This window comes from uncultured Brachyspira sp. (assembly GCF_944388875.1).
Taxonomy (GTDB): domain Bacteria; phylum Spirochaetota; class Brachyspiria; order Brachyspirales; family Brachyspiraceae; genus Brachyspira.
Map to the genome: position 1 here is coordinate 1 of NZ_CALXKQ010000018.1, position 57671 is coordinate 57671.

Here is a 57671-nt window from a genome sequence, read left to right on the forward strand (position 1 = left end):
TATTATGTCGATTAGTGGAAATTTTGAAACTCGTACCGCTTTCCATATTCTTTTGAAATTCGTTAAAATTATTATTTATCAAATACATATTAATTATACTATTTTTTCATTATTATAAATATATTAAATAATATACTATATATTAATATTAAAGTCTTAAATAGTACTAAAATAAAAATTATCGGTTACTTATATAACAGTTATGGTACCTAAAACACTAATTTTTTTAATATTTATTAAAATATATTTGCTTTTAATATTATTTAGTTTATAATAAGTTCCAATATTCTAAAATAAAATGGATATTTTTTATGTGTACTTTTAATAATTACAAATTATTTTCATCAGTAATATTCTATAAAAACTACAAAATCCCCGAGAAAAAATAATTATAAGTAGGCAGGCTGTCTATATAAAATCAAATACACCAATTCTTATATGGTTTCAAATATAATAATTTTTATAATTAAAAATTAATATTCTAATAGTTATCAATATAAATTTTAAGGGGAATATAAATAAATGAAAATAATAATAATTTTTATGTATATTATTTTGATATCATATTCAAATGATCAAATATATTATTGGCTGTTAACAAACAGATAAATTAAAAAAGTTATTATAAACTTTTTAATTAATAAATAAAAAAATTGTTTAAGGAGTAAATATGAATGGCATATTTAAACATTTATTATTTTTTTGTATGATGATTGTAATTGCATCGTGCGGAGGAAATAATACATCAAAAGAAACAACTGCAAATACTCAGGATGTAATAAGAGTAGCAACACCTGGCACTCACCCTCTTTTTACAAGAGTAAATGCAAATGGAGAATTAGAAGGATATGATATTGATGTTTGGGAAGAGATAGGAAGGCGTTTAAACAAAAAAATAGAATGGCATCAATTTGCTTTGGAAGGATGCTTTGGTGCTTTAGATGCGGGCAAAGTAGATACTGCAACTCAGCAAATTAGTATTACGCCTGCAAGATTGGAAAAATATATATTTTCTGAACCATATTTTTTAAGTCCTTTTAAACTATATGTTGTAGGAACTAATGATACAATAACAAAATTAGAAGATTTATACGGCAAAAGATTAGCACTTGTAACAGGTTCTGCTACACATGAATATATAAAAGAATTAGACCCTGAAAATAAAATAGAGATTATATCATTAAGAGCAGACAGCACAGCTACTATTCCTAGCAATGTAGTTAATGGAAAAGCTGAGGCAGCTGTTACGGCAGTTACTGTATTTCCTGATTTAAAAGAAAGTTCAGGATTAGATATAAAAATGGTTGGGGACATATTATTTACTCAAGTTAATGGTTTCCCTTTTAGAAAAGATGAAGCTGGTCAGAAACTACGCGATGAAATAAGCAAAGTTGTAGTAGAAATGAGAGAAGACGGTACTTTAGAAAAACTAGCTGTTAAATGGTTTGGATATAATCCTATGGAAGGCTTAGATCCTAAAGCTGAATTAGATAAAATAATGGCTAAAGTAAATACAAATAACTAATTAATTTTAAGGATTAAAAAATATGAAACATTTATTAAAAATATTAATTACTATGATATTTGTTTTAATATCATGTTCAAACAGCAATAATCAAACTAATAATTCTAATACTGCAGCAGAAAATAATTCTGGAATAATTAAAGTTGCTACCCCTGGAGTTCATCCTTTGTTTAGTCAAATAAATGAGGCTGGACAGCTTGAAGGATACGATATTGATGTTTGGGAAGAGATAGGAAAACGTTTAAATAAAAAAATAGAATGGACTCAATTAGCTTTGGATGGATGTTTTGGTGCTTTAGATGCAGGTAAAGTCGATACATTAACTCAGCAAATTAGTATAACAAAAACTAGAATGGAAAAATATTATTTCTCTGAACCATATTTCTTAAGTCCATATAAATTTTGTGTTGTATCCAGTAATAATTCTATAAATAAGTTTGAAGATATGTATGGTAAAAAATTAGGATTGGCATTAGGAAGTGCGGCACATGAAAATATAAAAAGATTAGACCCAGAAGGTAAAATAGAGATAGTTTCATTCAGCCCTGATACAATTATTACTCTTCCTAATAATGTTGTTAATGGAAAAATAGATGCATATATAGAAGCAGAAATAATATTTGATGATAGAAAAGCTAAAACTGGATTGGATTTAAAATTAACAGGCGATACTGTATATTTAGAAGTTAATGCATTCCCATTTAGAAAAGATGAAGCAAGCAAAAAATTATGTGATGAAGTTAGTAAAACTATAGTAGAAATGAGAGAAGATGGCACATTAGGACAACTTGCTGTTAAATGGTTTGGATATAATCCTATGGAAGGTTTAGATGCAAACGCTGAATTAGAAAAGTTATTAGCAACTTTTTAAAAAATAAAATTAATAAACATTACAAATATTTGAGGAACTAAAATGAATAGAATCTTAAAAATTTTAATTACAGTTATGAGTATTATTTCAATAATATCATGCTCAAACAGCAATAATAAAACTAATAATTCAAACACTGCAGCAGAAAATACTTCAGGAGTAATTAGAGTTGCTACACCTGGTGCATATCCAATATTTAGCGAAGTAAATGATAATGGAGAATTGCAGGGTTATGATATAGATATATGGGAAGAGATAGGAAGACGCTTAGGTAAAAAAGTAGAATGGACTCAAGTTGCTATGGATGGATGTTTCGGTGCTTTAGATGCTGGCAAAGTTGACAGTGTTACTCAGCAAATAAGTATAACAAAAGCTAGAATGGAAAAATATTACTTTTCAGAACCATACTTTTTAAGTCCTTATAAACTATACGTACCTGGAACCAATAGTTCTATAAACAAATTTGAAGATATGTATGGAAAAAAATTAGCACTGGCTTTAGGAAGTGCTGCTCATGAATATATAAAAAGATTGGATCCTGAAGGTAAAATAGAAATAGTTTCTTTTAGATCTGACAGCCTTGTAACTCTTCCAAATAATGTAGCTAATGGTAAAGCAGATGCTTCTATACAATCAGTTGTTACATTTGATGACAGAATAAAAAAAACAGGATTAGATTTAAAATTAGTTGGGGATGTTGTATACACAGAAGTTAATGCCTTTCCTTTTAGAAAAGATGAAGAAGGTAAAAAGTTATGTGACGATGTAAGTAAAACTTTATTGGAAATGAGAGAAGATGGTACTTTAGAAAATATAGCTGTAAAATGGTTTGGATATAATCCTATGGAAGGTTTGGATTTCCAAGCTGAATTAGAAAAATTATTAGCAACATTCTAAATACTGCAATTTTATTTATTTATAAAAAATAAAACAAAAAAGGAGAAAAAAATGAAAAAATTATTAAGTTCATTATTTATTGTTTGCATGGTTATGGCATCATGCTCAAACAATAATCAAGCAGCATCAGAAACTGAAACTGATGTAATTAGAGTTGCAACACCAGGTATGCATCCATTATTCAGCAGAGCAAATGCTGAAGGACAATTGGAAGGATACGACATTGATGTTTGGGAAGAGATAGGAAGACGTTTAGGCAAAAAAATAGAATGGACTCAAGTTGCTATGGAAGGAGCTTTTGGTTCATTAGAGTCTGGAAAAGTAGATACTGTTACTCAGCAAATTAGTATAACACCTGTAAGATTAGAAAAATACATATTTTCTGAACCATATTTTTTAAGCCCTTACAGATTTTATGTTGCTGGAACAAATGATTCTATAACAAAACTTGAAGATTTATTCGGCAAAAAATTGGGACTTCAAACAGGTACTTCATCACATGAAAATATAAAAGCATTGGACCCTGAAGGTAAAATAGAAATAGTTTCATTCAGTCCTGATACTGTTGCTACAATACCTAATAATGTTGTTAATGGCAAAATATCAGCATCTACTACAGCTGTTATTATATTCCCTAATTTACAGGAAAGTACTGGATTGGATATAAAAATGGTCGGAGATGTAATATTCACAGAAGTTAATGCTTTCCCATTTAGAAAAGATGAAGCAGGTCAAAAGCTGCGTGATGAAGTTAGTAAAACTATAGTAGAAATGAGAGAAGACGGTACTTTAGAAAAATTAGCTGTTAAATGGTTTGGATATAATCCTATGGAAGGTTTAGATGCTAATGAAGCTTTAGCAAAACTTATGGAACAATATGAGCAGCAAGGTTTATTAAAACAATAAAAATGCAGTTATATGATGGTTAAATATTTTTATATATAAATATTTAACCATCTAAAATATAAAGCTTATTAAGTTAAATAAGATTTATAAAAAATAATTAAGAGGTTAAATTAAATGGCAAATTTTAAGTTTGATTACTTTTTATCTGTTTTCCCTAAACTTCTGCAGTATCTGCCTATTACATGTCAGGTTGCATTATTGGCATTTCTATTTTCTCTAATATTGGGATTAATAATAGCTTTAATGCTTCAATATAAAATTCCTGTACTATATCAGATTGCAAATGTTTATGTATCTTTTTTCAGAGCTACTCCTTTTATTGCTCAATTATTTTTATTCTATTACGGATTTGCTCAATTTAGTAAATTTATAAGCAATATGTCAGCATTCACTGCCTTGGTAGTAGTTTTAACATTAAACTATGCTTCATTCATGTCGCAAGATATTAGAGCAGCAATAAATTCTGTTGATAAAGGACAATTTGAGGCTGGGCTTTCTATAGGTATGAGATCTCTTGATGTTCTAAAAAGAATAGTAATACCTCAGGCTGCAAGAGTTGCTGTTCCAGGACTTTCAAACAGCTTTATAAACATATTCAAGTCAACATCTATGGGTTTTGTAATAGGATTAAAAGATATGATGGCTGGTGCCAGTATAGAAATAAGCGTAACATACAGATATATGGAAGCATATGCTGCTGCTGTTATTATATATTGGGCATTAATATCAATATTTACATACATACAAAGCATTTTAGAGAAAAAATTGAACAGAGCTTATTAATAGGAGATTGTATAATGATTGAAGTTAAAGACCTTAAAAAAAGCTTTGGCAGTTTAGATATATTAAAAGGTATAAGTTTTAATATAAAATACGGAGAAGTATTAACAATAATAGGACCTTCAGGTACTGGTAAATCAACGCTTCTCAGATGTATCAATTTTTTGGAAAAACCTACTAATGGTACTATTACCATAGGAGATTTAACAGTTGATACACAGAAAGCCACTAGAAATGAAATATATGCTTTAAGAAAGAAAACTTCTATGGTATTTCAAAATTATAATTTATTTAAAAATAAAACTGCTTTAGAAAATATTATGGAACCTATGGTTACAGTTCAGAAAATGGACTTAAAAAAAGCAAAAGAAGAAGCATTGCATATTATAGAAACTGTAGGATTATTAAATAAAAAAGATGAATATCCTTCAAGACTATCAGGAGGACAGCAGCAAAGAGTTGGAATAGGAAGAGCTATGGCAGTACATCCAGACGTTATTCTTCTTGATGAACCTACATCTTCACTAGACCCTGAACTTGTAGGAGAGGTATTGAATGTAATTAAAGATTTAGCTCAAAAGCATACAACAATGCTTATAACAACACATGAGATGCATTTTGCAAAAAACGTTGCTAATAAAGTAATATTTATGGCAGACGGATATATTGTAGAAGAAGGCACTCCGAATGATATATTCAATAATCCTCAAAATGAAAGATTAAAAACATTTTTAAGAAAAATAAATGAGAGATAATAATAAGTAATCAAAAAAGAGGAACTAAATATTAGCTCCTCTTTTTTGATGAATTGTTTATTTTATTAAATGCAAATACTCTTTTTCTTTTTTATTTACTTTTCCTATTATAGAAGCACATTCTATTCCATCTCTCCATAAATCTGCCAATATATTTTCAGCATTATTCTTATCAGCACATATAAATAATCCGCCAGCTGTTTGAGGATCGAATGACAGCATTTTTAAATTATAATCCACATCATCATCAACTAATATATTATCTCCAACATAACGCATATTAGTGAAAGCAGCCCCAGGAATACATGCCATATCCAAAACTTCATAAGATTTATTAAACATCGGCAAAGCAGAAGAATTAATTTCTATACTTACATTACTAGCCTTAGCCATTTTATAAGCATGTCCCATAAGTCCGAAACCTGTAATATCAGTGGCACATTTAACATCATATTTATTCATAATAGCACAAGCCTTTTTATTCAATGTTTTCATAGATTCAAAAACATCCTCTATATCCGCATCTTTGACAAGTCCCTGCCTCATAGCAGCCAAACATGAACCAGTGCCAAGTGCTTTTGTTAATATTATAATGTCGCCTTCTTTAGCAGCAGAATTAGTTGTTATTTTATTAGGATTAGCAAAACCAATAACAGCCATACCGTATTTAACTGTGGTATCTGTTATAGTATGCCCTCCTATAACCAAAACTCCAGCCTCTGTAGCTTTATCCTGTCCGCCTTTTAATATATTGGCAAGTATATTAAGAGAGTCATCTTTAGGGAACATAGTAATATTTAAAGCTAATCTAGGTTCTCCTCCCATAGCATAAACATCGCTTATAGAATTGCATGCCGCAATCTGCCCAAAACCATAAGGGTCTGCTATAACAGGAGGGAAATAATCAACAGTAAATATCAAAGCATTATCATCTGATATCTTATAAACTCCAGCATCATCCCCTATATCAACATCTGAAAGTAAATTAGAATCAACTTTAGTCTGCATAATTGGAGCTAAAGTTTTTTCCAACAAATCAGGCGGAATTTTAGCAGAGCATCCCCCCTCTAAAGCACATGATAATAATTCAATTTGTTCTTCCTTATTATTTGTAATTTTGTCCATAAAAAACACCTATAATTTATTTTTGATATAAAGAATAATATACTAATAAATAAAAAATTCAAATACTATATAAAAAAATATCCCAACTATAATAAAATAGTTAGGATAAAAATATACATTAAATAATAAAATTACTCAGTAACTACACTAATAGCTTTCTTTCCAAATTTATTAGTATGAAATTTTACATAACCAGAAGCTGTAGCAAATATAGTATGATCGCGTCCCATATCTACATTCTTTCCAGCATGGAATTTAGTACCGCGTTGTCTTACTATAATATTACCTGCTATAACCTTTTGTCCGCCATAAGCTTTAACGCCTAAACGTTTAGATTGACTATCACGTCCATTCTTAGAACTTCCGCCGCCTTTTTTATGTGCCATTTTTATACTCCTCTTTGTATTTTATAAAATCAGGATACTCTTTTATCAAAGATTTTATACCTATTAAATATCCATTACTAACTATTTTATATTCTTCTTTTTTCGTATCTTCAAGTCTATCAAAATCGATAAGTTCTAAATTTAGAAACCCATCTTTTATTCTATAACTTAAAAACCTTTTACCTACTATAGTAAGTAAAGCCCTATACATAGCCTGTGTCAAAGCACTTAAAGCTATACAAATCTCATATCCCTCGCCTGATTTTTTTACTCCAGCATGACCGCTAATTGTAATACATTCTATAATAGATTCACTATTATAAACTATATAAACAAATGACGACATTAAAGAGAGATATCTTCTATGGTAATTTTATGGTATTTATGTCTATGACCTGTTTTTCTTCTATAGTCTTTTCTTCTTTTATGCTTTCCTATTACAACTTTATCGCCTTTCATCATTTCAACTATTTTAGAACTTACTTTAACGCCATCAACATAAGGTGTACCAACCATAACACTTTCATCATCTTTTTTAAGAAGGAGTGTTTTTATTTCTGGAGCTTCCTTTGCATCATCGCCTAGATATTCTACCAAAATATCCTGACCTTTTTCTATCTTGTATTGTTTGCCTTTTACTTCTACTATTGCATACATGGTTGTTTATCTCCGATTTATATATATGTTTTTATATTTTATACTATACTATGAGTATTTCATAATACTATATAAAAACATTTTTGTCAAGTAAAAAACTAAAAAATAAGAGCCTCATTTCTTATAGATTTTTATATAAAAATATTATATAATACATGGCAAATAAAAGGTAAAAAATTATGAAAAGAAAAATAGTAGAAGAAATAGAAAAACTACATAAAGAAAACAAGCATGATAAAATCATACAAATTATATACTCTATGAATGAGAATGATAGAGATCATACTATTATATCATTACTTGCAAGAGCATTAAATAATATTCAAAACTATGATGAAGCATTAAATCATTTGATGTATATAAGAGAGGAAGCTATTGATGATCCTTTATGGTATTTTAGAACAGGATATGCATACTACTATAGCGGAAATAAAGAAACAGCTAAAATGTATATAAAAAAGACTATAGAATTAATAGAAAAACAGAATATTCAAAATAATGAATTATATGAAGAGAGCGAAAGATTATATAAATTATGTTTTGAAGATGAAGATAATAATATTTCATTTACTCAAAGAGTTGATATGTTTTGGAGATGGTTTGACGAAAATGAGTATGAAATATCTCAAATGATTGAAAATAAATCTAATGAACTAATTGATTTTGTAAATAATGGAATAAAAATAATATCTGATGATATATCTTTTAATATTAACAAAAATTATGAGTTTATATTTTATGCAGACGGTAAAAATTATCTATTTTATTTAATACCAAGAATAATATATGCAATGCCTGAAAAATTTTATGGTAAATGGTCATTTCTTCCATGTATTCCTAGCTCCAATGGAAATGATTTTTCTATTCAAATAAATGGAAACTATATAAGCACAAATGAAATTCTTGTAAAAATGGAATTTGATGAAGAAAATGATAAATTTGATTTAATATTTTATAATGAATATTTTAATACTATAGACACTGAAGAGGCATATAATATATTTTTACTAATGATGGAAAACTCTATAGGCGAAGGATTGGCAAAGGTATATATAAGATATGCAGATATAAGCAATAAAAAGTTAAAAAATATGATGCCTCTTACAGAATTAGAAGAATATATAAACAAAACTCTGATTTTTTTTAGAAAAGAATTAATAACTAAACCAATAGATCAGCATTTTTCATACACTTTTGAACCTAAAGATATAGAATTGCCAAGATATGATATAATAACAGGAACCACATCATACTATGAAACTATTAATGATTATTATAATGGTATTGTAGATGATATAGTTGCAATATCTCAATATGGGGCAAGAGCTTTATTTTTAACATACAGTTATGATGATGATAATGATGATAAAGTAAAAAGAGAAATACTTAATGAAAGATATGAAATTCAATACAGATTAGAAAAAGAGGTGCTTGGTGAAAAAGAAAGCGGAGAATGTATAGGTATTGTATTAGGCGGTGCTATTGGTATATATAATATTTATATAGATTTAATAATTTACAATGAAAAAGAGTTTATAAAAAGAGCAAAAGTGTTCCTAGCAGAATACGATAGAAATTTCTACATATCAAAATTAAGAAAATACGCTGACATGAAAAACATATTTGATTATTACATAGATGAAGAATAAAATAATTTAATTAGAGATTGAACTAGCCATTCTTTCATCAAATTTTTTCTTTATTCTGTCAAATTTATCTCTAGTTCTGTTAATTTTAGAATTCATCTTATTTATGGCTCTTTGATTAGCTGTATAGAAAGTCAATGATTTCCTTGCATAAGGTATCATTTCATTTTTTTTAGTTTCATCTAAATTAATTAGCTTAATTATTGTATTATAATAACCCTCATTAGCAGCTACCATTCTATATTGCTTCATCTCCATATTGTTAATAGCTTTTTCTCCATCCTCAGCACTAACCAAAGATGTAAAACTATCATAATCATCCTCATAAGAAACACTTTCTAAGGCTGTTAATAAAGTTTCAAGAGTATTTATATAATCCTCTCGTGAAACCTCTTCTCCCCTATTAAGAAACACTACAGGATCGCTGTCCGTACTCTGCTTTACAATACTAGATTTATCATATATTGTATTAATATATGCCTGTTTAGGATTTAAAACAGCTTCATCTTTATCAGTAAATACATCTATATTACCTTCAGAAAGCACAACTATAGTAGAACCATCCTCCGCAAATGCTACTTCAAATTCAGTCCCTTTTACCACAGATGAAGTATTTGCCGTATGCACCTCTACTGAAGAGCCTAAATCCTTAGTTATATTAACTTTAATATACCCCTCTAATAGAGATAAAGACACTCTGTTATCATCTTTATATATAGGGGCATTAACTAATAATATTGTATTTTGAGGAACTATAATCTCCCCTATCTTATCTCCCCTTCTTGTAAGACTAACCTCTACCTGAGTATTGCTTGTAGTTCTTAATCTATATTCTCTATGTATCTCACTTCCCCTGAAAGCCCTTAAAGATTTATTTATATCCATTTTCTCTATAAAAGCTAACCCAGATATACCAGTAACCTTGAAAGATATATCTTGAGAAAATAAACTGCTAAATGATAAAGCAAGTATTATAAGTAAAAATAAAAGTCTATTTACCATAAAATACCTCCTTTGATAAAACATATAAATCTCTCTATACTAATTTTATAACAGTAAATAAAAAAGTCAATACTGCTAATTTATATGTCAATATCTATATTCGGTAAATACGGATATGAAAATAAAAGATTTAGATTGAAATCCATAAGTTTTAATATAATATCATCCTCTTTCTTATCCTTCATATCATAACATAAACTTACGATATAGGAATCATCCAATATAAACGAAGAAAAAAACAAATTATCTGCTTTTTTTATAATACGCTCTGTTAAATCAATTTCTATAGAATTTTTTATATCAAATATAGTTTTGCCAAGCATTTTTATATATGATTCTTTAAGAGTCCATATAGTAAAGAAATCTATTTCCAATTTTAATGAACTCTCTAAATATTTACATTCATTTTCATAAAAATATTCTCTTGCAATAGATAAATAATCCCTCTTTCTTATCTTTTCAGCATCTATACCAACATTGTTTTCATCACTCATAATAACAGCAAACAAATCAGAAGAATGCGTACCGTTAAAATATAAATTATCACAATTTTTAAAATAAGGCTTACCATTATCTGATCTGTCTATAATTAAATCATTCTTTTTATAATGATTTTCAGCCATACCAAAAACAATATTTTCTAATATTTGCCTAGAAGAATTCCTATTATCATTTTCATTAAAACTATATTCTAAATATATCATAGACTATTTTTTTGCTATATTAAGTATTTTAGTTTTAAGTTCATTTTCTATATTTCTAAGTTCAGCCTCAGCAGCTCTTCTCTTCTCTCTTCCCTCTGTTTGAATTCTCATAACCTCGTCTAAAGTAGATATAAGCTGTTCATTAGTATATTTTAATGTTTCAATATCAACAATACCCCTCTCAGACTCTTTAGCAGTTTCTATAGTTGAAGTTTTTAACATCTCAGCATTCTTTTTTAATAATTCATTAGTAGTATCAGTAACAGCTCTCTGTGCTTTTGCCGCCTCAGTAGAATGATGAAGACCTATAGCTAAAACCATCTGATTCTTCCAAAGAGGTATGGTATTTGCTATAGTGGATTGTATCTTTTCTGTCATTATAACATTATTATTTTGAACTAAACGTATTTGAGGTATAGTTTGTATTGATATTGTTCTTGTAAGGTCCAAATCATGTATTCTCTTTTCAAATCTAGTAGCCAAATCTTTCAAATCTCTTGCTAATTGTGCATCCTGAGCAGAATTGCTTGCCATAGCCTTAGCCTCTAATGCAGGTATTTCATTAGTCATTAATTGATTAAGTTTTTGTTTTCCTGCCTCTATATATATTTCTAATTCTTTTAAATATTCTAAATTATAATTATACATCTGATCCAAAATGCTTATATCTTTAAGCAAATTTCTCTGATGTGCTTCCAATGTTTTTACTATATTGTCTATATTTGCCTCTACATTTGTATATTTAGTTTTTAATTTAGATATATTATTTCCAGCTTTCTTGAAAAATCCGAATATGCCTTTTCCTTTTGTTTCATTTTCTATATTGAAACCTTTAAGCTCAGTTACAACATTAGTAATAGCATCACCAACCTCTCCTAAATCCTTATTCATAACATTACTTAAAGTATTTTCTGAAAACTGAATCATCTTATTCTGGGCAGCTGCTCCGTAAGACATTATAGAAACTGAATCTTTTAAATCTATACTGCTTGATAATTCATTTATTTTATTTAAATCTTCCTGTGAAAATTGAGATGATACGGCTTTATTAACTTCATTGGATAATGATGCACTCAAATTCTGAGGCAGATTTACTATAATTTCAGGATTTGCCTGATTAACATTATTATTTTCTAAATTACTATTATTATTTTCCATAAAAAATTCCTCCAATTTTTATTATAAACCATCTTTTTCAAGCATATTCTTTAATACATCTATATCGCTGTTTATATCTATTAATCTATTCTGATTCATTTCAACAAGCATATTTTCCAAAGCCTTATTTAGTTTTATTATAACATCCTCTATTTCTAAAGCAGTCTTTTCCATATTCTCATTTTTTACAGGAAAATTACAAAAATCTAAATAAGAATTAAGCATTTTTATAGCTGTAGGAAGATGATATTCATTAATTTTTTCAAGTTTCTTCTCACCCTCTTTATTTACTTTAGAATAATTTACCATCTCTTTTAATATTTTTATCATATCCTTTAAAGCAGGTGTGAGTTCTGCATCATCTATCTTTTGAGAAAAATCTGATATTTTATCTATGTTTCTCTCTGTTTCCAATATTATTAAACTTTCTTTATTGGAATAATATTCAGGCTTACTATAATTAGAAATATCATCCTCTCTAGGAAAATTTCTTTGAACATTCATTCTAAGTTTTTCAAAAATAAAATCGTCCTCATCTTTCATCATTCATAAACACCATTATTTTTTATACCTAATATTATAAATAAATTATGATATTATTGCAATATATTTTTAATTTGATGTGAGAATTCAAATTACACTTTTTAAGTTATTATGGTATAATAATAAAAAATATTTTTAAGGAGGATAAAAAATGAGTGAAGACATATTATTTTCAAGAAGAAGCATAAGAAAATATATTAAGGGAAAAGAAGTTGAAAATGAAAAGATAGAATATATGCTAAAAGCAGCAATGTACGCACCTTCTGCTAATAACAAAAGAAACTGGGAGTTTATAGTAGTAAAAAATAGAGATACACTAAATAAAATAATGTATATGCATCCTTATTCTAAAATGCTTGAAACCGCATCTTTAGCCATAATAGTATGCGGAGATATATCCGAAGAATCTGGAAAACTTTATTGGCAGCAAAACTGTTCTGCAGCATTAGAGAATATAATGCTTGCGGCAAAAGCTAAAGATTTAGGCACTGTATGGCTTGGTGTTGCTCCTCGTGAAGAGAGAATGAACGATATTATAAAATTATTTAATTTACCAAATCATATAAAACCTTTAGGAATAGTTGTAGTAGGATATCCTGACGGAGAACCTAGCATGCCAGAAAGGTTTGAACCCAGCAAAGTTCATTATGAAAAATATTAATTTAAGGAGAATTTTATGAAAAAAGTTATTCTTGCTGCATTTATCATTATTATATCGTCTTATATAAATGAAAAATATGCTCAAACAAGTTCTAAAAAAGTAAACATTAGTTTTGATTATACAAAGAGAGCAGGATATTCCAGCAATCAAATAGCTGTATGGGCAGAAGACAATAATGGCAAATATATAACAACAATATATATTACAGATTTTACAGGAAAAAGAGCAGGATGGACTTATAGAAAACAGTCATTGAATAATTGGCAGAAAAAAGCTAATGCCGCAAATATGGATAAAAAGATAATCGATGCTGTATCCAAACCAACACCAAAACAAGGAAAAGTTAATATAACATGGGACTGCAAAGATGCTAATGGAAATATTTTAAAAGACGGCACATACAAAATAGTTGTAGAAGCTACAATATATCAGGATAATAATGTATTATACACTTCCGTTATCAATATAGGAAATACTCCTAACTCTCAAAAAGCCGAAGCCAAATATTCTAAAGCAGAAGCCAAAGATATAGATATAATAAGAAATGTTAATGTTAGTTTTATGCCTTAATATTTTAATATTTAATAATCTATTTGCAAATAATAAGCCCTAATAAAAATATTAGGGCTTAATTTATATTATTTATTTATTTTATACTGCATTATTGTAATGTTATTACATAATTCCATTGAGGAAGAGGATATCTTCCAGTTTTACCAACTGACATTCCATTAGCATCTGTAATTTCTGCTTCAGCATATAATAAATATCTTCCTCTTGGTAAATAAGTTCCTCTTGCAGAAGTTCTTCCAGCAAAATAGAACTGAGTTTGTGCCTGTCCGTCTAATACATATATTTTTGGCAAATAGAATACTAAATCTCTGCTTAATATATTATAATTGCTGTCTACTCTTCTAGCATATACTCTTATTTTAGCATATCTTCCTTCTGCAGGAGATTTTACTGCCAATGTTACTAAAAGAGGATTATTCCTAGTTGCTACAAATCTGTCATTATAATTTATAATAAATGAACTTATTCTAACACTTTGATTAGTATCTGCAGCATTTGTCATATACATATCATTCATCATATTATTATTAGGATTAAGAGTATTAGAAGAAGTTACTAAAACAGTATTTTCTGTATTATAAGTATAAGCTGTACTTTTTCCTCTATTCGGATTGGATGCAGGAGGTATATCTGGAATATCATTAGTATTAACTTCATACAATCCGCTGTCAGACAAGTTTATAGAAGAATCATTGCTGGCAGGCATATCCATATTATTATCAGGAGTTATTGTATTATTAGTTGCTAAAAAATCTTTTTCTTCAGGTGTTATAGTATCGCCGAATATATCATCTGTAGTTAAAGGATCTTCAGTCATCATATCATTGGTATCATTATTTCCAAAATCCAACATTGGTATATTTCTGCTTCCTAATATACTTTTGGCAATAAAAAATCCTGCTACCAAAATAACAAGAATTATTACTATTATTATAATTGGTTTTAATTTAGCTTTCATTTCATTAGACATAAATTTTCCCCCCATAGAGTAAGTAAAATATATGTTAACTTGTCGGATAAAATAAAAATAGTTTTATGAAAAAATATAAATTAGTCCCACAAAAAACTTTTTAATTCTTTAGATAAACTCAAGCCTTCTAATTTTTTTAATGCCTTTATTTGAATTTGTCGAACTCTCTCTCTTGTTATATTCAATTCTTTACCAGTATCTTCTAATGTTTTTGCTTCCTTACCATAAAGTCCGTATCTTGATATTATAACAGTTCTTTCTTTTTCATCTAAGCATTTTAAGGCTTCTGTTAAAGTATCCCTTAAACTATCCATAAATGCTTTTTGATGAGGCGAAGGGAAGTTCTTATCCTCTATGACTGAAGTCATATCATTATTATCAGAATTTTTAAAAAATGAATCTACGCTTGCTGTATCCTGTGTGAATATCATAATATAAGATAGTGTTTTTCTGTCTATTTTCATCTCTTTAGCTATTTCATCAATACTAGGCTCTCTTCCTAACTGCTGAGTTAATAATTTGGAAGTTTGTATGCTTTTTTTGATGAGTCTTGCTATATGCATTGGAAAACGTATTATATGTCTTTTACTTGATATCTCTTTTACTATGCTTTGCTTTATCCACCAAACTCCGTAAGTAGAAAACTTAAATCCTTTTTTATATTCAAATCTTTTAACTGCTTCTATAAGTCCTATATTTCCCTCATCTATTATATCAATGAAAGGCACTCCGCTATTATAATATCTTTTTGCTATACTGATAACAAGTCTTAAATTAGACTTTACAAGTTTATGCTGTATAGAATCTATTTCTTTTTCTACTTCCAGCAATTCTTTTTGAGAACTTTCATCATTACTATCCGCTAATAATGCTCTCTTTTCACGGCAAACTTCAAGACGCTGCCATAAATCTAATTCTTCTTCCTTACTGAGTCTTCTTATTTCACCTATTTGCTTTAAATATACGCTAACAGGTCCTTTATACTCTTGATTAATGTCTTTTTTCAACAATCATTCGCCTTTATTCTTAGAAAACATAAAACTTTACTATAGGATATAAGATTTTTTCAAATTGTCAAGTGATATATTGTTAATTTAATACATATACACACATATTAAAGAGGGCAATCAACAACTGATATATTTTTTATATTTTCTATAAATTTTATAAAAATAGAAAAAATTATTGGATCTATTTTTATTTTATTCTCTAAAAAATTCTCATACATAAAATTAATAACCTTATTATCTATACTGCCTTTAACTTCATCCTTAGAAAAATTGCTATACAATACATCATAAGTATCAATAATTTCTAATACCTTAGCAGGGAAATACGATAAAGCAGATAAATTATCAATATCATTAGGATCATAAGTAAGTATATTTTCTATATTATTATATTGTTTATTTGACAGCTGCTTATTATAAGCATTTGTAAATATTCCGTATCCGTTTCCATAGTATTCATGATGAAGCCCGACTGTAGTATAAACATATTCATTTTGTGCCATACAATATTTAAGCAAATTAAAACCCAATATAGCATGTACATCCCCGTCATTATTTTGCATAATTGGAATATTAGGAAGCAAATCTACAAGTGCTATATCATGCCAAAATGCCGCCCTAGCATAATACTTCATTTCATTCTGCTCTATCTTTCTAAACCCAACTTTAGATATATCTTCAATCCTATCAGCTTTTGTCAGCAAATTATATTTTTTTCCAATCTCATAAAAAATAGTAAAAAATTTCTTTTTATAATCTACTCTTAATTTAGATGCTATACCTCTTGATATTTCTTCATTATAGAAATGCAGAAATTCAACCATCATAACAAAAACTCTATTACTATGACTTATTATATTGTCATCCATAAAAGAAGCAGAATCATAAAAAACTCTAGGATCAGCATATTCTTTATCTAATATTGAAACTATAGTACCTATTATATCTGCAAATATTAAATCGTCTTTCTTGACATTTTGATAGTTCTTTAAATCAGATATATTGTTTTGCTTTATATAATTCAAATGATATATAAGATTCAATCTCTCTATAATACCAATGTCCGTTAATATGTTTCCTATTAATTTAGATAGCTCTTTATCTATTTTAGGATGATTAGTATACATTTTTAATTTATTGAATGAATCTTTCAAATAATCTATTCTTTCTCTATGTCTTATAGATATTAATTTTTCAAAATGTTTATTATAATATTCTTTATCTAATTCAAACTGACAATTTTTATACACACTATAAAATATATTTTTATCATGTATATCAGCATGCTGTTTATTTAAATCTATTGTTTCTCTTGAACCTATAATTGTAATCAATGATTTATCAACATAAAGTTTACATTTTCTTATATATTCGCTTTCGCTTAATGGAGAAATAATCTTTTCTATTTCAGAAAAAGGTACAAAACTTAATATACCATTTTCATTTATAATTATAATATCTAATTCCTTATCTACTATAATATTAATATATTTTCTTATCTGATTTAAATCAGCTTCTATATATTTTTTTAAATCTATTATCATATTTCATCCATTAATGATTTATAGGCAATTTATATTTTATATTATTTTGAATTAATTACTAGATTATTTTTATTTTTTAGACAATTATTTTATTGATATTTATATAAAATTTTGTTATATTTTATATATAAATATAAAAAAATCATTTTTTAATAATTATGAATAGGAAATTTACAGCATTAATAATTCTTATATTATTTACTTTTTCATATAAAGTTTTATTTCCATATTATAATGACAGTACAGCAGATAATTTGCCTGAACAGTCTATTAATTTTATAAAAGATTATTTTGATACTAATAACATAACAAGGATAGAAGAATTAAATGAATTTTATAAAGTATTTTTCAATAATGGTATAATAATATATTTTGATTCAAATGGATTATGGCAGGAAATTGACGGACATTCTAATCCTATACCTACAAGCTTTATTAATAAAAATGTTTTAAATACTATAAAAAATACAAATCCAAATGCTAATATCATCAAAATAAAAAGAAGATGGAATATGTATGTTGTTAGTTTAGATAATTACATAAATGTTTTTGTTGATTTTGCTGGAATGCTTATAGGACAAAAAGTTCCAGATTAATTATTCAAAGAGGTTATATGAATAAAAAAATATTAATTTTATTTTTCTTTTTATCAGTTTCTGTGCTTTATTCTGATGAAATATATATTGCTCCTAATCAGCTTCCTGCTGCTATACTGCAGTTTGTAAGTTTATATTTTAATAATTCTCAGATTATATATGCTGAAATGGATAGGAAAACTTATGAGATTGCATTAGATAATGGAGTAGAAATAGAATTCTTTAGAAATGGAGAATTAAAAGAAATAGAGGGAAATTACACAGCATTGCCTTCAAATATACTTCCTCAGCCAGTAGCAAATACTGTTTCAAGAACTTACCCTAATAACGTAATAACAAAAATAAAAAAGAAATGGAATCTTTATGAAGTTAAACTTAATAATATGATGGAACTTTATATAGATATTAATGGTCAGCTTCTAGGACAGAAATTTGACGATTAAAAAAAGGATATCATCAAAAGATGCATATCCTTTTTATATTTATAATATATTAATTTCTAAGCGTCCTTTCCATGACAGTATTTATATTTCTTACCGCTTCCGCAAGGGCAAGGATCATTTCTTCCTATTTTCTGAGTCATTTTTACATTAGGCTGTGCTGTTTTTACTTTGTTTTGAATATTTTGATTATTTCCGCCATTCATTGCACTTATATTTCCTTTTTCTTCCACTCCGCCGTCAAAAGCACTCTCTCTATTCATACTATCAAATGAATTAGGAACTATTCTAACTCTCATTATTAGATTTACAAGCTCTTCATGTATAGCATTCATAGTTGCTACAAACATTTTATATCCTTCAAGTTTATATTCTGTAAGCGGATTTTTTTCAGCATATCCTCTTAAACCAATACCCTCTCTCAAACTGTCCATAGCAAATAAATGATCTTTCCATCTATTGTCTATTATTGAAAGGAATATATTTTTTTCTACCTCTCTGAATATTTTTTCATCAACCATTTCAGATTTCTTTTTGTATGCTTCTAAAAGTAATTTAGTAAGGTTTTTAATAGTGTTGTCCACCCCGCCCTCTACAGCCTTATTAGCAGCATCCTCATCTATACCTATTAAATAACTATTAAGCCATTTTGTAACTTCAAGAGGGTCTACTGTTTTATTGTTGGAACTTATATCTCTTATAGTAGATTCTGTAACTTCTCCAATTATCTCTTCTACTCTAGGAGATATATCATCAGAGTAAAGTATATAATCTCTTTCTCCATAAACTGCCATACGCTGCTGATTCATAACATCATCATACTCAAGCAAATGTTTTCTTATATCAAAGTTTCTGCCTTCTACTTTTCTCTGAGCATTTTCTATAGATTTATTAAGCCATTTATGACCAAGCTCTTCTTCTTCACCCATTCCCATAGCAAGCATCATTTTTGATACTCTCTCACCGCCGAATAAACGCATTAAATCATCCTCAAGCGATAAGAAAAATACACTAAGTCCTGGGTCCCCCTGTCTTCCGCTTCTTCCTCTAAGCTGATTATCAATACGTCTTGCCTCATGTCTTTCACTTCCTATAACATGCAAACCGCCAGCAGCAAGTACTTTTTCTTTGTCTATTTTAGATTTTTCATTTATTTGAATAATTCTGTCAATTTTTTCTATCATTTCAGAAGCATTATTTTTCTCTGCCAATTCTTTAGCTTCTTCTATTTTTCCAGAAATAACACTTCTTACAAATGCTTCTTTATAAAGGTCTATAGCTTTTACTTTTTTTGTTAATTCTTCTTTTTTATAAGGATCACGCTCTTTAAATGCTTTATCTTTCATAAGTACAAGCACCTGTTCTATTTCAGAAACACCCTTAGCAACAGGGTTTCCGCCAAGTACGATATCCGTACCACGTCCTGCCATGTTTGTAGCAAGAGTAACAGCTCCAGGTTCTCCAGCCTGTGCTATTATTTGAGCCTCTCTTGAGTGGTTTTTAGCATTTAATACTTCATGATTAATTTTATGCCTTTTGAATACTTTAGAAAGCTCCTCGTTCATCTCTACTGATACTGTACCAACAAGTGCAGGTTTTCCAGCATCTTGAAGTTCTTTTATATATTTTGCCAATGCTTCAAATTTTGCCTTTTTAGTTCTGTATATTTTATCTGATAAATCCTGTCTTGCTATAGGTTTATTAGTAGGTATAACAGCAACATCCAATTTATATATTTTATAAAACTCTTCTGCTTCTGTTTCGGCAGTACCTGTCATACCTGAAAGTTTAGGATACATTCTGAAATAGTTTTGGAATGTTATTGTAGCATAAGTTTGGGATTCATTTTGTATAGCAACTTTTTCTTTAGCTTCTATTGCTTGGTGAAGTCCGTCGCTGTATCTTCTTCCTTCAAGCACACGTCCTGTAAACTCATCTACAATCAAAACTTCTCCGTCTGTAACCATATAATCAACATCTTTTTTGAATACTTTATGAGCCTTTAAAGCCTGATTAACATGATGAACTATTGTACTGCTTTGAGCCCCATATAAATTTTCTACATTAAGGAGCTTTTCTACTTTATGTACCCCCTCTTCTGTAAGGTATACATTTTTATCCTTCTCATCAAGTACATAATCACCAGTACCAGCAACCTCACGCATTCTCTCATCTACTTCTGCCTGTTTAAGCATAGGTATTATTCTGTCAATTTCATAATACATTTTTATGTTTTTTTCAGCTGGTCCTGATATTATAAGAGGAGTTCTAGCTTCATCTATTAAGATACTGTCTACCTCATCCACTATAGCATAGTAAAACTTTCTCTGAACTTTATCCTCTTTTCTTGTAACCATATTATCTCTTAAATAATCGAATCCAAACTCATTATTAGTACCGTAAACAACATCGCAGTTGTAAACAGCACGTCTTTCTGGGGAATGAGGTCTAGTATTATCAAGTATGCCTACACTTATTCCAAGCATAGAATATATAGGAGTCATCCATTCAGCGTCCCTTTTAGCAAGATAATCATTAACTGTAACTACATGCACTCCAAGTCCTGTTAAAGCATTAAGATACACAGCAAGCGTAGCAACAAGTGTTTTACCTTCACCTGTTTTCATCTCAGCAATTCTTCCCTGATGAAGTACTGTTCCTCCCATCACCTGAACATCAAAGTGCCTCATGCCTGTTGTTCTTATACTGGCTTCGCGTACCACAGCAAATGCCTCTGGAAGTATACTATCTAATATATCCTGAAGTTTTTTCTTATTTTCTTCTTTGCTTAAATCTAATTCTTCTGTCTTACAGCCTATATGTTTTTCTACTCTTTCTCTGAACTCTTTAGTCTTATTTGTAAGTTCTTCATTGCTTAATTTTTTTATCTCTTCTTCAAATGATAATGTCTTTTCTGCTATAGGTTTTAATACTTTAGCGTCATTTTGTTCTTTAGAGCCGAATATCAATTTGAATACTAAATCCATTGCTCCCATTATTCACAAACTCCTTAAATAATTAAAGTAAAAAATAGAATAATTCATTTAATAAAAATATTGTATATTAAAACTCAATGATAACATAAAATGTAAATATAATAAAGTAGAAAATTATAATTTTAAATACAATATTATTTTATATTGCCTTATATATTTTTATATGTTATAATAAATGAATTGTTAGGTTAAATTAGGAGTGGATAATGATCAATAATCAGAAAAAATTTATAGATATACTCAATAATTTATATACTATATCGCAAAAATCAGATATTAGTAATAACAAGATAGAAGAATCTATTGATTTAATAAAAAATGTATCTTTAATTGTACCTGTAGTCGGAGATTTTAGCTCTGGAAAAAGTACGCTTTTAAATAAGTTTATAGGAAAAGATATATTACAAGTTAATATTAAACCTGAAACAGCAGTTCCATGCGAATTATATTATTCAAAAGAAGAGTATGCAATAGGCGTTGATGAAAATGGAAATGAAATAAAATTAGAAGAAGTTAATACAGAAAACACTAAAGATTTTTTATATATTAAAAGATATGTTAATAGTGAAAATTTAAAAAAGATAGATCCTATAATATTAGTTGATATGCCTGGATTTGATTCTCCTTTAGAAAATCATAACAGGGCAATAATGAGCTATTTAGATAAAGGCATATATTATATTTTACTTACACCAGTGGATGCCGGTACTGTAAGCAGATCTATGATTAATCAGATAAATAATATAAAAAACCTTAAAAAAGATTTATCAGTATTTTTAACTAAAACAGATTTAAGAGATGAAGATACAGTTCAAAAAGTAAAAAGAGAAATTCAGGATAGATTATCTGATATTGATATACATAAAACTGTTAATACTATTAATGAAAAAGAAATAGATTTATTTGATAAAATGATTAAGGAATTAAATACAGAAGAATTATTTTATTCTATATTTGCTGATTTAATTAAAGTTATTTGTCAGGAAACTGAATCATCATTAAAAATAAAAATATCAGCTTTAAAAAGTGATGTAAATCAGAATAAAGGTACTATAGAAGAATTGGAAAAAGCAATAAAAAATTTAGAAGAAAAAAGAGAAGAGCTAATAAAAGAACAAAAATCTAAAACTTACACAGCAGAAATAGATGTTATAACACAAGAGATAGGAAACAAATTAAATAGTAATATAAAAGAATTAGTTAAATTGGCTAAATCTGGAGATGGTGATATATTAAAAGAAGAAATATTGAATATAGCACAATCCGTTGTTATAGAAAAAATAGATTCTATTATAGATGATATTAATTTAAATATTAATACTTCTTTTTCAAAAGAGGTTGCATGTTTAGATTCAAGTTTAAACAAATATAACATAGCTGAAGTTTCAGGAAATATTCAAGACCTTATAAGAAAGTATAATAAAATAGAATATGTAACAAAGCCTGTAACTACTAGAAAATTTTTTAAAAGTGAAACAGCTTTAACAACATATACTACCGCTACAGGCATATTTGCTGCTGTTTCAAGTTCTCTAGTACCTGCAATAGAAATTGGGATAATAGTTCTTCCTATAGTGATATCTTTAGTTGTAGGTTTAATTGATAAAATCAAAGAAGATAAAGAAATTAAAGATAAAATTGTAGCAACATTCCCGCTTGTTAAAAGAGAAATAAGAAATAAACTTAAAGAAATACTTGAAATAAAAACTAATGAGGCTATTAATAACATATACATTCAGTATAATGAGAATTTAGCAAGCAAAGTAGAAGAGTTGGAAAAAGCTCAGGAAGAACTTAATAAAAACGGAGATGTAAAAGCTGTAATAAGCGGCTTAGAGAATAATCTAAAAGAAGTAAAAAATACATATTCAAGTATAAAATAATTTTATATAAGGTATTAATATGAGCGTAAAAAATAAAGATAAAGAAATATTAGAAAATATATTAAAAATACAAGATAATATAGATAAACTTAAAGAAAAATATAAAGATGATTTGGAGTTTGTAGATGAAATAGAAACTTCATGCTATAAAAGTTTGTTTAAAGGAAAAAATAGAATAGAAGAAGATTTTAAAGAGCAGGTAAATACTGATAGAAATATAAGAGTCGGAATAGTAGGAAGGGTAAAAGCTGGAAAATCCTCTTTATTAAACTCTCTTTTATTTGAAGGAAGAGATATTCTTCCTAAGGCTCCTACGCCTATGACGGCGGCATTAACTCAAATGGAATATTCTAATAAGAATTATATAGAAATAGAATTTATAACTGAAGATGATATAGCTTTATTAAAACAGCAGAAAGAAGAATATAAAAAATTATTTGAAAGAGTAAGGGAAGAAATAAATATAGAAAAAGAAGGAAAAGTTGAAGATTTATCTAAGGAAGCTGAAGACAGAATAAAAGCTGATGAATCAAATGAAATATTAATAGCTTCTAAAGAGATATATTATAACATAAAAAAAATTAAAGAAAATAATAAAAATATATATGATGAAGTAATGTCAAACACTACAAAAAAAATTGACTTTAATAATATAGAAGAAATAAAAGATAAATTGAAAGATTATGTATCTTCAGATGGTATTTATGTAAATTTTGTAAAAAGTTTAAAACTTTATATCAATTTAGATATATTAAAAGAAATAAGCATACTTGATACTCCTGGATTCAATGATCCTTTGGCTACTAGAAATGAAAAAGCAAATCAGTTATTATCTAAATGCGAGGCTATATTAATACTAACTCCGTCTACTCATAATTTCAGCAAATCTGACATTGATGCTATTAATAGAATATCAAAGAGAGAGGGAATACAGGAAATATATGTTGTTATCAGTAAATTTGATGATTCATTATTATCTGATGATATAGTAAGAAAAGCTGATGATAATTTGGATAATGCTATAGATAATGTGCTAGATGAATTGTATGACAACATAGAAGATAATTTTAATAAAATTAATAATGACGGGGTTTTTGACAATATATTAAAAAATATAAAAAAAAGAGTTACATATTCATCAGGCATGTGTGCTAATATGTTTGAGACTTTTGAAGATAAGCATCAATGGGATAATGAGAAAAAAAAGGTTTTTGAAAATTTCTCTGAAAAATATAAAGATTATTTTTCAGAAAAAGAAAATGAATTATCTATTTTAAATTTAAAAAAATTAGGAAATATTGACAAAATCAGAGAAATATTAAAAGATGTTGAATCAAAAAAAGAAGATTTATTAAAGGATAATCTAAGAAAATTTGATAAAAGATATAAAGCTTCTGCTGATGATATAGTAAAAGAAATTACTAATTATGCAGCTAGAAAAGAAAGACAAATAGACAGCGGAACTACAGAAGATAAAACTAAAGAAATTAATAATTTACTTAAAAGTTATGACAAAATAAAGCCTATGATACATAGTGCTTATTTAGATACTATAAGATCATGGGCTGTTAGTATTGATAAAGATGCCGCAAGCAGATTGGATAAGTATTATAGGGATTTAGAAACAAAAATAAATTCATTCATTGAAGAAAAAGATGCTATGTTCGGAAAGAAAAAAAGATATATTAAAGTTCAAGAAATTAAAAATTCTATTAATAATTATATATATGAATTTAATAATTTTAATTTAAATTTTAGACTTGAAAGATATCAGGAATTAGAAAGTACTATATCCAAAAATATAATAAATATATTCAGCCTTGAAATTCCAGATAATACTGAAATAAATAATGCATCTATAAAAATATTAATTTCTAATATCACTATGGAACATCAAAATAAAATAGAATACGGTTATTTTGATGAAGTTCTATCGAATTTTTTCCATGGAACTGTAGGTAATATTAATATGATGAAATATATTAATAAATTTGAATTGGAAGGAAAAGATGCTGATAATTGTATTATTGGTATTAATGCCATAAAAGAACATTTAAGGCATCAATTTAGAGAACAGATGAATAAGAGAATTGATTTGTTCTCAAAAGAATTGAATGAATTAGATTTTGCCTCTATTTTGCTAAGTAAGTATAAAAGTAAATTAGAGAATGAATTAAGAGAATTAAAAGATAAATCTTCATCAATAGATAAATGGAAAAAAATAAAAAAAGAAATTAGAAATATAATTTAGGATTAAGTTATGAATACTTCATTAATACTATATTCTTCATTTGGCATTGTTATTATTGTTCTTTTAATTATTATTAAAGTTTTAAATAACAAAAATAAAAAATTAATTCAGACTGCTTCTTTAGACAATAATTATTCTTCAGATAATAATGACAATCCAAATAATTATGAAAATAAAATTTTATCGCTAAAAAAAGAATTGGAAAATAGAGATTTAACTATTAAAAAATTAAATTCTGATATAAAAGATCAAAATGAAAAATTATATAAATATCAAAATATAGATTCGCAGCTATTAAATAAAGATAATGAGATAAAAAAATTAAAAGAAGAATTAGAAGAGAAAGAAGATGAGATAGAAGATATAGAAGATGATATAGAGGAGCTTAAAGATAAAAATAGAGAATTAGAAGAAGACTTGAACGATACAGAAAGTGATTTATATGAGCAAAAGAAGAAAAATGAGGAATTGAATAATGAAAAGGAAAAGGAGAAAAGAAAAAGAGAAAAGGAAGAGAAAATAAAAAAGGAAATAGAGAGTTTACTAAATTCTATTTCTGTAATTTTAAGCTCTAAACCTGAAGATAATGATAATTTATACAAATATAAAGAATTATATAATGAATATTTAAATCATTTAAAAAGATATAATAATATTTCTGGTATAGATATCTATAATGTTTTTTTGAATACCGAAAAGGAGTTATATGATATATCATTAAATGCATTTATTTATAAAAAAAACATAGTTGCAGTAGGAGGAGGATTTAGTTCTGGAAAATCATCTTTTTTAAATAGTTTGATAGAAGATAAAAGTATAAGACTTCCTACAGATATAAAAGCACTTACATATATACCGTCTTATATATTTAATAGTGATAACAATAATGTATCTGTATTATCTTTGAATGATAATAAGATAAATATAAATATTGATATATTTGAGAAATTAACAAAAAGAATTGTAAATGTTGAAAATCTTAATTTTAACAGTAAAAACTTGATTAAGCACTTTTTTATAGCAACTACTCTAAAAAAAGAATATCAAAATATATGCTTTATAGATACACCAGGGTATGATCCGGGAAATGATGACAATGAAGAAGATAAAAAAATGGCTTTTGAGTATATTAAGCATGCAAATAATTTATTATGGCTTATCAATATACAGGCAGGTACTATTTCAAAGACAGATTTAGCTTTTTTAAATGAAATTATAAAACATGATAAAAATAAAAAAATATATGTTTTACTAACACATGCTGATACACGTGATGATGAAACTATAAGGAAGGTTATAAAGCATATAAAAGAAACTTTGGATCAAAATAATATTAAAATAATAGGTATTTCTCCTTATACTTCAAGTCAAGGAAAATATGATGATAATAAACAGATATATGAAGCTTTTACAATAGGAAGAAGTTTACCGTCTTTTTTAAAAAACATGGAAAATAAAGAAAACTCAAAATTGGAAAATATTAAAAAAGATATAAAAAATATATTTGATAGTATAATATCAAAATACAATGAAGAAATTAAATCTATAAAAAGTGAAATTACTGTTGTAAATAAAATAAGACTTGATAATATGATTAATTTAGATACAAAAGATATTATTATCAATAATTATAAGTCATATTTACCTGAAGATTTTAAATTAGAGGCAAATATAAATTTAAAAGAAAAAAATATTGATAAATATAAAGATATAGATAAAACTATTTATAATATAATAAACAAATATCAAAATAATATAAAAATGTATAATGAATGCATATCTTATTCAAAAAAAATGCTTCTTGAAATCGAAAATTGTGTAAATGAAATTTTTGATTTATAATATTGATTTATTAAAAAGATAATATATTATTAAAACAATCATAATTAGTTTTAGGGTTATTATTATGCAGTAAACTTCATCAAATTCATTTTTTTATTCTAAAATGATCATATCTAACTAAATTTTTTTACAATATTACAATATATAGAGGATTTCAATGTTAAATGTTTTACTAGTTATAATAGGCTCTATTGCTTATGGTTTCTTACCGATTTTTGTTAAAAATATTATAGCATATAATTATTCATCACTTTCTATAGTTTTCTATAGATATTTTTTTACTGCAATTTTTTTACTGCAATTTTTTTATTTATAATTATACTTGTTACAAGAAAAAGTTTTAAAATAACAAAAAGACAGTTTATAGAATTATTAATATTCAGTACAATAGGACTTGGAATAACATTTTTCTTATTATCGCAGGCATTATTATATATATCAGCAGGTCTTACAAATATGATACATTTCGGATATCCTGTAGTGGTTTTGCTTATAATGATATTTATGTACAAAGAACAAATTAATATATTAAAAATTCTATCTATGATTTTTGCCATTACTGGTATAATCCTGCTTACTAAGGTAGTAAAAGTAGAATCTTTTTTGGGTGTGATATATGCATTAATGACAACTATTACTTATGGTATTTATATGGTTGCTAATAAAAAATGCAGTTTTTCTAATCTTGACACTATGGTTTCTCTCTTTTATATGTCTGTTATAGTTTCTGCAGCTTTTTTTATAGTTGGAATATTTACAAAAAGTCTTCAGATACTAAATAATTTTTATGTATTTTATAATTTTACAGCAATATCTTTAATATGCACTATATTCTCACTTGGACTTTTACTTTATGGAGTTAAAAAATTAGGTTCTTCATTTGCCTCCATACTTAATATGTTTGAACCTACGACTACAGTAGTTGCTTCCATATTTATATACAATGAAGAGTTAACTATAAATATAATAATAGGCTCAATTTTAATAATATTTTCAACTATAAGTATGGTTATAGGAAACAAAAATACCTAATTATTTATAAGGAATAATAAAAATATACTTTTTATTGTATTAGTTTCAAAACTACAGCAGCAAATTATTTTTTAATCAAATGATAATATTTTAAATGATGTATAATTAATAATTATAAATTTAATGCTTTATCTCACTTATTTAAGTATTATTATTCATAATAAATTATTATTCATATACAAAAAAAAATATACAAAATAACAAAAATACATGTTTTTCTATTGACAATTTTTTTTTAAATGTTAGAATAGACAAACACTTTGTAAATATGTTATAATTTTCTAAAATATTAAGGATAAAATTTTATGAAATTAACTGATTTAAATATAGAGGAAGGTTTTGTAGTAGATAATGTAGCCACAAACGGAGAAATTAGACAAAGAATCATAGAAATGGGATTTACTCCTGGAGCTAAAGGTTGGATTGTAAGAAAAGCTCCTTTAGGCGATCCAATACAAGTTCATATAATGGACTATGAAATTTCTCTAAGAAAATCTGAGGCTAACGGCATAGAAGTTGCAAAATCTAATGTTGAAATAAAAAAAGACAGAGTATTAAAGCATAATGAACATAAAGAAATTAAAGAGGAAGAAAATTCTCTTGTAGAAAATAAAGATGATATTGCTAAAAAGATAAAAGTACCATCCAATAACACAAAATTAAAAGTAGCACTTGCAGGAAATCCTAATTCTGGAAAAACTACGATATTTAATGCATTGACTGGAGCAAATTATAAAGTTGCCAACTATCCAGGTGTAACGGTTGAAAAGAGGCAGGCTAATATGCTTTATAATGGATATACTTATGATTTGATAGACTTACCGGGTGTTTATAGTTTAAGTGCATATTCTCAGGATGAAGTTGTGGCATGCGATGTACTTCTTAATGAAAAGCCAGATTTTATAATTAATGTTATAGATTCCACAAATTTAGAAAGAAATCTTTATCTCACTTTACAGCTTGTAGAATTAGGTATTCCTATAGTATGCGTACTTAATATGTATGAACATGCTGAAAAAAATGGGGTTAGAATTGATGAAAAAAATTTAACTGAGCTTTTTAAATTTCCTGTTATGAAGGTACATGGAAATAAATATGAAAGTGTAATAATGATATTAGAAAAAATAGAAGAGATGTATAAATCAGGAAACAAACTGCATCAGGACTCAGCTATAAGATACGGAGAAGAAGTTGAGAAATCAATAAAAGCAATCACAGATAAAATGCAAGGAGATATAAGCGATTTGCATAAAAGATGGCTTGCCATTAAAACTTTAGAGAAGGATGAAAGAGCAATCCATTCTATTAGAAGAGAATGTAATAACGGAGGGGATGTTATAGAAACTCTAAATAGAGAAATTATAAAATTAGAAAACTCTATGAATGCTAAAACAGACTCTATAATGGCAGATAAAAGATATTCATATATAAGAGGTGCTTTGCAGGAAGCAGTACAAAAGGATAATATACAGGCATTTAATTTTACAGAAGCGGCTGATGTAATATTTTTAAATAAATGGCTTGGTCTTCCAATATTTTTAGTAGTATTATGGCTCATATTCAAAATAACATTTACAGTAGGAGCATATCCTCAGGGATGGCTTGAAATGGGCATAGGGGCATTATCTGGATTTGTAGGAAGTCTTCTTCCTGATGGAAGTTTGATACAATCTGTTGTGGTTGATGGTGTTATAGGAGGAGTTGGTGCCGTATTATCATTCCTTCCTCTTGTATTAATATTGTTCACTGGAATTTCATTTTTAGAAGACTGCGGTTATATGGCAAGAGCTGCTTTCTTGATGGATAAAATAATGCATAAATTGGGACTTCATGGTCAGTCATTCATTCCGCTTTTCTTAGGTTTTGGATGTACAATTCCTGCAGTTATGGCAGCACGTACTTTAAGAAGCAAGAAAGACAGAGTTGTTACCGTGTTAATTACTACATTTATGAGCTGCGGGGCAAGACTTCCTGTTTACATATTATTCATAGGTGCTTTTTTTGATCCAAAGATGGCAGCTTCTGTGATGTTCAGTATATATATGATTGGGGTCTTAATGGCATTTGTGATAGCATTCATATTTAGAAAAGCATTCTTCAAAGGGGAAGAAACTCCTTTTGTTATGGAGCTTCCTCCGTATAGAATACCTAGAGCAAAAGCAGTATTAAGACACATGTTTGATAGAGGATGGATGTACATTAAAAAAGCTGGTACTTATGTATTTGCTGCCTCAGTTATCATTTGGGCATTAATGACATTCCCTCAATATAATCCTACTGATACTGATAATGAAAGACTTATGAATGAAGCTAAAACATTAATGACAAGTCAGGGTTTAGATATTAATGATGAAGAAGCTGTAAATGCTGAATTTGAAAGATTAGTTGCTTCTGAAGGATTGAGAAATAGCTATGCTGGAAAAATAGGTACTTTTATAGAACCTATATTAAAACCATTAGGATTTGACTGGAGAATAGGTATAGGGCTTGTGGCAGGAGGAGCTGCAAAAGAAGTATTTGTTTCTACTATAGCTCAGATTAAATCTATAGAGGACGGTGATGAGTCTGTACTTACAGAATCTTTAAGAAATGATCCTGTATTTAATCCTATAGTGGCATATACATTACTATTATTTGTTCTTTTATATTTCCCTTGTTTTGCTGCTGTAGGGGTTATAGGTTCTGAAATAGGAAAAAAATGGATACCTTTCTTAATGATTTATACTCTAGCTGTTGCTTGGATAGTAAGTTTTATCTTCTACCAAGTTGCTGGAAGAATAGCAGGCATCATATAAATTTGCATCCATAAGATAGTTTTTTAATATAGTGTTTAGCTCAAGACTTTATTACATAGAGTCTTGGGCATTTTTATTTTTAAAACTATAAATATTTAAACTTTATTCTAATACCCCACCCTATATATTTAATGCCAATTTAGTTAATAAAATTTTATTTATTCTTATTGCTTGCATATAAATTTATAAAACCCGCCCTAGTTTTAATTATATTTTTAATATAATCAACGCACGATGAATGCATTAAAAAATATACACAGATTAAATAATACAATTTAAATCTATTATAAAAATCAACAAACCGTGCGTTAAATAAAATTCCAAATTTAATAAATACTTGGGTGGGTATGCTTTTTATTATTTAATATTAAATATAATAAAAATTAAAATACATAAGAAATAAAAAATATAAAGGGCGGGGTATGTAAATAATTTTATATATTTAATTTCCATCCCTCATCATTATGATATATCATTAATTTTGTCATACCTCCATCTACTGTAATATTCTCTCCATTTATAAAATCATTGCAGCAAATAAACCAAGCTGTACTTGCTATATCATAAGTATTTCCGACTTTAGCACTAGGATGCTGTAAAATATCTTCATTGCTAAAATCAGCATTGTCAATAGTATTTATCCAACCAGGGCTAATTGAATTAACACGCACTTTATGAGATAAACTAACAGCCATAGCATGAGTTAAAGCTACAATAGCTCCCTTAGCGGCACTGTAACTTTCACTGTCCTTCTGAGACATAAAAGCTCTAGTAGAGGCAATATTTATAATACATGCCTTATCATTAAAATAATTCATAAAATTCTTTGTAATCTCATAAGGTGCAGCAGCTCCAATCTTTAAAATCTCCAAAAAATCGTCATAACTGCATCCGCTTAAAAGTCCCTTATTTGAATAACATGCATTATTTATTAAATAATCAATATTACCATATTTTTCTATTACTTTGTCTGTAAATAGCTTTATGGATTTTTCATTGTCAATAGTATCATTTATGAATAGGCTCTCTCTATTCATTGATTTTATTTTTTGATATACTTTAATCCCATTTTCATTATCTTTATCTATAAAAGCTATATCGCAATTATTCTCAGCAAATAAAAAAGCAATTTCTTTTCCTATTCCATTTGATGCCCCAGTTATAACACAAACTTTATTTTTCATAATATATCTAACTCCATACACAAAATTATATTAATAATATATGTATTTTATTATATATAAAGAAAGATAAAAATCTAGTTAAATAAGAAAGAGGGTTATTGATATAACCCTCTCTTATAAAGTATTTTTCATAAATTAGCATTCATTCTATAAATTAGTCGTCAAATTTCTGTCCCATTAACTGTCCGTCAGCAGTTATAAATAGTTCCATGAAGTTATTTAATTTAACTTTGTAATTACCCCATTCTTTTTCTGCATCTATTACTACAGCCTGAGGATAAGTATTTTTGATAGTACTTACTACAGCCTGAGGTAAAGCACTGAAAGGAACTGTGTTATATTTACCGTCTATACTCTCCCACTCTCCATTGTATAAAAACTCTATTTTAGAACCGTTTGATAGTTTAACTTCAAATTTTCCGTCATCTCTTTCCACTTTCCAAATCTGTGCATTAGGATATACTTGCTGTATGAAAATTCTTGAATTCTGAGGAAGCGAAGAAGCTGGTACCATCCAATCAGCAAAAAGATTAGAAGCAGAAAATAAACTTAAAGTTATTAATAAAGCGAATAATTTTTTAGTCATAGTAAAATCTCCTTTTTTATTTATAAGTATTTTGTTATCTCTATATATGTAAATTATCTTTACAATTATAAGTATAGCCTATATACAGAAATTGTCAATATAGTTTACATTAATTTTACTAAAAATTTACAATAATTATATAAAAATAACAATATTAGAATACAAATAATACATATAATATTTACAACTATGTAAAAATCTTATAAAATGTAAATATTATTTACTTTTATCAATTGTTAAATTATTAATAAGTCATTGAAAATATTTATAAAAATTAATAATTTTTTTAATTCTTACTAAAAAATTATAATTTTATGATATAATTATAGACTATGAATACTTTAAAAAATAAAATCAAATTAATAGCAACAGATTTAGACGGAACACTTCTTAACAGCAATAAAGAAATTAGTGATTATAACAAAAAAATATTATTTGAACTTATGTATAATCATAATGTAGAATTAATATTATCAAGCGGAAGACCATTTGAGGGATTAAAAAGCTATAAAGAGCTTCTTAAAATTAATAATTATTCTATAATATTCAATGGTGCCTCAATAGTTGATAATAATGAAAACATTGTATACAGAAAAACATTAGATGAAAATATATCAAAAACAATTATAGAATTATCAAAAGATTATAATGTTTGTATTCATGTGTATGATAATGGAAAATATATAGTTTCAAAAGAAAATTTTTATATAAAATCTTATGTTCAAATAGAAAAAACTGTTAATGTATTATACGGACTTAATAATGTAAGCGATTATAGATTTGATAAAATGCTTATATTAGGAGAAAGAGAAATATTAAATGAATTAAAGCAAAAAATAGATTCTAAAATGGATATTAATTCATGTTTTTCAGGAGAGAAATTTTTAGAAATAATATCCAAAGAAGCTAATAAAGGCAATGCTTTAAAATGGATTTGTGAAAATAAAGGCATATCAATAGAAAATGCAGCAGCTTTCGGAGATAATTTTAATGATATAGAAATGATAGAATATGCAGGAATAGGTGTTGCTATGGGTAATGCTGAAGAAAATGTTAAACAAAAAGCCAATTACATTGCTCTTTCAAATGATGAAGACGGGGTTGGAAAATTTTTAAAAGATGCATTTGAATTATAATAAATATTCATCAATTATAATCTCTTTTATAATTATGTCATCACTGCTTTTTAAATTGTTATCATAGTAATATATTATACCAAAATTATCACTAAAAAAACAATTATTAGTGTATAGTGTTGATATATTTTTTAATAATTTATTTTCAAGATTATAACAATTAATATTTATGCAATTATCCTGAAAATCTAAAGATATTAAATTATTTTTATAGCAATATAATTTTCCATGTACTTCATTATTTTTATCTACACTAAATAAATTTTCATCTATAGTTTCACAGCTTTCTAAATATCTATACTTATCACTATCATCTATTTTTATATCATCTATATTATAAAACATTAATTGATTATAAACAAAATCTTCATCATTAAAATTTGTATTATCGCAAGCCAAAACAAATTTTTTGTTATCTATAAAAGTTAAAGGTCTATTCCAATTATAACCGCTTATATATTCATTAACAACATCTGTTTGGCATTTCTCATATTCTCTTAAAAACTCTTCAATATTAAGATATATTATACAGTCAATAGGATTCCATACCTATATATATAAAAAAAATGTTTATAATCTTTTGATACTAATAAATTGCTGTGAAAATAATCTATGCAGAACTTCTTTTCATCTCTGTTTATATCAGTTATCATCACTTTAGTTTTTAAATTTATTATATTAAGAGTATTCCATTTAGTTTGAGTGATAAGATGTATTTCATTATTAATAATACAAAATTCATTAGAATAGCTTGAATATTTAGAACAGTAATCCTCTCTTTGTAAATTAATAATATCCAATGTTTCTATATTTACAACAGCAGAGTTTAATCCTTTCTCCTCAGTTATGCATATATAAGGATGCATTAATTTTAAAACTACCGTTTCTTTATTGGCATTGATATTTTCTAATTTTATTAATTGCTTATATTCATTAGTTTTTTTATTATAAATAATTAAAAAAGAATTATCTGTAAATAAAAAATATTCATCTGTGTTATTATCATTTAATATAATACTTTCTATAATCATAATTAAACCATAATGCTTAATAATAATATATATTGAAGTTAATATTTTACAATATATAATGAATATATGGAAGAGTTGGAGATAATAAAAAATAAAATAAGATCTATAAAACAGGAACTAATTGATATACGAAGAGATATACATTCAAATCCTGAATTGTCATCCGAGGAATTTAGAACAATGAATGTTATATCAGAATATTTAACTTATCATAATATAAAACATAAAACCAATGTTGCAGGTACAGGCATTATAGCAGATATATACGGAAAAGACAAAAGTTTCACAGCAGCATTCAGAGCCGATATAGATGCATTGCCGATTAATGATTTAAAACACTGCAGTTATGCTTCAAAAAATAAAGGAGTATGTCATGCATGCGGACATGATGTTCATACTGCAATTAATATGGGCATAGCTAATATATTTTCAAATAACAATAATAATAAAATAATTCCTCCATGCAATATAAGACTTATATTCCAGCCTGCAGAAGAAACTGTAGGCGGAGCATGGCAGATGATAAAAGAAAATGCATTAGAAAATGTAAATGTTATATATGCACTTCATGTATCTCCAAATATAGATACTGGCTATGTTCAAATAAATGATGATATTGTAAATGCTGGATGCTTGGATTTTAAAATAAAAGTATATGGCAAAAGTTCTCATGGAGCTAATCCTGCAGGAGGAGTTGATGCAATAGTAATATCATCAAAAATAATAAATGATTTGCAAACTATAATAAGCAGAAATGTTCATGCAGAAGACAGTGCTGTTATAACTATAGGTACAATAAACGGAGGAAATGCTTCAAATATAATATGCGATTATGTAGAGATGACTGGAACTATAAGAACATTAAGAGAAATCACTATGGAAAAAATCAAAAACAGAATAAAAAAGGTGATAAAATGCATATCAAATTCTTTTGACGGCGATGCTGAGTTTATAGAATTAGTATACTACCCTAGCCTAATTAATTGGAAAGATGCTTCTAATATTGTAAGAGAGAATGCTGTAAATTTGCTTGGTGAAAATAAAGTATTGAAATCAAAGCCTTCATTAGGTTCTGAAGATTTTTCTTTTTTTGTACAAAATAAAGCAGGAGCCTTTTTTAATATAGGTTCAAGAAATGAAAAAAAAGGCATTATACATAAGGCACATAATGGGTTATTCGATGCTGATGAGGATTGTATAGAGATAGGTCTTACTCTGCAAATAATGAATCTTTACAGCAGCTGCTTAAAAAAAGATTTATTTTGGATTGGAAAAGAAAGAAATTAAAATATTTATTTCAGAATATACGATTTAATATGAAACTATGCTTGACAATACATCAATATAAAATACAATTGAACAAATTACTATACTAAGGATAGGTACAATGAAAAAAATTTATTCTATTTTGATAGTTTTTATTATTCTAATATCATGTTCAAATAATAAAAGTATAGACAGCAATACTGTATATGTAAATTTAGGTGCAGAGCCAAAAACAATAGACCCTGCACTAAATATAACATTGCAGGGTTCTACTTATGTAACACATTTGTTTGAATGTTTAACTACAAAGTATAAAGATATAGAAATTCAGCCCGGAGCAGCAGAAAGCTGGGATATTTCTGATGATGGGCTTACATATATATTTCATTTAAGAACAAACGGTAAATGGTCTGACGGCAAGCCTTTAACTGCTCAGGATTTTGAATATTCTTGGAAGCGTGTAGTTGACCCTGATACAGCAAGCGAACCTAGCTATTTATTCGAGCCTATACTAAACTTCTCTAATGTTAATGGCGGATATATGCCTGTGGATGAGTTTGGTATAAGGGCTATAGATGATTATACTCTTGAAGTAAAATTGGAATACCCTACTGCATATTTTTTGGAGCTTGTTAACCTTCCTGTATTTTCACCTGTAAGAAAGGATATGGTTGAAAAAGACCCTGATAATTGGACTAGAAATCCTAAAACTTGTGTAGGAAACGGAGCTTTCGTTTTGCAGGAAAGAAAGCCTGATGAAAGCATAACTGTAGTAAAAAATACAAATTATTGGAATAAAGATACTATTGTAGCTGAAAAAATTAAATTTGTACTTATGGATAATCCTAATTCAGCTGTTGCTGGTGTAAAAGAAGGCTCTCTGCATTTCTCAGATCAATTCCCATATCAAGATATAGATACATTAAAGGCAGAAGGATTAATAGACATTGCAACTAGAATAGGAACTCAATATTATGCACTAAATACTACAAATGAAACTTTGAAAGATAAAAGAGTAAGAAAAGCACTATCTCTTGCAATAGACAGAAATTATATAGTTGATAATGTTCTTAAATCTGGAAAACCTGCAGGTGCTTTAGTTCCTTGGGGGGTTACTGATGTTGAAGGATATTTCAGAGATAATGCAGGAGAATATATAAGCACTAATAAAGAGGATTATCAGAAAAATGTTGCCGAAGCTAAAAGACTGATGGCTGAAGCTGGATACCCTAATGGAGAGGGATTCCCTGTATTAGAGTTCTTCCTTACTTTTAGTAATGATATACCTATGTTTGAGGCTGTTCAGAATATGTGGAAAGTCAATCTCGGTATAGATGTAAAACTTACACAAATGGAATTTGCTCCGTTTATTCATGCATTTAGAACAGAAAGAAATTATACTATGGCTAGTGCAAGCTGGACTGGAAGCTATAATGATCCTACCACATTTTTGGGAATGTTTGTAAGCTATTCATATAAAAATCACTCATTGTTCACAAATGCTGCATTTGATGAAGCTATAAGCATTGCATCTAAAACTATAGATCAAAATATAAGAATGAGAGAATTGCATAAAGCAGAAAAAATACTTATAGAGGATGAGGCTGTTATAATACCTATAGCATATTTTGAACCTGCTGTATTAAAAAGTCCAAATTTGAAGGATGTATTTTATATACCTTTTGCTCAATATAAATTCTCATATTCATATTTGGAAAAATAAAAATCTATAAGTTAAAAAATATACTGCTTGTTTTTTATATAAAATTTTATATAATATATGAGTAAGGATAATGATAACTTTATGGAAGATGTTTTTATAGGCAAATTAATAAAAGAATTACATACAGCTTTAGATAATAGATTTAATAGTTTTTTAGAGAAACATAAATTAACCGCTTCACAAATGGATATAATTATGTTTCTCTATCATAATGAAAATAAAATAGTAAATCAAAGAGATATAGAGGGGTTTCTAGGTCTTAGCAACCCTACTATAGCTGGTACTTTGTATAGATTAGAAAAAAAAGGATTCATCAAAAGAAAAGTTAGTAAAGAAGATAAAAGATACAAAGAAATATATCTCACATCAAAGAGCAAAAAACTTAAAGAAATCGTATTTGAAGATATAAGAAAAAATAATGAAGCTATGTTTTCTAATATGTCATCCAAAGAAAAGGAAACTTTGGTATTTATCGTAGAAAAACTGCTTAATAATATACAAAATAAAGATATGCCTTTTTAATATTCACAAATATTAAATATAAACACTTATTATTTTTATATAACAAGTGTTTATTTATTTTATTATTTTAAATTTTCATTAAAGAATTCTTCCAATTTATCAAAAGGTATTAAATCTGTTCTATCATAGAGATCAACATGATTGGCATTAGGTATTATAATTAACTCTTTTGGATCTTTAGCTTTTTTATATGCATCTTCGCTGAAATATCTTGAATGAGCTTTTTCACCTGCTATAAAAAGTATTGGTCTTGGAGATATAAACTCAATATTTGCCAAAGGATAATAATTCATCAAACTAATACTGCTTATAACAGACATAGCAGTTGTGGCACGAGGGTGAAAACCTCTTTTTGTACGGTAATAGCTGTAGAACTCTTTTGCTATATCTGGAGAGTTTTCATCTATAGTTTCAGGAGTACCTATTTGAAATTGTTTTTCTCCGCCCTGATATTCATTCCATCTTTGCATAGAAGTCTCTTCAATCATCTTTTTTCTCTCTTCATCGCTTACAGAATCATTTATTCCATGACGAGCTGCTCTTCCCATATCATACATACTTGCTGTAGCTATTGCTTTTATTCTGCTGTCAATTTGAGCGGCACTTAAAACAAAACTTCCGCTTCCACATATTCCTATAGCTCCTATTTCGTTTTTATCAACATAGCTTAATGAACCTATAAAATCTACAGCAGCACTGAAATCCTCTGCAAATGCCTCAGGTGAAGCTGTATAATGAGGAGAGCCTCCGCTTTCTCCATTGTATGATGCATCAAATGCTATAGTAATGAATCCTCTCTCTGCCATAGCCTGAGCATATACTCCTGCAGCCTGTTCTTTTACCGCTCCGTATGGACCTCCTATAACTAATGCTTTATATTTTTGATTGGTATTAATATCTATGGGTGTGTATAAGTCGGCAACTATATTTATGCCTAGTCTGTTATAGAATGATACTTTTTTTACATTTACTTTATCACTCTTTTTAAAAGTTTTATCCCATTGTAATGTATTATTCTGTGCCATGATACTTCCTATAGGAAAAAGCATATATGCTGAAAATAATAAAATATTTTTAAACATTATAATATCCTCCTCTTTTAATTATTTTATAGAATATAATAAATAATTATCTATAGCAAATATTTATTGATTATGAATATATATACTTTTTAGGTATTGATTAAAAACTAATAATTTTGTATTATGATAATTATGATATAAGTAAAGGAGATTCAAATACATGGAGATAAGAGCTTTAAAATATTTTTTAACTGCAGTAAGAGAAGGAAATATTACAAAGGCGGCAAAATATCTTAATCTAACACAGCCTAATTTATCTCGTCAGATAAACATGCTTGAAAGAGATATAGGGCATAAATTATTTGAAAGAAAGCATAATAATATAGAGCTTACTCCAGAGGGTATTTTGCTTAAAAAAAGAGCAGAAGAAATATTAAATATGATAGATAAAACTAGAGCCGAGTTTAATTTTGATGATAAAATTATAGCAGGCGATATATTTATAGGTGCTGGTGAAACTTGGGCTATTTCATTGCTTGCCTCTATTATGAGGGATATGCAAAAAGACTATCCGCATATAAAATATAATATTTACAGCGGAAACTCTGAAGATATTACAGAGAAGCTAGATAAAGGATTATTAGATTTCGGCGTATTAATAGACCCTGCTGATTTGTCGAAATATGATTATTTAAAAATGCCTGCCAAAGATACTTGGGGACTTATTATGAGAAAAGATTCAAAGCTAGCACAAAAAAAATATATTATAAAAAAAGATATTCTTAATGTTCCTCTCATAGTATCAAGGCAGACTATTCAAGATGAGATGAAAAACAATGATTTTTTAAAATGGTTGGGAGTAAGTTTAAGCAGTTTGAATATAACAGCTACTTATAATCTTATTTATAATGCCTTGATTATGGTACGCGAAGGTATGGGGTATGCTTTTGCTTTGGACAGGCTTATAGATAATATGCCTAGTAATGATATATGTTTTTTGCCCTTAAAGCCTAAATTGGAATCTGGGCTTAATATTGTTTGGAAGAAAAATCAGGAGTTTTCAAGGGCTTCTAAAATATTTTTAGATAAAATGAATAAAGCATTTTTATAAAATAAATATATTTTCATTTAATAAACGCTTGGGCGGGTGTGCTTTGGCAATTTAGGTTTTAAACATAGGTAAAATTACTATTACAAATATGGCTATAAATTTTAAAGGGTGGGGAGTTAGAAAAAAGTTTTTTATATAATTGAAATTATTATTAATTTATTGGATAATACATATTAAAAGGAGTACGAATATATGCAAAACTTTATATTCCATAATACTACTAAAATAATATTTGGGAAAGATGCAGAAAATAATACTGCAAAAGAAATAAAAAACATATATGCTAAAAAAGTATTTATAGTATACGGATCTAAAAGTGTAAAAGAGAATGGGCTTTTGGAGAAAATTGAAAATATATTAAAAAATGAAAATATAGAATACTATTCATTTGGAGGAGTAAGAGCTAATCCTTCATTAGAACATGCACTAGAGGCGGCAAAAAAGGCTATAGATTTTAATACTGATTTTGTACTTGCTATAGGTGGCGGAAGTGTAATAGATACGGCAAAGGCTATAGCACATGCAGCGGCAAATAAGGATATTTATGTTTGGGATTTTTTTACAAATAAACAAATACTTTCAAAAAGCATTCCTATAGGATGTATACTTACAATATCTGCTTCTGGAAGTGAAATGAGTGATGCTGCTGTACTTACTAATAAAACAGATTCAGAAAAAAGAATACTTCATTCTGATTTTAATAAACCTGCATTTGCTATAATGAATCCGTATTTCACTATGACGCTTCCATACTATCAAATAGCATGCGGTATAGTTGATATGATGATGCATACTCTTGACAGATATTTTGGATATAGTGATTCTTCAAATGAAACTACCGACAGTATAGCGGAGGCTATTTTAAGAACTATAATAAAAAATGGTTCTATAGCCATGAAAGATAAAAATAATTATGATGCTATGAGTGAACTTATGTGGCTTGGAAGTTTATCTCATAATGGATTGACAGGGCTTGGAAATAATTTTGATTTTATAACTCATAGATTTGCTGATGAGATTGGAGCGAAATTTGATACAGCTCATGGGGCTAGCCTTGCAAGTATATGGGGTTCTTGGACAAAGTATTGTTATAAAAATAAAAATGAAATGTTTATACAATATTCTAAAAATGTATGGAATATAGATGATGATACGGGCTTAAAAGGAATAGAAAAAACTATAGATTATTTTAAAGAGATAAATATGCCTACAAACTTTAGTGAGCTTGGTATTGGAATTCAAAGCGATGAAGTATTAAATGAGCTTACTGATAAATGCATGCTTGGAGGAGATTTTAAGTATTTTGTAAACTTTAATAGAGATGATGTTTATAATATATTAAAAATGAGCAATAATTAAATTCATGCAAATATAATAATCACTTGGGCGGGCGTGCTTTGACAATTTAGGTTTTAAACATAGGTAAAATCTATTACAAATATGGCTATAAATTTTAAAGGGTGGGGAGTTAGAAAAAAGTTTTTTATCTTTTTAATATTATTCTAATTGCCCACCCTTATTCTTTACTGTGTTAATTAAAAATTTTTATCTTTAATTTTTTAATTGCTAAAAATAAAAAAGCATTAATCACCCAAGTGTTATTTAAATTTATAATACTACAAACTAATAATAATTTTTGTAAAATATTGACAAATGTTAATTATATTATATACTTAATTAATGAAGATACTAATATAAGGTTTAATTGATTATGTTATTTAATCGCATCGCATCGCATCGCATCGCATCGCATCGCATCGCATCGCATCGCATCGCATCGCATCTAATGTCTTATTAAACTTTATAATTTTCTTATATCAAATCACTATCAAAAATTTATTTCAATCTTTGGAAATACTTAAATATATTAATGCCATTTCTTTTGGCATTGCAAAGAATTATTTAAAACAGCAAGTATTAAATTGTAATTTATTGCAATTTTTTATTTATATTAAATTTAATTTAAGGAGGCTATTATGATGCCAGATTACACAAAAATGCCAAAATCTACATTAGAAGCTACACTAAAAGGAACTTATTCTAGAAAAGCAAATGCTGAAGCAAGAGTGCAGAAAAATCCTAATGATATTAATGCTAAAAGAGATCTTAATGAGTTTGAGAATACGATAGCTATTATCACTAATATACTTAGCGGATTTGGTAAAAAGTAATAAAAGTTAATTTCTTAAATTAGTGGATAATACTATATAAATATTATCCACTATATAAATATTATAAAATTGTATATTCAGTTGATTTGTTTTCTGATGATATATTTTAAGTAAAATAAAAAATTAATTTAAGGAAATTTTTAAAATGGGATTATTAGGTAATTTTGGAAAAGTAGCAGCAAAAGTAGTAGTAAAAAAAACTGTTCAAAATTTAGCATATAAAGCAGCAAATGCTAATGATAAATTGAATGAAAATGCTAAAGAGTACACTGTTAAATTTGAACTTTATACTAGAGGAGGAGTAAATAATTATTATAGATGGGAGTCAGATACTAAAAATATTAAAGCCAATTCAGAAGAAAATGTTTTGGAGAGATTAGAAAGAGGTTACGGACGGGTAAGAAATGTACAAATATTATCTGTTCAAGATATAGATAGAGAAGAAAATTATCAAAATGAAAATCCATTGCCAGAAGATTATGATGAGTTATTAAGACAAGGAAAAGCATATTATAATAATAAAGAATATGAAGAAGCTATAAAGTATTTTCAGAAAGCTGCTGAATTAAACCCTGATGATGAAGTTAATTTGTATTGGCTAGGCTGTTCTTATAATAGAAATAGAGAATATGATGAAGCTATAAAATTTTTAATCAAGGCTATAGAGTTAAATCCTGATGATGAAAGTAATTGGAGTTGGTTAGGTGCTTCTTATAATATGAATGGTGATTATGAAGAAGCTATACGATGTTTGAATAAAGCAACAGAGTTAAATCCTGATAATTATTGGAATTGGGCTTGGCTTGGAAATTCTTATAATAAAAATTGTCAATTTAAAGAAGCAAAAGATATTTATAATAAACTGCTTGAAAATAATAAGGATAATAAAGAAATTGCAGAAAAACTTAATTTTATAAAAGATAGCGGAAATATATCCAAAAAGAGCTGGAAGATTGCTTTAATTTTAGCTATAATACTTCCTTCGTTTCATAGATTTTATGCTGGTAAAATATTTACTGGCATAATAGATTTAATAATTTTAATAGTTTCTTTTAATACCCCAAATTATTATGTATTTGGATTTTTTTATCTTATAGATATATTTTTCTTGTTAATAGGAAAATTTAAAGATAAAAACGGTCAATATATAATACCATATTAAAATAATAACTATATTTAGGAGCAAAAAAATGAAAAAAATAATTTTATTAAGTTTAATTTTAATAAATCTAATTTTTACAAACTTATATGCACAACCAGACGGTTATTATAAAAATTTTCCATACTATGAAATGGATCGTATAAAACCGCTTATAGACAATATTTATGATATAAGATATGGTGTAAAAAACGCAAGAGAAAATAATTTTTATAAATTTTACTTTCTTATAACTCATGATTTTGAAGAAAAATTAAATGATAAGGCTTTTAACGACTATAATAAATATCTTATATCTATAAGAAAAGAGGTTTTTGAATATGATTATGTAATCGAAAGTATTTATATTGATGATGATATTATGTTTGTTGGATTAACAAATAGTCATTAAATAAAAAGGAGTTCAAATATGAAATATTTGAATGAACATAATATCATAATCCTAAAAGATAAAGATTATGAAAATTCAACAAGAGAAAGTTTATCAAAAACAATATTGTTTATGAATGATCATTTTTTATGGAATGTTGACAAAGATGAAATAAAAAACTTAAAGAATTAGGTGCTAAAGAATAGAGGATTAACAGATGAAAAAAATTTTATTATTTTTGTTACTAATTTTTAATTCTATTATTTTTGGACAAGAAAATATTCCCAAATATTCTTTTAATTATTCAGATAAAAAGAAAGAATATTATGAAGAAATTAATAATCCTGTATTATTTACAATAGGTTCTTTTATAATTAACGCGAAATCAAAAATGTATTATAGTTATTATATTCATATTTTTATGGATCCATTGAGACCTCATGATTTTAGAGAATCAGATATTGAAGCTTATGAAGAATGTATAAAATATACTGAATTTTGTTTAAAAAACATTAGTGTGGAAATAGAATTAGGTACTACATTTTATTATATCAAAAATATTATGATGGATGAATTTGGAATGACTATTTATATAGAATTAGAAGACATAATTGATCATCCATATTCAGAAGATTTTGATATATAAAGTAGAAAATTAATAATTAAGGATAAAAAATGAAAAAACTAATTTTATTTTTAGTAATGTATATAAATATTTTCGCCATTGATATTAAATATCCTACAGGTTATACCCAATATTCTATAGATCTAACAAAATATAATAGTGCTAATTCTTTTATAGAAGATTTTTCAAAATTATTTAATGGAGCTATTAATGACAGTCTTTTTGGGTTTTACATAAAAATTGAATATATTGATAGTTTTTATAAAGAATTTAGTGAATGGTGTGATACTTTTGTATTTATAGAATTATCTAAAAAATATTGTAAAAAATTTAATGTTAGAATGACATACGTATATATTAATGATAATGATATTAGAATATATTTTGTAAAAAATTAAAAATTTTATATAGTCTATTTTTAAACATAGTTAATAATCAACAGAATTATTAACTATGTTTAAATTTTTAATCTGCTTACCGTGCGTATTGGCGTATTAATAAATAAAAATTAATCTCCAAAAACACTTTTCACTATACTGTAAATTGAAGAAGCAAATCTTTTTTCCACTTTTAGAGGATTAATCAAAGTTTCAATGCCGTCATTTATCTCGCAAAACTCTATATCTCCAAATTCAATATCTTCATTAGCGTCCATTCCAAAGTACATATAGTCGAATGAGAGATGAACTGATATATTGAGGTAAGTATCTTTTAATATGTACTCGCAGAAAGTTCCTCCGTCCATAGCTTCGCCTCTTGCCATATCATACTTAGTAGCTAATGACATCAATACACCAGCCTTTATTGTTTTAGAGTCAAGAGAATGAATCTTATCTTCTTTTATGTCTTCTTCTTTAATCTCTTCATATTTGAAATCAAGCTGTTCTATAGGCTGTGATATCTCATAATCGGATAATTGAGTTTTCCATTTTGCTATAGTGTCAGAGTTTAATTCTGAAGGGTGCACTAAAGTTATTAAAGCATTTTCTTTGAGAGTGTATTCTTCTTCATCAACCGTATTGAAAGTGCCGTCTTCCATATATCTGAAACTTTCTATTAAATTGTTATTCTCATCATAAACGCCCCATATTAGTTTTAATGCAAATAGATTCATTATAGGGTTTTCAACAAATACAGTTTTGAAATTATCATAAGTCCATTTTCTGCCGTTTAATAATACTTTCTGAAGTCTTATTTTCTGACTCTGTATTAAAGTTTTTATTTCTTTTTTAAGAGCTGTGCATTCTTTTTTGGCATTATCAGCTTCTGTTTTGTCATCTTTGCTGTTAGGAGCTGGGAGAGATTTTATTACTTTTTGTTTGTCATTATCTGTAATGGTGAGTTCAAGATCATTGTTTATCGATAATGTAAATTTTCTTTTTGCCTCTCCACCGTAGTTTAAAACTTTTTCTCCTTTTCTGTCAAATCCGAAATTAGGTATTATTCTGTCTGAAAGCTCATCGGCTGTCATATCAAGTAAGTATGCAACATTTTCCATAGTTTCTATTGCTACTTCTTTTATTTTTGCAGTAGGTGCTTTTCTTGTAAGGCTGTCTACTAATATTAATGCATAGCTTTTTCCGTTTAATGCCATACATTTTACAATAAATGCCGCCATAACAGTGCGTGAACTTTTTGCAAACTCTTTTACAAGAGGATAAACTTTATCTATTTTTAAATCATCAGAATATATTAAATAAGGGATTAAAATATTTTTCTTTGTTGCTTCATAATTAGAATCTTTCCAATGAATATATAACATTTCCAAAGCATTAGTAAATGAAGAAGTATCAAGAATTTCAGCAAGCATGTCGCAGTCTTTTAATCTTGCTGGCTCTACTAAATTCATATATTCCATAATAATATATTTAAATATTCTCGCATCAGCCAATTTTCCGTTATTGTATAAAACTTTTGTCAAATGAACATCATCTAAGAATTTTATATTTTTTTCATAATTTGTATTGTAATAAGTATCAATAAACTCCAAAGCCTCATCAATACTTTTGAAATTATCGCCGTATTTTTTAAGATTCCAATTCTTAATAATATTTTTTAATGCCCCTTTAAGTTCTGATGATCTTATTTTCTCTGACATCTTTTCAACATAAGGTCTTGTAATAGCTTCATTATCAGAAATAGCTTTAATACAATATCTTTTTACCTCTGCTCTCTTTGTATTTTCAAGAACTGTATAAACTAAATGATAATCATTATAATGACATTTATTATACAATGTTCTTAATATATCTAAGGCTGTATTTTTATTGCTTGCTATATTATCTTTTATAAACTTATCATCATTTAATATATTTACCACTTCATCAAAATAGCTTTTTAATAACTCATCTTTTACGCTATTTATAATAACATTATTATTTTCATCTATGCATCTAAGTTCTTTATATAATGTAGGAAGATATTTTCCGCCATAGTCATAATAATAATTTGAAAAATCTCCTGCATAATCAAAATAGTATGAAATGAGAATTTCTTTTAATGTAATATTCAATTCTTTATTATTTAACAAACTATCAATAACTTCTTTTAAAGTTTTACTTCCTATAGATGCCTGCACTTCTATATATTTTCTTATTCCTAACTGAATTGGTAAATATTTAAAAATATCAAGAGCAAACTTTTTATAGTTTTTCATTTCATCGCTGTCATAATTAAATAAAGAGTATAAATAATAAAGTTCTGTATCAAGACTAACTTCAGGAAGGCTATCCCATCTGTTGCTATATAGATTGTATGTATTTTTTTTGTTTGTATAATAATCTATAAGCGTATAAAAGAGTTTATTTTTATCTTTATCAAATATTTCTTCTATTTTTTCTGTAGTAGTAAAAGTAGGTCTTGGATTATATCTATTAGAATTATCTTTTGTAAATTTATTAACTATAGTTTCTAATACATTTACAGATTTTTTTAAATTATTTGTGTCTATTTTATTATCATTATGTTCAAGTAAAACACCGCTAAGCACTATAAATATTCTTTTGTTTCTATCATTATTTCTATCATCATTTTTATCACTATTTAAACTATTTCTTACCAAATTATAAATTTTATAAAAATATTCTTTATGATTCAAATATAAATCTCTTGCACCATAAATGAATTCATAATGAAAATAATTCTCAAAATGCTGTGCTATAAATGCGAAATCATTTGGATAATTTATTTCATTAAAGAATTTCTCTTTAGCTTTATAAGGATTATTATAATCTAATAATCTTAAATACTGTCCAAGTTCAATATTCATATCAACAATATATTCTTCATTACTATTAAGCACTTCTATAAATTTATTTTTTATAGCTTCATTTTTATCTAAAAGAGAAGCAATTACATTCAAAGTATCATAAAGATTAGGAAGAACATCAAATGATTTTATAGCTGCATTTATATATTTCTCATTGCATTCTTTATTATTTTTTATCACAGAACATATTGCCATCAATGGTATTACAGCATCTCTTCCCATTTTATTGAGTATTTTTTTATTATCATTGTTATTAATAATATCAATATATTTATCTGTGTATTCTTGAAACTCTTTACTGAAGTATTTATTAAAATCTTCAAAAACTCTATATATTAAACTTTCACCATTTAAAGTTCTTGCCTGCTCTTTATATCTTTTCTCATATCCATATACAAGATATCTAAGTGACTTTTCAAAATCTCTATTGACTATATAATCAAAAATAACATATCTAGTTCCGCCTTCTCCTTGCTTATCATTTCCGTAAAGAAGTATCTTCATAAAATGTTCATATCTTTTCTTTAATTTCTCATCTTCTATAGAAAAATAATCTTTCAAAAACTCCTCTTTATAATGGAAATAATCATAAGGATGTCTTTTTATTTTGCTGAAATCATTTGTAGCTTCGCATTTTGCCATATCATCTTCTATAGCAGAGCCTTGATAATATATTGCAAGTTTTTCTTCTAAGTCCATAAATTCACCTCTTATCATTAATCTATATTAATGTATAGTATATATATTTTTTATTTATTGTCAACTTCTTTAAGTTCTATTTACCCAACATAACCCCATCGCACGCAGTATAAATGCTAAATATAATTATATTACTATACAATTTATACTATAAATAATAAGGTATTTACCGTGCGTTAAATATATTTTAAATTAAAAAATCACTTGGGCGGGTATGCTTTTTCTAAATACATAATATAGAAATTTAAATTATTATTTCAGAACAAAGTAAAAGAGTTTAGGGGCGGGTATTAGGATAAAATTAATTATTAAAGATAAACTAACAAATCATTTGAATTTTTTATTATTCCTAAAAGCAAAGATATACCATAGCTCTTACAAATATACTTCCATATCTATATTAATATTTAATATTCATTTTCACTATAATTAAATTTTATTTATAATTCTTCTATTTTTTCTATACTAAGCCCTGTTAATTCGCTTATAAGATTTAAATCCATATTTTTATTTTTCATATTTCTAGCTAGAGAATATTTTTCTTGTTCTATACCTTTTTTCATTCCTTCCTCTATACCCTTTATACGCTCCTCATTAAGCATTAGAACATTAAAATAATCTCTTTCATAATTACTGTAGCCATTATATAAATCATTGCTATTAACAAATTTATTATACTCATCATACACTTCTTTCATTATAGGGTTTTTCTTTACTAATATTTCCATAGTATCCTCCAATTTATCTTTTGAATTTAAAAACTCAAACCAATCTGATAAACCTTCATATAAATTATAAGAATTACTAAATTTTCTAAACTCTAAAAAATGAAGCTCTAAATGGTTAGTCAATATATGATTGGTTTCTAATTCTTTAATAAAATAACAGCTATGAGGTTTATCTATACCTTTTATCAAATTAAAATCCAAAATATTAATACTTATTACAGGTGTCAAATCTGAATATATATCCTTAGATTTTAAATTTGTGAAATAATTTTTAGCCCAATAGTACAAACTTCTATATATAAATGAATGGTTGCCTATTCTTTGTATTTCTATAATTATAGTTTCGCCTGATTTAGTTTTTGCCTTAACATCTGCTATTGATTCTTTATCAAAAACATTTTCTTTTAAATTAAAAGTATTCAAAACTTCTATATATTCAAAAGGCTCTTGATTAGCATCTATTCTCACAGAATTAATGAGATTTTTTAATATATGCTCATGTCCCATATAACGCATAAAATAATCATTAAGTACATTAAAATTTTTATTATATGATTTTAATTCCATAAACTTATTATAATGAAATATTTATACTTTGTCAAACAATATTGACACAATATACCGATATACTGTATAATCAAAAAAATAATATTAAAAAGGTTTATGATGAAAGTATTAGGTATTATTATATTTATTATTAGTTCGTGCATTTCTTATGCTCAAGTAAGTGATGATTTTAAGAAATTAGCGGCAACAAATAAAAAATCAGCATTAGCACAATCAGTATATTCTGAAAATATTGATGAGTTTAAATATGTAATTGAAAACAATAAAGAATATATAACTTACTCTATAACGAATAGTAGCTATGAGTGGTATGACTATATACCTAATTTAAGCACTAATAATTTCTCTAATTTCGTAAAAGTTTTATTAGATAATGGAATGGATATTAACGAAAAAAATGAAGCAGGAAAAAGCCTTATACTTGATGTAAGTAAGTCCTACGATTCACATCGTAAACCTAAATTTGGTACAAGTGAAATTATAGGAGTTCCAGATAGTAAATATAAAATTGAAACACTTATGAACCTTGGAGCAAATATTAATATACAAGATAATGACGGAAATGGTATACTCCACTATATACTTTCTAGAGATAATATAGGAATAGAAGAATATGATATTTTTGAAATGCTTATAAAAAATGAAATAAATATTAATTTACAAAATAATGACGGAGATACTGCACTTCATAAGATTTCATATAAAAAAAATAATGGGCATAGAGATATTGATATGGAAAAAAAAGTTATATCTCTTTTGATAGAAAATAAGGCAGATAAAAACATAAAAAATAATAATGGAAAAAAAGCGTATCCAGGAGCATTTATATATAATATAAAATTAATTTTTAGTAAAATATTTAATGATATATTATACCCTATTTTTATACTTCTACTTATAATTATAGTTGCTATACCATCTTTTATATTCTATGCAATATCAGGATTTATTGAAAATATATCTGGTTTTTTCAGATAATTGATTTTTATGCATCTCAAAATTATATATGCTTAAAATTTTTAAGTTTGATAACCGATGCATTTTATATATAACTATCAACTTTTTTGCCGCACACACTCTATGGGCTTTGCCAAAGTTTCTTCCACAGGACGATTCGCGAAAACGCAATTATTAGAAACTTATATTAAAAATATGCCTATTAAATATAGAATATAACCTAAAAATGCAGTTCCTTTGGTTATTTTATACCACGCCACGGGCGAACAGACGTAATAAAAGAACTAGGGGGTACGGGGCAAAGCCATGCAAATATTCTAAATTTAAAAAATTATTTTGACAAAATATAGTTGTTTAGGCATATTCTAATATTTAATTTTGAAAAAAGATATATAATAATATTATGAACAAATATGCATCTCCAATATATAAATACAAAGGAAGAGTTAATTTAATAATCTCTTTAATATCAGCTTTAATAAATTTAACAGCATTACTAAATATAAATATAATATTTAATGCCGTATATTTATTTAGTTTCTTTTCAGTATTTATGTTTATCAATTCCCGTACAGTTTATACTAATATTTTCAAAAATTACAAGAAAGAAATTAAAAATAAAACTCTATTTTCTTTTATCGGTTTTGTTATATCATTAATTTTATATATATTAATTACAAAAATTGTTTTTAATAAAGCAGCAGTATTTAATTATATATACGCACTTTTTCCTATTATAAATTTTATTTCTATAATACTAGCTAATACAGTATATTTTATATTAGAAAAAATTTTTATAAATGAAGATAAACGCTTTTTTAGTATTAAATCTATTTTAAACATATTATTAATATCATTTGTCTATGCATCAGTTTTTATAGCATTGTATTTATTTTATGAATATAAATACATTATTATTTTATTAAGTATATCAAACTCTTTATTGTCATCTGCAATACTCTCAGTTTTTAATATAATGTCATCGAAGTTTATGCATCCTTGGAGCAGATTTGTATTTGTAAATGTTAGTTATATAATATCTTTGATTTTATCTTTAATAATATCTTCTATTATAATAGCGGTTTTCTTTAAATTAACAATAAAAATGTTTATTATAATTTCTATAATAATATTATCATCATTTATAATTTCTCTTTTATTAGCACATTATATAAAAGCATATTCATATTTATAAAAGCTAGATTACAACATTATTAGAGCAGCATTCTATATGAGAGCGACAAATAACTAAAAAATATATTTTTCAAAATTATGATTGTTTATATAATTTTTAAATAGAACTAGAAATATAAATTTTTTATATTATAATTTTTCTATTTTTTCTACACTAAGCCCTGTTAATTCGCTTATAAGATTTAAATCCATATTTTTATTCTTCATATTTCTAGCTAGAGAATATTTTTCTTTTTCTATACCCTGTTCTATACCTTTTTTCATTCCTTCCTCTATGCCCTTTATACGCTCCTCATTAAGCATTAGAACATTAAAATAATCTCTTTCATAATTACTATAGCCATTATATAAATCATTGCTATTAACAAATTTATTATACTCATCATATACTTCTTTCATTATAGGGTTTTTCTTTACTAATATTTCCATAGTATCCTCCAATTTATCTTTTGAATTTAAAAACTCAAACCAATCTGATAAACCTTCATATAAATTATAAGAATTACTAAATTTTCTAAGCTCTAAAAAATGAAGCTCTAAATGGTTAGTCAATATATGATTGGTTTCTAACTCTTTAATAAAATAACAGCTATGAGGCTTATCTATGTCTTTTATCAAGTTAAAATCTAAAATATTAATACTTATTACAGGTGTCAAATCTGAATATATATCCTTAGATTTTAAATTTGTAAAATAATTCTTAGCCCAATAGTATAAACTTCTGTATATAAATGAATGGTTGCCTATTCTTTGTATTTCTATAATTATAGTTTCGCCTGATTTAGTTTTAGCTTTAACATCTGCAATACTTTCTTTATCAAAAACATTTTCTTTTAAGTTAAAAGTATTCAAAACTTCTATATATTCAAAAGGCTCTTGATTAGAGTCTATTCTTACAGAATTAATTAGATTTTTTAATATATGCTCATGTCCCTCTTTTGCAAACATATAACGCATAAAATAATCATTCAATGTATTTGTTTAATATTTAATTTTTATACATAATATATGTTATACTAAAATAAATATAAATTGTCAAAACAGAATAATATTATTAACTTAAAAATAATCAGAGAAATAAACCTGTTCTTTTGGTATGATAGATTCTAAAAAATTTATTCCTTTTATACTTGATTCTATTCTTCCTATCTTATACAAATAAGAAGGTGTTTTATAACTCATAAGCATTGTTGTAAGAGTTTGAATATTCATCTTTATAATATATCTGTCTTTTCCATTTCTTTTATATTCTTTATTTAATCTTTTGCATACAATATTTCTGTTTTCCTCCCAATAAATCAAAAAACTTCCATTATTCCATTTAGCCATATTATCTTTTACTATTAAATTAATTTTTTTATTTTTCGGCTTTCTTAAAAAAGGATAATTATTTATGAATGCTTTAACATCAGTAATTCTAGCCATTATATAAGGTCTTATAGTTTCTTTTATTTCACTATCTTCAAGTAAAAATGCCATAGGTTCATTGGTATAATTATAACCATGCACCTTATCAACCATAGAAAAATGAGCTGATATATAATTCCAAAGCCCAAGCCTAGCTTCAAAATTAAGATAAACCATTTCCTTTATATGAAAAATATCATTTTCTATAACATAAACTAAAAAACCTTTAGCCTCATCTTTTTCATCATAATATATTGCCACTATCGTATCATCTACATCCCATCTCCAATACTCCTCCCATTCTAAATCACCTCGAATCAAAGCACCATGTCTAATATAAGAAAATTTATTGTAAAGCTCTATCAAATCTTCGCTGTCAAAAGCAACACGCTCTACCCTTCCGCTATTAGTTATAGTTTTCGGAAGCTGTGTATCCTTAATCTCAAAACTCATCTTATCCGAAATAATCTCCCAACCCTTTCTTCTATAAAAAGGTATAGAATAAGGATATAATACTGATATAGTCTGTCCTTCCTTCTTCATGTTCTCAATGCTTTTTATCATCAAGTCATTCATAAGACCCAAATTAGAATATTCAGGATATGTAGCAACCCCCGTAACACCAGCCATCTTATATATAACACCATGTATATTCATCTTCATAGGATATACCGCTATTTGTGAAGCTAATTTTTCTCCGTCAAACCATCCTAATACTTTAGCTTTGCTAAGTACTGCAGATTTAGCCTGTTTTATCTCATCAGCCTCATACCCTAAATTTATAAGTTCATTATTGCTTACTTGAAATGCATATCTCAAAAGGTTATTAAAATCATCCAAATCTTCTAATGTTAAATATCTTATTCTGAATTTATTTTTCTTTTTCTTTATTATATTTTCTTTTGAATCTTCTTTTTTATTATGATTGCTCATAAAATTACCTATATTTCTGATACTTTATATAATAATGTAGAAATAATATACTAAAAATATTAATAATTGTCAATTTAGCAAATTATCAATTATTATCAGAGTTCTCTATGCTGGCAATAAAAAGCTCATCGGAAGGCAGAACTAAATTTTCAATATCATCTTCTTTTCCCTGACAAAGTTTGAAAAAGTCGCAAAACTCACAATGCCTGCCCATCTTCTTTTCAAAAACCCTATCATACCTTATATCATCAACAATCTCATCAAACCATTCTCTTAAATAATTGATAGATTCTGGAGTAAACTCTACAGTATCAAATTTATCATCTTCAAAATGATAATAAGAACCGCTTGTAACCTTGCATTTAAGTCCGTCCAAAATGCATGCATATAATTTTAACTGTATAGTCTTTCTTTCTCTCTCTTCATTGTCTTCGACTACATCATAATATTTAGTGGTTTTATAATCTACTATCTGAAGTGTTCCATCAGCTGACAAATCTATTCTGTCTATTCTCCCAAATAAAATATAATCCCTAACCCTATTTTCCATATAGCTTTCCATTCTATACGGCACTTTCTGACCAAAAGAATTAAAGAAATTAGAAAGCATATATAGACCACGTTCACCTAATTCTTTTTCTTCTTCACGGCTGTTAAAGAATGCTCTTATACCGCTTCTTTTCCACACATTCCTAAATATATTATATAAATTTTCTAAAGTACGTTCCTCTGCCCTTTGCTCATAAAATTCTTTGCATGTTAAATGTACAGCATTCCCAAAAATAAAATAAACATTTACGCTTCTTTTCTGTTTTTTAAAAGGTTTTTCTATATATGTGTACCTATACTTTCTTGGACAAAGTAAATATGTAGACATACTGTATTCACTAAATCTTTGTAATTTTTTAGCTTCCATAAAATAAAAATATATTTATTCTAATTACTAGAAGTATATTTATTTAAAAGTGCCTCAATATCGGTATCATTGCATATATTTAAAGGCTTTTTGCCATCCAAATCAGATATATTTGCATCAGCACCGTTTCTTAAAAGTATATCTACAGCCCTGTAGCTGTCAGAAGCAACAGCAAAATGCAATGCAGTCCATCCGTCATCATCCTGCAAATCAATATCTAATTTGTATTTCATTAATAAAGCTATAACAGAAACCTGATTATTCATAGATGCCCACATCAAAGGCGTAGTACCTGTATTGTCGCCAATATTGACTATATCTCTTCCAGTATTTTTAGCAGAATTAGAATCCAATATAGCAGTAACTACAGATGTATATCCTCTTGCCGAAGCAATATGTATAGCCATAGCCTCATCTACATCATCTTTAGCAAGTATATCAGCTCCATAATTTAAAAGCATAGATACCATATCAGAATATCCATAGTATGAAGCAAGCAAAAGAGGAGTCTGTCCGTCAGCATACCATACATTATCTCCTTCAGTAAATATAGTGTCTGCAGGAAGTCTTGGGTTCATATCTATTTTTTTATGAGATAATAACTCCCTTACTATTTCACTATTATTAGCTTTTACAGCTAAATGCAAAGCAGACCATCCCTCTTCATTCACACTATTAATATCTATACCGCTTGATATGAGTTCTTTTACTTTATTAATATCCCCATTATCTATAGCTGTAAAAAATTCATTATCTGTACTTTTATTTACTTCCTGATTAGTCAAATCCTGTGAATATAAAACAAAGCTTAATAAAAATAATATAGCAGAAACATATTTTTTTAACATAAACAAAATATCCTTAATACAATATTACCATAGTATAAATTATAGTATAAAAATTTAAAATATACAATAATACAAAAATATTTTTTTCATTAACCTAATATCAATCTATTAAATATTAAACTATCAATATATACAAATTAATTACAATATATTAAAATTAATTGACTTTTTAATAATTATAAAATATATTATGACAAAATATTATTGAGGTATATATTATGTTTACTAGTTCCAAAATACATATTGTATTAATATTATTATGTACAATATTCAGTACATTAATGTCCCAGACAACAAATACAAATAATATAAAAAGATATGGGCAATTATCAGCTTCTTTAGAATTAGTAGCTTATGGAAGAATGAGTGATTTAATAGAGCAAACTGGCAATGAAGATACATTAGGAGTTTTGTTATACGGAGATTTGCACTATATAAAAGAATATAAATATGCATCAATAGAGGCAAATATCAATGCTAGATTCTATGAACCATTATCTCATAAAGCAAGATTCTATAAAAATATGTCTCCTCCTGTATTTGATTTCTCTAAAATGAATATATTTGTAAACTTTAAATATATTGGAATAAGAGCAGGTGTATTAGAACCTTACACTAAAAATATACCTATAACTTCATATTTCCCTACATTATTTTACTATCATACAGTAAGCAGCAATAAAGCAACCGTACTTTCAGG

General features: G+C 26.8%; 54 protein-coding genes (1 of these 54 running past the window's edge). 31 read left to right on the forward strand and 23 right to left on the reverse strand.

The genetic code is table 11. The annotated features are described in order from the left end of the window. Positions 1-670 precede the first annotated feature (670 nt). The 6 genes from Q0J69_RS10130 (at position 671) to Q0J69_RS10155 (ending at position 5734) form a co-directional block, all read left to right on the forward strand. Entirely contained in the window at positions 671-1525 is an 855-nt protein-coding gene (locus tag Q0J69_RS10130) for a transporter substrate-binding domain-containing protein (protein ID WP_297206990.1), read from the forward strand. Positions 1526-1547: 22 nt separating this feature from the next. Then, positions 1548-2396 carry a transporter substrate-binding domain-containing protein gene (locus Q0J69_RS10135; RefSeq protein WP_297206993.1) on the forward strand — a complete coding sequence of 283 codons (849 nt, stop codon included), beginning with the start codon at positions 1548-1550 and terminating at the stop codon, positions 2394-2396. A 42-nt stretch (positions 2397-2438) separates the two neighbouring features. Beyond that, positions 2439-3293 (forward strand): transporter substrate-binding domain-containing protein, encoded by an 855-nt coding sequence (locus tag Q0J69_RS10140; protein ID WP_297206997.1) that lies wholly within the window; start codon positions 2439-2441, stop codon positions 3291-3293. Between the two features lie 51 nt (positions 3294-3344). Beyond that, complete coding sequence (locus Q0J69_RS10145; protein WP_297206999.1) at positions 3345-4199, forward strand: transporter substrate-binding domain-containing protein; 855 nt, start codon at positions 3345-3347, stop codon at positions 4197-4199. Between the two features lie 114 nt (positions 4200-4313). Next, on the forward strand, positions 4314-4982 hold the full coding sequence (locus Q0J69_RS10150) for an amino acid ABC transporter permease (RefSeq protein ID WP_297207002.1): 669 nt from the start codon (positions 4314-4316) through the stop codon (positions 4980-4982). Positions 4983-4996: 14 nt separating this feature from the next. Then, positions 4997-5734 carry an amino acid ABC transporter ATP-binding protein gene (locus Q0J69_RS10155; protein ID WP_297207004.1) on the forward strand — a complete coding sequence of 246 codons (738 nt, stop codon included), beginning with the start codon at positions 4997-4999 and terminating at the stop codon, positions 5732-5734. A 57-nt stretch (positions 5735-5791) separates the two neighbouring features. On the opposite strand, the gene selD is transcribed toward Q0J69_RS10155, so the two are convergent. The 4 genes from selD to rplU all read right to left on the reverse strand — a co-directional run bounded on the left by selD (position 5792) and on the right by rplU (position 7902). Then, entirely contained in the window at positions 5792-6859 is a 1068-nt protein-coding gene (gene selD, locus Q0J69_RS10160) for a selenide, water dikinase SelD (RefSeq protein ID WP_297207007.1), read from the reverse strand. Positions 6860-6990: 131 nt separating this feature from the next. Continuing rightward, positions 6991-7245, reverse strand: a complete 255-nt coding sequence (gene rpmA, locus Q0J69_RS10165; protein ID WP_297207010.1) for a 50S ribosomal protein L27 — start codon at positions 7243-7245, stop codon at positions 6991-6993. Further along, on the reverse strand, positions 7235-7591 hold the full coding sequence (locus Q0J69_RS10170; protein ID WP_297207012.1) for a ribosomal-processing cysteine protease Prp: 357 nt from the start codon (positions 7589-7591) through the stop codon (positions 7235-7237). The genes rpmA and Q0J69_RS10170 overlap by 11 nt, the downstream gene beginning before the upstream one ends. Then, positions 7591-7902, reverse strand: coding sequence for a 50S ribosomal protein L21 (gene rplU, locus Q0J69_RS10175; RefSeq protein ID WP_297207015.1), 312 nt, complete (start codon positions 7900-7902; stop codon positions 7591-7593). The genes Q0J69_RS10170 and rplU overlap by 1 nt, the downstream gene beginning before the upstream one ends. 179 nt (positions 7903-8081) lie before the next feature. On the opposite strand from rplU, the gene Q0J69_RS10180 reads away from it, so the two are divergent. Beyond that, a complete protein-coding gene (locus Q0J69_RS10180) occupies positions 8082-9551 on the forward strand; it encodes a hypothetical protein (protein WP_297207016.1) in 1470 nt (489 codons plus the stop codon). Positions 9552-9557: 6 nt separating this feature from the next. Here Q0J69_RS10180 and Q0J69_RS10185 read toward each other — a convergent pair whose 3' ends face one another. From Q0J69_RS10185 to Q0J69_RS10200, 4 genes are all read right to left on the reverse strand, one after another. Then, complete coding sequence (locus tag Q0J69_RS10185; RefSeq protein ID WP_297207017.1) at positions 9558-10550, reverse strand: FecR domain-containing protein; 993 nt, start codon at positions 10548-10550, stop codon at positions 9558-9560. An 80-nt stretch (positions 10551-10630) separates the two neighbouring features. Beyond that, positions 10631-11254 carry a 4'-phosphopantetheinyl transferase superfamily protein gene (locus Q0J69_RS10190; protein WP_297207018.1) on the reverse strand — a complete coding sequence of 208 codons (624 nt, stop codon included), beginning with the start codon at positions 11252-11254 and terminating at the stop codon, positions 10631-10633. A 3-nt stretch (positions 11255-11257) separates the two neighbouring features. Beyond that, entirely contained in the window at positions 11258-12412 is a 1155-nt protein-coding gene (locus Q0J69_RS10195; protein WP_297207019.1) for a toxic anion resistance protein, read from the reverse strand. A gap of 21 nt (positions 12413-12433) precedes the next feature. Continuing rightward, complete coding sequence (locus Q0J69_RS10200; protein ID WP_297207021.1) at positions 12434-12958, reverse strand: 5-bromo-4-chloroindolyl phosphate hydrolysis family protein; 525 nt, start codon at positions 12956-12958, stop codon at positions 12434-12436. A gap of 148 nt (positions 12959-13106) precedes the next feature. On the opposite strand from Q0J69_RS10200, the gene Q0J69_RS10205 reads away from it, so the two are divergent. After that, the gene (locus Q0J69_RS10205) at positions 13107-13616 is read left to right on the forward strand and encodes a nitroreductase family protein (RefSeq protein WP_297207022.1); all 510 of its coding nucleotides are present in this window, start codon (positions 13107-13109) and stop codon (positions 13614-13616) included. A 15-nt stretch (positions 13617-13631) separates the two neighbouring features. After that, positions 13632-14186, forward strand: a complete 555-nt coding sequence (locus tag Q0J69_RS10210; RefSeq protein ID WP_297207023.1) for a DUF2271 domain-containing protein — start codon at positions 13632-13634, stop codon at positions 14184-14186. 91 nt (positions 14187-14277) lie between these two features. On the opposite strand, the gene Q0J69_RS10215 is transcribed toward Q0J69_RS10210, so the two are convergent. The 3 genes from Q0J69_RS10215 to Q0J69_RS10225 form a co-directional block, all read right to left on the reverse strand. Next, positions 14278-15159: a hypothetical protein gene (locus Q0J69_RS10215; protein WP_297207025.1), complete on the reverse strand. Its 882-nt coding sequence runs from the start codon at positions 15157-15159 to the stop codon at positions 14278-14280. Positions 15160-15239: 80 nt separating this feature from the next. Continuing rightward, positions 15240-16169, reverse strand: a complete 930-nt coding sequence (locus Q0J69_RS10220; RefSeq protein WP_366030588.1) for a sigma-70 family RNA polymerase sigma factor — start codon at positions 16167-16169, stop codon at positions 15240-15242. Positions 16170-16273: 104 nt separating this feature from the next. Next, on the reverse strand, positions 16274-17713 hold the full coding sequence (locus tag Q0J69_RS10225; RefSeq protein ID WP_297207029.1) for a hypothetical protein: 1440 nt from the start codon (positions 17711-17713) through the stop codon (positions 16274-16276). Between the two features lie 158 nt (positions 17714-17871). On the opposite strand from Q0J69_RS10225, the gene Q0J69_RS10230 reads away from it, so the two are divergent. Together Q0J69_RS10230 and Q0J69_RS10235 are read left to right on the forward strand one after the other, a co-directional pair. Next, positions 17872-18309 (forward strand): PepSY-like domain-containing protein, encoded by a 438-nt coding sequence (locus Q0J69_RS10230; protein WP_297207032.1) that lies wholly within the window; start codon positions 17872-17874, stop codon positions 18307-18309. Between the two features lie 17 nt (positions 18310-18326). Further along, positions 18327-18752 (forward strand): PepSY-like domain-containing protein, encoded by a 426-nt coding sequence (locus tag Q0J69_RS10235; protein ID WP_297207034.1) that lies wholly within the window; start codon positions 18327-18329, stop codon positions 18750-18752. 56 nt (positions 18753-18808) lie between these two features. Here the strand turns inward: Q0J69_RS10235 and secA are convergent, their stop codons facing one another. Continuing rightward, positions 18809-21745: a preprotein translocase subunit SecA gene (gene secA / locus Q0J69_RS10240; RefSeq protein WP_297207037.1), complete on the reverse strand. Its 2937-nt coding sequence runs from the start codon at positions 21743-21745 to the stop codon at positions 18809-18811. Positions 21746-21951: 206 nt separating this feature from the next. On the opposite strand from secA, the gene Q0J69_RS10245 reads away from it, so the two are divergent. The 5 genes from Q0J69_RS10245 (at position 21952) to feoB (ending at position 31548) form a co-directional block, all read left to right on the forward strand. Further along, positions 21952-23628, forward strand: a complete 1677-nt coding sequence (locus Q0J69_RS10245) for a dynamin family protein (protein WP_297207041.1) — start codon at positions 21952-21954, stop codon at positions 23626-23628. 19 nt (positions 23629-23647) lie between these two features. Beyond that, complete coding sequence (locus tag Q0J69_RS10250) at positions 23648-25879, forward strand: dynamin family protein (protein WP_297207044.1); 2232 nt, start codon at positions 23648-23650, stop codon at positions 25877-25879. A gap of 9 nt (positions 25880-25888) precedes the next feature. Beyond that, positions 25889-27721, forward strand: coding sequence for a dynamin family protein (locus Q0J69_RS10255; protein WP_297207048.1), 1833 nt, complete (start codon positions 25889-25891; stop codon positions 27719-27721). 318 nt (positions 27722-28039) lie between these two features. Continuing rightward, entirely contained in the window at positions 28040-28753 is a 714-nt protein-coding gene (locus Q0J69_RS10260; protein WP_297207122.1) for a DMT family transporter, read from the forward strand. 305 nt (positions 28754-29058) lie between these two features. Next, positions 29059-31548, forward strand: a complete 2490-nt coding sequence (gene feoB / locus Q0J69_RS10265) for a ferrous iron transport protein B (protein WP_297207052.1) — start codon at positions 29059-29061, stop codon at positions 31546-31548. Between the two features lie 434 nt (positions 31549-31982). Here the strand turns inward: feoB and Q0J69_RS10270 are convergent, their stop codons facing one another. Both Q0J69_RS10270 and Q0J69_RS10275 read right to left on the reverse strand, forming a co-directional pair. Next, positions 31983-32732 carry an SDR family oxidoreductase gene (locus Q0J69_RS10270; RefSeq protein ID WP_297207055.1) on the reverse strand — a complete coding sequence of 250 codons (750 nt, stop codon included), beginning with the start codon at positions 32730-32732 and terminating at the stop codon, positions 31983-31985. A 154-nt stretch (positions 32733-32886) separates the two neighbouring features. Then, positions 32887-33318: a PepSY-like domain-containing protein gene (locus tag Q0J69_RS10275; protein WP_297207058.1), complete on the reverse strand. Its 432-nt coding sequence runs from the start codon at positions 33316-33318 to the stop codon at positions 32887-32889. 332 nt (positions 33319-33650) lie between these two features. Here Q0J69_RS10275 and Q0J69_RS10280 point away from each other — a divergent pair, with 332 nt between their 5' ends. Beyond that, a complete protein-coding gene (locus tag Q0J69_RS10280; RefSeq protein WP_297207061.1) occupies positions 33651-34454 on the forward strand; it encodes a Cof-type HAD-IIB family hydrolase in 804 nt (267 codons plus the stop codon). On the opposite strand, the gene Q0J69_RS10285 is transcribed toward Q0J69_RS10280, so the two are convergent. Continuing rightward, a complete protein-coding gene (locus Q0J69_RS10285) occupies positions 34449-34853 on the reverse strand; it encodes a hypothetical protein (protein ID WP_297207064.1) in 405 nt (134 codons plus the stop codon). The two genes, Q0J69_RS10280 and Q0J69_RS10285, sit on opposite strands and share 6 nt — an antisense overlap. A gap of 125 nt (positions 34854-34978) precedes the next feature. Beyond that, complete coding sequence (locus Q0J69_RS10290; RefSeq protein ID WP_297207068.1) at positions 34979-35485, reverse strand: hypothetical protein; 507 nt, start codon at positions 35483-35485, stop codon at positions 34979-34981. A gap of 66 nt (positions 35486-35551) precedes the next feature. On the opposite strand from Q0J69_RS10290, the gene Q0J69_RS10295 reads away from it, so the two are divergent. The 3 genes from Q0J69_RS10295 to Q0J69_RS10305 all read left to right on the forward strand — a co-directional run bounded on the left by Q0J69_RS10295 (position 35552) and on the right by Q0J69_RS10305 (position 38996). Then, the gene (locus Q0J69_RS10295; protein ID WP_297207071.1) at positions 35552-36772 is read left to right on the forward strand and encodes an amidohydrolase; all 1221 of its coding nucleotides are present in this window, start codon (positions 35552-35554) and stop codon (positions 36770-36772) included. A 100-nt stretch (positions 36773-36872) separates the two neighbouring features. Beyond that, positions 36873-38474 (forward strand): peptide ABC transporter substrate-binding protein, encoded by a 1602-nt coding sequence (locus tag Q0J69_RS10300; protein ID WP_297207074.1) that lies wholly within the window; start codon positions 36873-36875, stop codon positions 38472-38474. An 81-nt stretch (positions 38475-38555) separates the two neighbouring features. After that, a complete protein-coding gene (locus Q0J69_RS10305) occupies positions 38556-38996 on the forward strand; it encodes a MarR family transcriptional regulator (protein WP_297207077.1) in 441 nt (146 codons plus the stop codon). A gap of 62 nt (positions 38997-39058) precedes the next feature. On the opposite strand, the gene Q0J69_RS10310 is transcribed toward Q0J69_RS10305, so the two are convergent. Next, positions 39059-40078, reverse strand: a complete 1020-nt coding sequence (locus tag Q0J69_RS10310) for an alpha/beta hydrolase (protein ID WP_297207080.1) — start codon at positions 40076-40078, stop codon at positions 39059-39061. Between the two features lie 160 nt (positions 40079-40238). Here Q0J69_RS10310 and Q0J69_RS10315 point away from each other — a divergent pair, with 160 nt between their 5' ends. From Q0J69_RS10315 to Q0J69_RS10350, 8 genes are all read left to right on the forward strand, one after another. Then, a complete protein-coding gene (locus Q0J69_RS10315) occupies positions 40239-41129 on the forward strand; it encodes a LysR family transcriptional regulator (RefSeq protein WP_297207082.1) in 891 nt (296 codons plus the stop codon). Positions 41130-41321: 192 nt separating this feature from the next. Beyond that, positions 41322-42488, forward strand: coding sequence for an iron-containing alcohol dehydrogenase (locus Q0J69_RS10320; protein ID WP_297207084.1), 1167 nt, complete (start codon positions 41322-41324; stop codon positions 42486-42488). Positions 42489-43105: 617 nt separating this feature from the next. After that, positions 43106-43300, forward strand: coding sequence for a hypothetical protein (locus tag Q0J69_RS10325; RefSeq protein ID WP_297207087.1), 195 nt, complete (start codon positions 43106-43108; stop codon positions 43298-43300). A 145-nt stretch (positions 43301-43445) separates the two neighbouring features. Beyond that, positions 43446-44462, forward strand: coding sequence for a tetratricopeptide repeat protein (locus Q0J69_RS10330; RefSeq protein WP_297207089.1), 1017 nt, complete (start codon positions 43446-43448; stop codon positions 44460-44462). 28 nt (positions 44463-44490) lie between these two features. Next, entirely contained in the window at positions 44491-44850 is a 360-nt protein-coding gene (locus tag Q0J69_RS10335) for a hypothetical protein (protein ID WP_297207090.1), read from the forward strand. 18 nt (positions 44851-44868) lie between these two features. Continuing rightward, a complete protein-coding gene (locus Q0J69_RS10340; protein WP_297207091.1) occupies positions 44869-45021 on the forward strand; it encodes a hypothetical protein in 153 nt (50 codons plus the stop codon). Positions 45022-45046: 25 nt separating this feature from the next. After that, positions 45047-45475, forward strand: coding sequence for a hypothetical protein (locus tag Q0J69_RS10345; protein WP_297207092.1), 429 nt, complete (start codon positions 45047-45049; stop codon positions 45473-45475). A 29-nt stretch (positions 45476-45504) separates the two neighbouring features. Continuing rightward, complete coding sequence (locus Q0J69_RS10350) at positions 45505-45852, forward strand: hypothetical protein (protein ID WP_297207094.1); 348 nt, start codon at positions 45505-45507, stop codon at positions 45850-45852. 110 nt (positions 45853-45962) lie between these two features. Here Q0J69_RS10350 and Q0J69_RS10355 read toward each other — a convergent pair whose 3' ends face one another. Together Q0J69_RS10355 and Q0J69_RS10360 are read right to left on the reverse strand one after the other, a co-directional pair. Then, positions 45963-49421 carry a DUF4132 domain-containing protein gene (locus Q0J69_RS10355; protein WP_297207096.1) on the reverse strand — a complete coding sequence of 1153 codons (3459 nt, stop codon included), beginning with the start codon at positions 49419-49421 and terminating at the stop codon, positions 45963-45965. A gap of 440 nt (positions 49422-49861) precedes the next feature. Next, complete coding sequence (locus tag Q0J69_RS10360; RefSeq protein WP_297207099.1) at positions 49862-50716, reverse strand: Rpn family recombination-promoting nuclease/putative transposase; 855 nt, start codon at positions 50714-50716, stop codon at positions 49862-49864. Between the two features lie 99 nt (positions 50717-50815). On the opposite strand from Q0J69_RS10360, the gene Q0J69_RS10365 reads away from it, so the two are divergent. Next, complete coding sequence (locus Q0J69_RS10365) at positions 50816-51694, forward strand: ankyrin repeat domain-containing protein (RefSeq protein ID WP_366030600.1); 879 nt, start codon at positions 50816-50818, stop codon at positions 51692-51694. Positions 51695-52076: 382 nt separating this feature from the next. After that, positions 52077-52868, forward strand: coding sequence for a hypothetical protein (locus Q0J69_RS10370; RefSeq protein ID WP_297207103.1), 792 nt, complete (start codon positions 52077-52079; stop codon positions 52866-52868). Between the two features lie 128 nt (positions 52869-52996). On the opposite strand, the gene Q0J69_RS10375 is transcribed toward Q0J69_RS10370, so the two are convergent. The 4 genes from Q0J69_RS10375 to Q0J69_RS10390 all read right to left on the reverse strand — a co-directional run bounded on the left by Q0J69_RS10375 (position 52997) and on the right by Q0J69_RS10390 (position 56971). Further along, positions 52997-53839 (reverse strand): Rpn family recombination-promoting nuclease/putative transposase, encoded by an 843-nt coding sequence (locus Q0J69_RS10375; RefSeq protein ID WP_297207105.1) that lies wholly within the window; start codon positions 53837-53839, stop codon positions 52997-52999. A gap of 87 nt (positions 53840-53926) precedes the next feature. Beyond that, complete coding sequence (locus Q0J69_RS10380) at positions 53927-55207, reverse strand: GNAT family N-acetyltransferase (protein ID WP_297207107.1); 1281 nt, start codon at positions 55205-55207, stop codon at positions 53927-53929. 85 nt (positions 55208-55292) lie between these two features. Next, positions 55293-56123 (reverse strand): PD-(D/E)XK nuclease family protein, encoded by an 831-nt coding sequence (locus Q0J69_RS10385; protein ID WP_297207109.1) that lies wholly within the window; start codon positions 56121-56123, stop codon positions 55293-55295. Positions 56124-56143: 20 nt separating this feature from the next. Beyond that, positions 56144-56971, reverse strand: coding sequence for an ankyrin repeat domain-containing protein (locus tag Q0J69_RS10390; protein WP_297207111.1), 828 nt, complete (start codon positions 56969-56971; stop codon positions 56144-56146). Positions 56972-57252: 281 nt separating this feature from the next. Between Q0J69_RS10390 and Q0J69_RS10395 the strand changes: the two genes are divergently transcribed. Continuing rightward, positions 57253-57671, forward strand: the 5' portion of a protein-coding gene (locus tag Q0J69_RS10395) for a hypothetical protein (protein ID WP_297207125.1). The gene runs 805 nt beyond the window's last position; only the first 419 of its 1224 coding nucleotides appear in the window; the start codon lies at positions 57253-57255; its stop codon lies beyond the right edge, outside the window.

Bases quoted from the DNA above. Each gene is read 5' to 3' on its own strand.
- Q0J69_RS10355 (WP_297207096.1), bottom strand. From the start codon at position 49,421: ATGGACTTAGAAGAAAAACTTGCAATATATTATCAAGGCTCTGCTATA.
- Q0J69_RS10310 (WP_297207080.1), bottom strand. From the start codon at position 40,078: ATGTTTAAAAATATTTTATTATTTTCAGCATATATGCTTTTTCCTATA.
- Q0J69_RS10275 (WP_297207058.1), bottom strand. From the start codon at position 33,318: ATGACTAAAAAATTATTCGCTTTATTAATAACTTTAAGTTTATTTTCT.
- Q0J69_RS10365 (WP_366030600.1), top strand. From the start codon at position 50,816: ATGAAAGTATTAGGTATTATTATATTTATTATTAGTTCGTGCATTTCT.
- Q0J69_RS10295 (WP_297207071.1), top strand. From the start codon at position 35,552: ATGGAAGAGTTGGAGATAATAAAAAATAAAATAAGATCTATAAAACAG.
- rplU (WP_297207015.1), bottom strand. From the start codon at position 7,902: ATGTATGCAATAGTAGAAGTAAAAGGCAAACAATACAAGATAGAAAAA.
- rpmA (WP_297207010.1), bottom strand. From the start codon at position 7,245: ATGGCACATAAAAAAGGCGGCGGAAGTTCTAAGAATGGACGTGATAGT.
- Q0J69_RS10145 (WP_297206999.1), top strand. From the start codon at position 3,345: ATGAAAAAATTATTAAGTTCATTATTTATTGTTTGCATGGTTATGGCA.
- Q0J69_RS10370 (WP_297207103.1), top strand. From the start codon at position 52,077: ATGAACAAATATGCATCTCCAATATATAAATACAAAGGAAGAGTTAAT.
- Q0J69_RS10150 (WP_297207002.1), top strand. From the start codon at position 4,314: ATGGCAAATTTTAAGTTTGATTACTTTTTATCTGTTTTCCCTAAACTT.
- Q0J69_RS10325 (WP_297207087.1), top strand. From the start codon at position 43,106: ATGATGCCAGATTACACAAAAATGCCAAAATCTACATTAGAAGCTACA.
- Q0J69_RS10360 (WP_297207099.1), bottom strand. From the start codon at position 50,716: ATGGAATTAAAATCATATAATAAAAATTTTAATGTACTTAATGATTAT.
- Q0J69_RS10270 (WP_297207055.1), bottom strand. From the start codon at position 32,732: ATGAAAAATAAAGTTTGTGTTATAACTGGGGCATCAAATGGAATAGGA.
- Q0J69_RS10300 (WP_297207074.1), top strand. From the start codon at position 36,873: ATGAAAAAAATTTATTCTATTTTGATAGTTTTTATTATTCTAATATCA.
- Q0J69_RS10380 (WP_297207107.1), bottom strand. From the start codon at position 55,207: ATGAGCAATCATAATAAAAAAGAAGATTCAAAAGAAAATATAATAAAG.
- Q0J69_RS10205 (WP_297207022.1), top strand. From the start codon at position 13,107: ATGAGTGAAGACATATTATTTTCAAGAAGAAGCATAAGAAAATATATT.
- Q0J69_RS10250 (WP_297207044.1), top strand. From the start codon at position 23,648: ATGAGCGTAAAAAATAAAGATAAAGAAATATTAGAAAATATATTAAAA.
- Q0J69_RS10255 (WP_297207048.1), top strand. From the start codon at position 25,889: ATGAATACTTCATTAATACTATATTCTTCATTTGGCATTGTTATTATT.
- Q0J69_RS10390 (WP_297207111.1), bottom strand. From the start codon at position 56,971: ATGTTAAAAAAATATGTTTCTGCTATATTATTTTTATTAAGCTTTGTT.
- Q0J69_RS10290 (WP_297207068.1), bottom strand. From the start codon at position 35,485: ATGATTATAGAAAGTATTATATTAAATGATAATAACACAGATGAATAT.
- Q0J69_RS10135 (WP_297206993.1), top strand. From the start codon at position 1,548: ATGAAACATTTATTAAAAATATTAATTACTATGATATTTGTTTTAATA.
- Q0J69_RS10190 (WP_297207018.1), bottom strand. From the start codon at position 11,254: ATGATATATTTAGAATATAGTTTTAATGAAAATGATAATAGGAATTCT.
- Q0J69_RS10195 (WP_297207019.1), bottom strand. From the start codon at position 12,412: ATGGAAAATAATAATAGTAATTTAGAAAATAATAATGTTAATCAGGCA.
- Q0J69_RS10235 (WP_297207034.1), top strand. From the start codon at position 18,327: ATGAATAAAAAAATATTAATTTTATTTTTCTTTTTATCAGTTTCTGTG.
- Q0J69_RS10200 (WP_297207021.1), bottom strand. From the start codon at position 12,958: ATGATGAAAGATGAGGACGATTTTATTTTTGAAAAACTTAGAATGAAT.
- Q0J69_RS10185 (WP_297207017.1), bottom strand. From the start codon at position 10,550: ATGGTAAATAGACTTTTATTTTTACTTATAATACTTGCTTTATCATTT.
- Q0J69_RS10280 (WP_297207061.1), top strand. From the start codon at position 33,651: ATGAATACTTTAAAAAATAAAATCAAATTAATAGCAACAGATTTAGAC.
- Q0J69_RS10140 (WP_297206997.1), top strand. From the start codon at position 2,439: ATGAATAGAATCTTAAAAATTTTAATTACAGTTATGAGTATTATTTCA.
- Q0J69_RS10305 (WP_297207077.1), top strand. From the start codon at position 38,556: ATGGAAGATGTTTTTATAGGCAAATTAATAAAAGAATTACATACAGCT.
- Q0J69_RS10245 (WP_297207041.1), top strand. From the start codon at position 21,952: ATGATCAATAATCAGAAAAAATTTATAGATATACTCAATAATTTATAT.
- Q0J69_RS10155 (WP_297207004.1), top strand. From the start codon at position 4,997: ATGATTGAAGTTAAAGACCTTAAAAAAAGCTTTGGCAGTTTAGATATA.
- Q0J69_RS10315 (WP_297207082.1), top strand. From the start codon at position 40,239: ATGGAGATAAGAGCTTTAAAATATTTTTTAACTGCAGTAAGAGAAGGA.
- Q0J69_RS10385 (WP_297207109.1), bottom strand. From the start codon at position 56,123: ATGGAAGCTAAAAAATTACAAAGATTTAGTGAATACAGTATGTCTACA.
- Q0J69_RS10170 (WP_297207012.1), bottom strand. From the start codon at position 7,591: ATGTCGTCATTTGTTTATATAGTTTATAATAGTGAATCTATTATAGAA.
- Q0J69_RS10320 (WP_297207084.1), top strand. From the start codon at position 41,322: ATGCAAAACTTTATATTCCATAATACTACTAAAATAATATTTGGGAAA.
- Q0J69_RS10330 (WP_297207089.1), top strand. From the start codon at position 43,446: ATGGGATTATTAGGTAATTTTGGAAAAGTAGCAGCAAAAGTAGTAGTA.
- Q0J69_RS10215 (WP_297207025.1), bottom strand. From the start codon at position 15,159: ATGTCTAATGAAATGAAAGCTAAATTAAAACCAATTATAATAATAGTA.
- Q0J69_RS10350 (WP_297207094.1), top strand. From the start codon at position 45,505: ATGAAAAAACTAATTTTATTTTTAGTAATGTATATAAATATTTTCGCC.
- Q0J69_RS10230 (WP_297207032.1), top strand. From the start codon at position 17,872: ATGAATAGGAAATTTACAGCATTAATAATTCTTATATTATTTACTTTT.
- Q0J69_RS10340 (WP_297207091.1), top strand. From the start codon at position 44,869: ATGAAATATTTGAATGAACATAATATCATAATCCTAAAAGATAAAGAT.
- Q0J69_RS10335 (WP_297207090.1), top strand. From the start codon at position 44,491: ATGAAAAAAATAATTTTATTAAGTTTAATTTTAATAAATCTAATTTTT.
- selD (WP_297207007.1), bottom strand. From the start codon at position 6,859: ATGGACAAAATTACAAATAATAAGGAAGAACAAATTGAATTATTATCA.
- Q0J69_RS10180 (WP_297207016.1), top strand. From the start codon at position 8,082: ATGAAAAGAAAAATAGTAGAAGAAATAGAAAAACTACATAAAGAAAAC.
- Q0J69_RS10345 (WP_297207092.1), top strand. From the start codon at position 45,047: ATGAAAAAAATTTTATTATTTTTGTTACTAATTTTTAATTCTATTATT.
- feoB (WP_297207052.1), top strand. From the start codon at position 29,059: ATGAAATTAACTGATTTAAATATAGAGGAAGGTTTTGTAGTAGATAAT.
- secA (WP_297207037.1), bottom strand. From the start codon at position 21,745: ATGGGAGCAATGGATTTAGTATTCAAATTGATATTCGGCTCTAAAGAA.
- Q0J69_RS10130 (WP_297206990.1), top strand. From the start codon at position 671: ATGAATGGCATATTTAAACATTTATTATTTTTTTGTATGATGATTGTA.
- Q0J69_RS10225 (WP_297207029.1), bottom strand. From the start codon at position 17,713: ATGATAATAGATTTAAAAAAATATATAGAAGCTGATTTAAATCAGATA.
- Q0J69_RS10210 (WP_297207023.1), top strand. From the start codon at position 13,632: ATGAAAAAAGTTATTCTTGCTGCATTTATCATTATTATATCGTCTTAT.